This is a genomic window from Mesorhizobium sp. WSM4816 (assembly GCF_055811535.1).
In genome coordinates, this window is record NZ_JBVVQR010000020.1 from 1 (window position 1) to 57,265 (window position 57,265).

Sequence of the window (57,265 nt, forward strand, 5' to 3'; positions counted from 1 at the left end):
ACACGATCGACCATCCGAATCATCTCCCTCTCTTCCTTACCCCCGGAATCATCAATCCGATTCTGTGCAAAGGCCTCACAAGGGGAGAAGGGGGAGCGGCACGGCTAGAACTTCGTCACCACGCCGATGCCGATGCCTTCGAAGCCGCCCATCGCCATCAAGGCCGCGGGCGCCTCATCGAGGCTGATCCGCTTGCCGACCAGCAGTTCGGGCTTCAGCTTGCCGGTGCGGATCATCTCCATCATCGCCTGGTAGCGGTAGGCCTGCATGCCGTGGCTGCCGTGGATTTCGAGCTCGAAGGCGATCACCTTGTCCATCGGGATCTGCGGCCTGGCGTGATCGCCGAGCATCAGCCCGACCTGCACATGGCGGCCGCGCCGGCGCAGGTTGGCGATCGAGTTGAACGAGGTCGTCGGATGGCCGAGCGCGTCCATCGACATGTGCGCGCCGCCATTGGTGATCTGCTTGACCGCCTTGACCACGTTCGGCGTCCTGGCGGCATTGATCGTCGCCACCGCGCCGATTTTTTTGGCGAAGTCCAGCTTCTCGTCGGTCAGGTCGATGGCGATCACGTTGGCGCCCATGGCGCTGGCGATCATGATCGCCGACAGGCCGACGCCGCCGCAGCCATGCACGGCCACCCATTCGCCTGGCGTCAGCCGGCCCTGGTCGACAATGGCGCGGAACGAGGTGACGAAGCGGCAGCCAAGGCTGGCGGCGGTGGCGAATTCCATCTCGTCCGGCAAGCGGACCAGATTGGTGTCGGCATGGTCGATGGCGACATATTCGGCGAACGAGCCCCAGCCGGTGAAGCCGGGCTGGGTCTGGTGCTCGCAGACCTGATGGTTGCCGGAGCTGCATTCGAAGCAGCGGCCGCAGCCGACGGCGAACGGCACGGTGACGCGCTCGCCGGTCTTCCAGCGGGTCACCTGGCTGCCGGCGGCCATCACGACGCCGGCAAGCTCGTGGCCCGGCACATGCGGCAGGCGGATGCCGTCGTCGTGGCCCATCCAGCCATGCCAGTCGCTGCGGCAGAGCCCGGTCGCCTCGACCTTGATGACAACGCCGCCCGGTGCCGGCTCCGGATCGGCAACAGTCTGGATCGTCGGCATCTCGCCGAATTTTTCGAAGACAACGGCTTTCATCGGCAATTCCTCATAATTGGATAGCGCTGCTATTCGGCATCGATCTGGTTCTCCGGCGCGGCCCTTTGGAAGGCCGGCAGCGCCATGCAGGCGGCGTGGATGCGTGTGACCGTCGGGTAGGGCGTCAGGTCGACGCCGAAACGGGCGTTGCTGGTGACCTGCGCGGCCAGGCAGATGTCGGCCAGCCCCGGCGTGTCACCATGGCAGAACGTTTTTGTTTCAGGCGATGAAACAAGAATCTTTTCAAGCGGCTGGAAACCTTCGTTCACCCAGTGCCGGAACCAGTTGGCGACGTCCTCGTCGCCGGCGCCGAACAGCGTGCGCAGCGAGGTCAGCACGCGCAGGTTGTTCACCGGATGGATGTCGCAGGCGATCATCTGCGCCAGCATCCTGACGCGGGCCCGGCCAGGCGCGTCCTGCGGCAAAAGCGGCGGTTCGGGCCTGGTCTCGTCGAGAAATTCAATGATCGCCAGCGATTGCGTCAGCAGCGTACCATCGCCCAGGATCAGCGCCGGCACCAGTCCTTGCGGATTGACCGAGAGATAGGCTGGCTCGAGATGCTCGCCGTGGCGCAGATGATGCGGCACATATTGGTAGGTCAGGCCCTTCATCTCCAGCGCGATCCGCACCCGGTAGGAGGTGGAGGAGCGGTAGTAGTTGTGCAGGACGAGGTCGCTCATTCCTGCACATTCGGCCGATTTGGACGACCGGGCAAGGCATGGTCGTCCGGAAATCGCCATCTCCGCCCTTCGGCCAGCGATGGCGATGTACTATTTGCCAATAATCTGGCCATGGTCGCTGGGCTATTCTATCCTGCCCTGAACTGAAACGAACGCCATGACCGCAGTCAACGATCGCGCCCGGTTTCTGATCATCGACGACCACCCGCTGTTTCGCGAGGCGCTGCACAGCGCCGTGCAGATGGCCTATCCGGACGTCGACACCGTCGAGGCGCGCTCGATCACCGAGGCGTTCGAGCTCCTGGCGGACGCCAAGCCGTTCGATCTGGCGCTGCTCGACCTCAGCATGCCCGACGTGCATGGCTTCGACGGACTGCTGCAGCTTCGGACCCGCTACCCGCGCCTGCCGGTGGTCATCGTTTCGGGGCATGAGGAGCCCAAGATCATTTCCGAGGCGCTGTCCTATGGCGCGGCCGGCTTCATCCCGAAATCGGCGCGCAAGAGCGACCTGGCCGCCGCCATCCGCTCGGTGATGGAAGGTGCGATCTACGTGCCCGAAACCTATGAGGGCCAACCACCGGACGCCGACAGCACCGACCGCGCCGAGATGGTGCAGCGGCTTGCCAAACTGACGCCGCAGCAATTGCGGGTGCTGCAGATGCTGCGCCAGGGCTTGCTCAACAAGCAGATCGCCTACGAGCTGCAGGTCGGCGAAACCACCGTCAAGGCGCATGTCTCCGAGATCCTGCGCAAACTCAACGTCTACAGCCGGACGCAAGCCGTCATCGAGGTTTCGAAGCTCGACAGTGCCGAGCTGTTTCGCGGCCAGGCGGGGTTTTAGGCGTGCCCCTTAGGGTGAATAAACCGTCACCGAGAACTTACCTTTTCCGTCCAAGGACGAGAAATTACGGTGACAGCGCACCATTTTCTTGTCGCTCGCGGTCTTCTGCCAATGTCTTTGGGATCAAGCCAGCAAATGCGCCAGCAGGGCGCGCAGCTGCGCCGGTTTCAGCGGCTTGCGCATCAGCTCGATGCCGGCGGCGCGGGCGGCTTTGGCGACGGTCTCCGAACCGTCGGCGGTGACGATCAGCGCCGGCACGGCGCGGCTGAGATAATCGCGGACCTCGGCGATCGTGGTGGTGCCGAGGTCGCCGCCGTCGAGATGCTGGTCGGCGATGACGATGTCCGGCACCCAGTCCGTATCGCCAAGCATCTCGAGCGCGACATCGGTCGAGGTGGCGGGGCGCACCAGGCATTGCCAGCGCTCGAGCAGGGATGTCATCGCCTGCAGCACCTCGACGTCGTTCTCGACCAGCAGCACCTTCGTGCCGAACAGACCGTAGCCGCGCGGCCGCTCCATGTCGGCGCTGCTGGCAATGGCATCGACGCTGGCGCCGATCCCGACCGGAACGTCGATGTGGAAAATCGTGCCGTGTCCGACTTTCGACGAGAACGTCACGGGATGGCCGAGTGCGGCGGCGATGCGGCGCACGATGGCCAGGCCCAGTCCCAGCCCGCCGCCGGCTAGCCCGGCATCGGTCGGGAACGTGCCGCGGTGGAACTCCTCGAACACCGCCTCGCGCTGGTCGTCGGGGATACCGCAGCCGGTATCGGCGACATCTATGCGGATCGTGTCGCCGCGATGCCTGGTGCCGACCAGCACGCCGCCGGAGCGGGTGTAGCGCAGCGCGTTGGAAAGGATGTTCTGCAGGATGCGGCGCAGCAAGGTGCGGTCCGAGCGCACGACGGCGTTGACCGGCCGGAATTTCAGCGTCAGGCCCTTCAACTCGGCGACCGGCAGGAAATCCGAGCGCAGCGACGAAAACAGCACCTCCAGGCTGACGTCGCCGATATCGGGCTGCACGACGCCGGCATCGAGCTTGGAGATGTCGAGCAGGGTGCGGAGCAGATCCTCCATCGTCTCCAGCGACCGCTCGACCTGCCGGACCAGTTTTTTGCCTTCGTCGCTGGTCTGCACTTCGGCCAGCGCCGAGACGGAGAGATGCGCGGCGTTCAGCGGTTGCAACACGTCGTGGCTGGCGGCTGCCAGGAACCTGGTCTTGGACAGGTTCGCCAGTTCGGCGTTTTCCTTGGCCGCGCTCAAATCGATGTTGGATTGTTCCAATCGACGCAGTGTCGAGTGCAGTTCCTCGGTGCGCGTACGCACTCGATTCTCGAGCGAAATCGCGGTCTGGAACAGCGAGAACGCGTTGCCTTGCTGATCCATCGAGCGCTCGACGCGGCTGACAAGGGCTGCGTTGATCTTCTTCAGCTTCTCCAGGTCGTTGATGTCCCTGAGCGGCATGAAACCTCCTACTCCGCCGCCTGCCGCTCTCCGAAGGCGATGCCGGTGAACGTCTGGTTCAGATGCATCGACCGGTACTGCTCGCCATAGGTGCCGAAGCCGATGACGTTGTTGACCTTGTAGAGTTCCGACATCTCCCGAAAGACCTGGCGGTTGCGCGCATCGAGCCTGCGCAGCACGCAGTCAAAGGCGAGGATCATGTCGATGCCGCCAAGCCTTTCCTCGACATCCCTGAAGGCGGCACGCGTCGATTCAACCATGTTCTTGGGTCGGGCGATGGACAGGACGACGCCATCGTCGATGGCGCAGAAGAACGACAGCGAGCCGTCCGCGTGCATCTTCTGGATCGAGCGGCAGTAAAATTCGCCGCCGACTTTCACCACCACCGGGTGCGAAGCGAAACTCAGCGGCGTCAGCATCTGCGGGATGACGCCGACCGAGGCGGCATATTCCTCGGCGGCATTGGTGGCGTTGAATTCGCGCACGGTGCGGTGATCGGGGTCGGACGCGGTCACCACCAGCTTCTCGTCGGTGGGGACGAAATTGTCGGTCTTGAACACGTGGAAAGGAATTTCCGTGGTGATCAGCACGATGATGGCGCAGTCGCAGGCAACCTTGCCGTTCGAGATCAGCCGCGTCGTCTCGAACTTCAAATCATCGCCGGCCGACCCGCCGATCAGTGGAATATCGTCGAGCCCCCAATGGATGGCGGAGGTGACCGCTTCCTCGGCATAGGACAGCCCGTCGATCAGGCAGAGCGCGAAAGTGGTGTCGGCTCGCTCGTGCCCGACGCGGCCGCGTAACGAACGCCTCAGCGCCTCGACTTCGCCGGTGATCCCGTCCATGCTCGATGACGACAGATTTTCGACCATGGTGCTGGCTGCCGAAAAAGATGCGGAGGGAAGCAGCATGGCCATGACCTGGCCGTCCTCCAGGCCTTTGGGCGTAATCTCGCCGGCCGTCGAGCAGCCGGCATAGCGGAGTGCCGGCGCGTGGTTGTTCAGCGCTTCCGAAAGGGCGACTGCCTCAAGCAGGCTTTGCGAGAAAAACAGCAGGGCAAATCCAGCGTCGATGGCCGCGGCTTCCACTGCCACCGCCCGCGCGAACGCATCCGCGTCGGGTTCGTCGGTGGTGAGAACCGATAGGCCGCATGCATAGCGCGTCCGTGAACTGGCCAGCGGCTTCCTCCTCTATTTCCTCCGACGCTCTTTTTGTGCGCGGCTGTTTTTTGTGCTCCTGTCGCGCCGGCGTCGAAACCATTGTTGTCTTCAAGTGCTACTTTGGCAATGAGCCAACATGACGGAATTGAATTTTCTGCTGTTTTTGACAGCATCGGCGCTCAGAAAAGTCAGATCCAAAACCACAGCGGAAGGGAGTTATCCATGGACGCCCAGGTCAGGAAGCTATTCGAACGCTACGAGCGGCTTTTCCGGAAATCCCTCGCCGGTGATGCCGACATGGACGAAGTCACGTCGGTCTATGCTTCCGCCTTCATTGCGGCGTCGCCTGCCGGCGTCATGGTCGGGAAGAACGACGACCAGCTCAAGCAGGCTATGGAACAAGGCTATGCTCGCTATCGAGCGATCGGCACCAAGGAGATGCGAATACGCGATGTTGGCATTTCGCCGATAGACGAGCATCATTGCGTTGCCCACGTCGCCTGGACGTCGATCTTTGCGCGCAAAGGCCAAACCGACGTCACGATCGATTTCGACGTCCACTACCTCGTGCAGAAACTGGCCGGAGAGCCTAAAATATTCGGCTGGGTGTCAGGCGACGAGCAGGAGGTTCTCAGAAAGCACGGCATCGGCTGAAATCGGCCTGGCCAGCACCATGGCCGCTGATGGCCGGCAGGCGGCATCGCCAGGCGACCATGGTTTCGCTTCGCTCGGCCGTTTGCCTGTCTTTCCGTGACCGAAAGTACAATAGGCGGATTTTCGGCCGAACTGCATTCTCGCAATCTCGGCATTCCGCGGCACTATTTCCCGTGCTCTTTGCGGTATAAGAATAGCGGACAGATGGAGGGCTCGGGCACCACCGACGCCAAAAACGACCAAGGTAGCACCCAGGGAGGTTTCATGTCGGAGATATCATTGACGGTGAACGGAAAGCGGGTCAGCGGCACTGCCGAAGACCGTGCGCTTCTGGTTCATTTCTTGAGGGAGAATCTCGGCCTGACCGGGACGCATGTCGGCTGCGACACCTCGCAATGCGGCGCCTGTGTGATCCATGTCGACGGCAAGGCGGTAAAATCCTGCACGATGCTTGCGGTGCAAGCCTCCGGGTCGAGCGTCGTGACCATCGAAGGTCTGGCGGACGGCGCCGACCTGCATCCGATGCAGGCGGCGTTCAAGGAGCATCACGGGCTGCAATGCGGTTTTTGCACGCCCGGCATGATCATGACGGCGACCGACATGGTCAACCGCCATCCCGAAGGCCTCGACGAGGCCACGGTGCGGGCCGAGCTCGAAGGCAATATCTGCCGCTGCACCGGCTACCACAACATCGTGAAGGCGATCCTCGCCGCATCGGAGACGATGTCTTCGAAGGGCAAGGCCAGGCAAGCTGCATGAGGGCAGTAAGGGAGTAGGGCAGTAAGGCAGTAGGGGAATTCGGCTCAAATTCCTACTGCCCTACTGCCTTACTCCCCTATTCCCCTAATTTTTTGGGAGGAATTTCTGCGATGGGCATTGAAGGTGTTGGCGCTCGTGTAGCGCGCAAGGAAGACAAGCGGTTCATTACCGGCGCCGGGCGCTATGTCGACGACATGGTGGTTCCCGGCATGAAGCATGCGGCCTTCGTGCGCAGCCCGCATGCGCATGCTGAGATCAAGAAGATCGATGTCAAAAAGGCGCAGGCCATGCCGGGCGTCATCGGCGTGCTGACCGGCAAGGAGCTCAAGGCCGACGGCATCGGCAATCTCATCTGCGGCTGGATGATCCATTCCAAGGACGGCTCGCCGATGAAGATGGGGGCGTGGTCGCCGCTGGCCTTCGACAGGGTCCGCTATGTCGGCGATGCAGTGGTCGTCGTGGTTGCCGAGACCAAGGGCCAGGCGCGCGACGCTGCCGAGGCGGTCGACATCAGCTACGAGGAACTGAAGGCGGTCATCGACGCTCCGAAGGCGCTCGAAAGGAGTGCGCCACAGATCCATCCGGAAGCCGACGGCAATCTGATTTTCGACTGGGAGCTCGGCGACAGCGCGGCGACCAACGCGGCAATCAAGGCGGCTGCCCACATCACCCGCATGAAGATCGTCAACAACCGGCTGGTGCCCAACGCCATGGAGCCGCGCGCAGCGCTTGGTCACTACGACAAGGCCGAGGACCACTATACCTGCTGGACGACCTCGCAGAACCCGCATCTCGCGCGCCTGGTGATGAGCGCCTTCTACAATGTCGCGCCGGAAAACAAGCTCCGCGTCATCGCGCCGGATGTCGGCGGCGGCTTCGGTTCGAAGATATACATCTATCCGGAAGAAATCGTCTGCCTGTGGGCCTCGAAGAAGACCGGCGTGCCGGTCAAATGGGTCGCTGACCGCACCGAGAGCTTTCTCACCGACGCCCATGGCCGCGACCATGTCTCGACGGTCGAAATGGCCTTCGACAAGGACAACAGGATCACCGGGCTGAAGGTCGACACCATCGCCAATCTCGGCGCCTACATGTCGCTGTTCTCGTCCTGCGTGCCGACCTATCTCTACGCGACGCTGTTGTCCGGCCAGTACGACATTCCGGCGATCCACGCCAATGTGCGCGCCGTCTACACCAACACCGCGCCGGTCGACGCCTATCGCGGGGCAGGGCGGCCGGAGGCCACCTATCTGCTCGAACGCACCATGGAGACCGCCGCACGCGAGTTGGGCGTGTCTCCGGCGGAACTTCGCCGAAAGAACTTCATCACCGCGTTCCCGCACCAGACACCGGTCATCATGAACTATGATGCCGGCGATTATGCCGCTTCGCTGGACGCGGCGATGGCCGCTGCCGATTATGCCGGTTTTTCCCAGCGCAAGGCCGACGCTGCCAACAGAGGCAAGCTGCGCGGCATCGGCATGAGCTGCTATATCGAGGCCTGCGGACTGGCGCCGTCGGCGGCGGTCGGCAGTCTTGGAGCGGGTGTCGGCCTTTGGGAAAGTGCCGAGGTGCGCGTCAACGCCGCCGGAACCATCGAGGTGCTGACCGGCTCGCACAGCCACGGCCAGGGCCATGAGACAACCTTCGCGCAATTGGTCAACCAGCGCTTCGGCGTGCCGATCGACAGCGTCTCCATCGTCCATGGCGATACCGACAAGGTGCAGATGGGCATGGGCACCTACGGTTCGCGCTCGGGCGCCGTCGGCATGTCGGCCGTTGTCAAGGCGCTCGACAAGGTCGAGGCCAAGGCCAAGAAGATCGCCGCCCATCTGCTCGAGGCCGACGAGGGCGACATCGTCATCGAAAACGGCGCCCTGAAGGTCGCCGGCACCGACAAACAAGTGCCGTGGTTCCAGATGGCGCTTGCTGCCTATACCGCCCACAACCTGCCTGGCGGCATGGAGCCGGGGTTGAAGGAGACCTCATTCTACGATCCGTCGAACTTCACCTTCCCGGCCGGCTGCTATCTCTGCGAGGTCGAGATCGATCCCGAGACCGGCGTGACCGAGGTCGTCCAGTTCGTCGCGGCCGACGATTTCGGCAACATCATCAACCCGATGATCGTCGAAGGCCAGGTGCATGGCGGCGTCGCCCAGGGAATCGGCCAGGCCTTGCTGGAGGGCACACGCTACGATGCCAGCGGGCAGCTTTTGACGGCGAGCTACATGGACTACGCCATGCCGCGCGCCGACGACCTGCCGTCGTTCAAGGTCTCGACCTCGAACACGCCGTGCCCGGGCAATCCGCTCGGAATCAAGGGCTGCGGCGAGGCCGGCGCCATCGGCTCACCGCCGGCCGTGATCAACGCCATCACCGACGCCATCGGCATCACCGATATCGCCATGCCGGCATCGCCGTCCACGGTCTGGGCAGCGATCCGGGGAACGAAACATTGATAAGCAAATAGCGAATAGGGAGTAGCGAATAGGGAACAAAGTGCGTGCGAAGGGGTAGGCCCTACTCGCTACTCACTACTCCCTATTCGCTCCTTTCCCCCGAAGGGAGAAAGACAAATGTACCCAGTCAACTACCACCGAGCCGCCTCCGTCGCCGAGGCCGTCAAGCTGCTCGAGACCGGCGATGCAAAGCTTTTGTCGGGCGGCATGACACTGATCCCGGCGATGAAGACGCGGCTTGCCGCACCGTCCGATCTCGTCGATCTTTCGCGCATCGAGGAATTGAAAGGCATTGAGGTGGCGGGCTACACCATCACCATCCACGCCGCCACCACGCATCACGATGTCGCCAGCGACGAGAAGCTGAAGAGGGCGTGTCCGGCGCTCGCCCATATGGCGTCCCGGATCGGCGATCCTGCGGTGCGCTACAAGGGCACAATCGGCGGCTCGATCGCCAACAACGACCCCGCCGCCGATTATCCGGCGGCACTTCTGGCCCTCGACGCCACCATCGTCACCAACAAGCGCGAGATCGCCGCCGACGCATTCTTCACAGGCCTGTTCGAGACGGCGCTGGAGGACGGCGAGATCGTCACCGCGGTGACCTTCACCGCGCCGGCCAAGGCGGCCTATGAAAAGTTCCGCAATCCGGCATCGCGCTATGCGATCGTCGGTGTGTTCGTGGCCAACGGCGCGGACGGAGTCCGCGTTGCCGTCACCGGGGCCGGCGACAGCGGCGTCTTTCGTTCGAAGGAAATCGAGGCGGCGCTTGCCACGAATTTCGACGCCGCCGCCCTCAACGGAGTGAAAGTGCCGGCGAATGATTTGATGAGCGACATCCACGCCTCCGCCGATTATCGCGCCAATCTGATCGTGGTGATGGCCAAGCGCGCAGTGGCCGCCCCAACGCATGAAGGAGGGGAGTAGGGGAGTAGGGGAAACCGCAACTGGCAGGGCAGCGCCGTCGCCTCAGCCGGTGATCGGCCTGGTATAGTAGCGCACCGCCTTCTTGCCGCCGTGGATCACCGCGTCGCCGACCTCGACGAAGCCGAGCGCTGCGTGAAAGGCATCTGAAGCCGGGTTGGGCGGCTCGGCATTCACCTCGCAGGTGACGATGGTCTGGCCGGCACGCGATGCATGGTCGAACAGATCCTCATAGAGCAGCCGGGCATGGCCGCGGCCACGCGCTTCTCCCGCAACGACGACGCGGTCGACATAGACGAAGCGCGGATAGCGCTCGCGGAACCACAGGAAGTTCGGGCTGTCGTAGCGGGCGTCCTGGTCGAAGGTCATGATGAAGGCTTCGAGCGCGCCGATGCGGCGCGTATAGAACGCCTCGTCGAGCAGGAAGGACAGGCGTCCTGGCTCAAGCCACGACAACTCGGCCGCGTGCGCGTTGTTGAGGGCGAGGATGGCGGGCTCGTCCTGCGGCGAGACCCGGTCGATCGGCAGGCGTGCCCGTTTGTTTTCTTCCTTCGCGATCATACTTTCGCCGCCGCAATCGTCGCCGCCACCAGCGCCGCGTCGGTCACCGTGTTGCGGTACTCGCGGTCGAGGTCGGTGCCGCCCATGCCAACCCGCGGATTGCGGTAGCGCATGGCACTCGGCACGTCCTTGAGTGCGGCGAAATGCATTTCGGTCAGTCCGGTTCTTTCCCGCACCTCGGCGATGTTGTTTGGGTCGAGCCCGCCGCAGCCGAGGATGATGATGCGCTTCCCCGCCTGCCGGACGAGGGCCGCCAGCAGGGCCGCGCCCTCCAATGCGGTGTCGCGCTGGCCGCTGGTCAGCACGCGGCCGACCTTGCTGCGGATCAGCGCTTCCAGCGCATCAGTTGGATCGCGGGTCATGTCGAAGGCACGGTGGCAGGTGACGTTCAAATGCCCTGCCGCCTGCACCAAGTCGCTCATCCGCTTTTCGTCGATGGTACCGTCGGCATTCAGGCAGCCGACGACGACACCGGCGACGCCAAGCTCGCGCAGCGCGCTGATATCGGCGAGCATCGAACGGTACTCGGCGTCGCTGTAGAGAAAATCGCCGCCGCGCGGCCGCACGATGACGTGGAATGGGATCGTCGCCAGTTCGACGGCTGCGCGCACCATACCAAAACTCGGTGTGATGCCGCCCTCGACGAGGCTGGCGCAGAGCTCGACCCGGTCGGCGCCGGCGGCTTGCGCGGCGAGCAGGCCATCGATGCCTTCGACGCAGATTTCGATCAGCGGCAGGCGAGGGCGTTCGGTGTCGGTCACAGGGCGATCCGTTGCTGATTCAAGATTTGCAGCCCTTAGCATCGGGCTCCGTGCCGCGAAAGCCGGAACTATTGGCTCAACCCGACGGGTTGTTGCGGTTTGCAATGCGGCCAATCAACGCCTTCAACCGCCTCAACGCCGCCACCCGGCAGATGGTCGGCGCCTGGGGTGAGCCGGACCGGCTCGCCGATATGCGTCATGGCTGGTTTCCCGGCGGCGCATCAGATCCGCAAATTGTTGGCGTTGGCGCGGACGAAATCGATGAACGCCCGCAGCTTTGGCGGGACGAGGCGACGGCTGGGATAATAGAGGTGGAGCGGTTCGTAGGTGGGACAGAAAGGCTCCAGCACCTTGACCAGCGCGCCTGAGGCGAGAAGCGGCGCAGCGAGGCCTTCGGCGGCAAAGGCCAGGCCAAGCCCTTGCGCGGCGGCGGTGATGCAGAGCGGCAGTGTGTTCACGACCAGACGTGCGTCGGGCGTGAACTCGACCTGGCGTCCATCGACAACAAACTCCCAGGGCGAGATGGCGCGGGTGCGGGTGAAGGCGAAGGCGATGCAGCGGTGGGCAGCGAGGTCGGCGGGTCGTTTTGGCGTGCCGTTACGCGCCAGGTAGTCGGGGCTGCCCAACACCACCGTCTGCAACGGCCCGCCCAGACGCGCGCCGATCATATCCTTCTCGAGAAGCTCGCCGATCCGCAGGCCGGCATCGAAGCCCTGCGCGGCGATATCGACGAAATTGTCGTCGAAGATCAGGCTAAGCCGCACCTCCGGGTAGGCATCCATGAACGGTCCCATCAGCGGCTCGATCAGCAGCGGCGCGGCGATCCACGGCAGGCTCAGGCGCAGCGTGCCGGCGGGGCGGTCGCGGGTCTCGCGCAGTGCCGCGCCTGCCGCCCGGATCTCCTCGGTCGCTGGGCGCACCTGGTCGAAATAGTGGGCGCCGGCTTCGGTCAGGCCGACGCTGCGGGTCGTGCGGTTGAGGAGCCGCACCCCGAGACGCTCCTCGAGACCCTTGACCGCCTCGCTGAGCGAGGCCGGGGCGACGCCGAGTTCGGCAGCGGCGCGGGTGAAGCTTTTTGCCTCCGCGACCTTCACGAAGGCGACGATGCCGCTGAACTGGTCGAGTCGCATTGTGAGGACATTCCAAATAGCCTTGTCGAACTCTACGGGTTTTTCCGGTGAACCAAAAGCGTCATGTTGGTCCGACGAACAGGCTTCGCTGTCGCGACGGCCCGAAAGGCAAGGAGACAGGACCGATGACCAGGCTCGCTTCGCTCGCCGCCGGCGCTCTCCTGGCGGTGTCGGCCGCCCCCGCCAACGGCGGCCCGCAGGAAGACCGCAACATCCAGTTGATCAAGGACTATTACGCAGCCTATGCGACCGGGAACCCGGAGGCGGTTCGGCCCTTCCTGGCGGCCGACATCGTGTGGCGCATTCCCGGCCACCATCCGCTAGCCGGCGACAAGCGCGGGCCGGAGGAAGTGGTCGCCTTCTTCCGTGGCCTGGCCGACGGCAAATTCAGGGCTGAGCCGATCTTCTTCCAGGCGCAGGGCGATCTCGTCGTCGACATCCATCGCGGCTGGTCGAACGTCGGCTCAGGTCCCGAGATCGACCAGCTTTTCGCCCTGATGTTTCGCATCAGGGACGGCAAGATCACCGAGGCGCAGAATTTCTTGACCGACATGTACCAGTCGGACACCTTCTACTGGACGCACTACAAGCTGAAGCCACTGCCCGGCCGACTGACGGATGACCGCTGAGACGGCGGCCTTTAATCCGTCGCGCCGCGCTTTTCGCTCCAGGCCAAAGGAGATTTACGATGTTGAAAATCCTGACGCTGGCCACGGCAACCACCGCCGCCCTCGGCTCAAGCGCCTTCGCCGCATCGCGCGTCGAGCGCGTTGCTTTCGCCTCGCACGGTGAGCAGATCGTCGGCGATCTCTATCTGCCCGAGGATCTGGACGCGAAACCTCGGCCCGCGCTGGTCGTGACCGGCGCCTGGATGACGGTCAAGGAACAGATGCCGGCCCGCTATGCCCGCGAGCTGGCCGACCGCGGCTTCGTCGCATTGACCTTCGATTTTCGCGGTTGGGGCGAGAGCGGCGGCGCCCGCCGCCAGTATGAGGACCCCAGCGCCAAGGTCGCCGACATCGAGGCGGCGGTCGCCTATCTCGCGGCCCGGCCAGAGATCAGCAAGGACCGCATCGGCGGGCTCGGCATTTGCGCCAGCTCCGGCTACATGGTCACTGCCGCCGCCAAAAATGCCGCGATCAAGTCGGTCGCTTTGGTCGCGCCCTGGCTGCACGATGCCGAGGTGGTCGAGCAGACCTATGGCGGCAAGGACGGCATTGCCAGGCTTGAAGCCGTGGGTGATGCGGCCGAGGCCGCCTATCGCCGCACCGACAAGCAGGCTTTCCTGCCCGCCGCCAGCCTGGCCGACGAGCGGGCGATCATGTTCAAGGTGCCTTACTATACAGAGGCTGGTCGCGGCATGATCCCGGCCTGGCGCAACGAGGCCGATCCGGCCTTCTGGCGCGGCTGGCTGACATTCGATGCGATCCAGGCTGCCCGGCGCCTGCATCAGCCCTTGCTGATGGTGCACAGCGAGGCGGCTGCCATCCCGCAGGGCGCGCACAAATTGTACGGGTGGCTGACCGGGCCGAAGCAGGAGCTGTGGCTCGACAACGTCACCCAGTTCGACTTCTACGACCGCGCTGCGCCGGTGAAGACAGCGAGCGACGCCGTTGAGGCGCATTTCCGCGCCACGCTGGGCGGTGCAGCGGAGGCGGGACAATGAGCCCCGTCACCCGCCGGTTTATTTTGGCGTCGGCAGTTCTTGCCGCGACGCTTGCCGCTCTGCCCGCCTTGAGCACCATGCAGTCCACGGCTGCGCTGACGAGCGAAGACAAGACCGCCATCGCCGAGGCGGTGGCGGGGATCGGCCTCTATGCCGATTTGCGCGAATGGGATCGGGTAAAATCCTATTTCACGACCCGCGTCACGACCGACTATACCAGCCTTTTCGGTGGCGAGGTCGCGACCAGCGACCGCGACGCGCTGATTGCTCAGTGGCAAGGCCTGCTACCGGGCTTCGACGCCACCCAGCACCTTATCACCAACATCGTTGTCGAAGGCGCGGGCAACGACGCGGTCGCGCGCAGCCATGTTCGCGCTACCCATTGGATCGACACACGGTTCTGGACGGTCGGCGCCAGCTATCTGCACCGGCTGGTGCGGACGCCCGAAGGCTGGCGCGTCAGCTCCATCTCGATCCATCGCTTATACGAGGAGGGCGACCGCGCCGTGCTGGCCGCCGCTGCGGACCGGGTGGAGGCGGCGGCGAAATGACAACGCAAGCTTGCGTCGGGAATCGGCGCCGACATTGGTGGTCCGGCCACTGCCCGATCATTTCATTTCGATGTGAACTCGTTTTGGTTCGGGAGCTTTGCCTCTCCTGAACATGCCCGGCGTCATGCCATGCATGGTCCGGAACGCACGGGAAAGATGGCTCTGGTCGGCGAAACCTGACGCAATGGCGGCCTCGGCGAGGCCGAGCCCCTGTTCGATCAAGGAGCTGGCGCGACGCAGTCTCCGGTCGCGGATATAGGCTGCAGGCGTCAGGCCAATCGCCTTCTTGAAATCCCGGATGACCTGAAACCGGGTGACGGACGCGGCGTCGGCAAGCCGCTGCAGGTCGAGCTGCGAGCCAAGGTCGCTTTCGACAAGCTCCTCGTAGAGCGAGAACCTCCGTCGCGATCCCGAGCCTTCGATCTCCTCTACCCGCCCGCTGCAATCGCCATGCCGAACGATGAGATGTCTCAAGGCGACGAGCAGCGACGTCTCGGCTTGCGTCGCGTCCGGTGAGGTCGAGCTCTGGTGCGCTGCCATCAACGCTGCGGCGAGATCGCTGTCTTCGATATTCCGACGTGAGAAGACCGGAGTGTCAGCCCTGCCCAGCTCGTGGGCGAGGCCCGCCATCAGCGGCACCGGGGGATAAAACGTCCGGTAGGCCCAGCCTTCATCCGCACCTTGTTCCCCGTCATGCCACTCCTCGGGATTGACGACAGCAATGGTGCCTGCCGGAGCGACTATTTTGTGGCGCCCGATGCGGATGCGTTCGCAGCCAGCCGTGATCAGCGCGATCACATAGGTTGGGTGCGTGTGCAGATCATAGCGATGCTGCGTGAAGCGCGCCTTGAACAGGCCAAGCTCAGGGAAGCTGGGGTGGCGCCAGTATTTCCTGGTCTCTGTCGCGTCCACGGCTTTTGTCCCTGCAGCGGTCAATCTGGTTCAAGACGCCTGTTATGCGGCCTTCTAATCGTGATCCAAACCGCCCTTTGCGGCTTGGAAGGAGAGCATCATGCCGCATAATGACCCGATCGCCGCTCTGACTCCAGAGGTCATAGCCTGGCGGCACCACATCCATTGCAATCCCGAACTCGGATTCAAGGAATATGAAACGGCGCGTTTCATTGCCGAGAAACTGCGCGCCTTTGGCCTCGACGAGGTGCATGAGGGGATCGGCGGCACCGGGGTCGTCGGCGTCCTGCGCAGCGGCACGGGCACACGCGCCATCGGCCTTCGCGCCGAGCTGGACGCGCTTCCCGTCGTCGAAAGGACCGGCTTGCCCTATGCGTCCAGGAACGAGAGCGTGATGCACGCCTGCGGCCATGACGGCCACGCCGCCATGCTGCTCGGCGCGGCCAGCCTGCTCAGCCAATCCCGCGCCTTCGACGGCACCGTCTACTTCGTCTTCCAGCCAGCCGAAGAAAACGAAGGCGGCAGCCTGCGCATGATCGAAGACGGCCTGTTCGAGCGTTTCCCGGTCGAGGCGATCTATGCCGTCCACAACTGGCCGGGCCTGGAGCAGGGGACGATCGCCGCTCGCGCTGGAGCACAGATGGCGGCCGTCGACAATTTCGAGCTGACCTTCGAGGGTTTTGGCGCGCATGCGGCCATGCCGCAGCTCGGCGACGACCCGATCCTGGCCGCGGGCGCCTTTGTCCAGGCGGTTCAGCGTATCGTCAGCCGCTCGGTCGATCCGCAAACCGCGCTGGTCGTCAGCCTCACCCAGATCCACGGCGGCAAAGTCGGCAACATCGTGCCGGGCAGGGTCTGGCTGCAAGGCACCTGCCGGTTTTTCGAGCCCAATCATTCCGATCATTGCGAGAAGCTGATCGGCGAGATCGCCCACGGCATTGCCGCAGCCCATGCGCTCAAGGCCACGCTCGACTACAAGAAGGGCTATCCGCCGCTCATCAACACGGCTGACGCCACGGCCCGCGCCATCGCGGCAGCCGCCGCCACCGTCGGCAGCGAGAACGTCTCGACCGAGTTCAGCCCGAGCCTCGGCTGCGAGGATTTCGCCTTCATGATCCGCGAGGCTGGCGGCTGCTACGCGTGGATCGGCGTCGGCGATGTCGGGCCCGGCGAGGGCCTGCACGGCGACCGCTACGTCTTCAATGACGAGATCGTGCCGACCGTGCTGCGCTACTACGTCAATCTGGTCGAGCAGACGCTTCCCGCCTCGTGAACCGTCAGAGGGAAAACTGACGGCTCAGCGGGAATCGATCTGAATGCGATTCGTGGACGATAAGCCGGGAAGGGGTTAGGGCGAACCAACCCGACGCATCTCAGCCGGCTGTGGCCACGAGTTGCGTTACGCGGACGGGATTTTCAAGCACTGTCTGTGCGGTATCGGCCTGATTTTCATCGACCTGCGCCATCACGAAAATGACGCCTTGTTCAACCTTCGGCTCACTCGGCTGTCTAGCAACATCGGCAGATGCCTGGAGAAGCCCACCAGCAAAGCCGCCGCAGGCCCCACCGACGAGAATTAAGCCAGCCACCGCTCCGACAGGATCAATGCCGGTGGCCTCAAAAGCACCCAGGCCGATTAACAGACCAGCGGCCGCGCCAAGCGCGGCACCGCCCGGACCACGCAGGACAGCCCTGATTTCGTCGTCGTAAGGTCCGATGACGCTGATCTGTTCTTGAGAAACTCCTGCCGCCTGAAGCGCGGCAACGGCACGCGCTGCCTGGTCGCGGGAATCGAAAAGTCTGCTGATTGTTCGCATTTTGACACTGCCCATCGCATAGTCGCCCGCCGCTCTTTTCGACGCGGGGGGCGTCTCCTCCCCTCGCGTTCAGGTCACTGAATGATCTTGACGATCTTGCGTGTGCCGGGATCAACAAGAACGGTGCGATTGTCAACGACGACGTAGCGATACTCGACGTCGGGAACTTCGTGAAGCTCGACCGTCTCGGGTATCGTTGAACCGATATTGAGTTCCACGCCAGGGAGTTCCACGGATGCGAGCGGCTGCTTTTCCACATATTCCCTGATCACGGTCTCCTGTTCAGGCGCGATGATCACGTCCTGAGCGGCAACAGCGCCAACGCTGGCCAGCAGAAAAAGGCCCGCGGCTGCGGTGGAAAGATGCATTCTCATAACTGCCTCCTTTATGTCTGTGACTTGAAGCCCATTTGCGCTGGACGGCATCAGCGCCTTGCTTACCCAAACTTGAGGCAGCGGCAAACGTTCCTTAGCTGGGCTTCGGTCCGATTCGGCAGGCCTTTGCGTAGGGCCTAAGTCTGACGCGTCGCGCCCAAAGGACGATGCCGCGGGTTTCGGGGCGCACCGACTGCACGCTTCAATTGCTATGAACCACGGGCGCTATGAAACCGTAGGCGCTATGAACCGTAGGCGACAGCGAAACGGCAAGAAGGCCCGCCGCGTCCAAGCGGCGAGCTTCTCCTCCCCAGGCCATTTCACTCAATCGATGATTTTAACGATCCTGCGTGTGCCTGGATCAACAAGAACGGTCCGATTGTCGACGACGACGTAGCGATATTGGACGTCGGGAACCTCATGAAGCTCGACCGTCTCGGGCAGCGCCGAGCCGATATTGAGCTCCACGCCAAGCAGGTTCACCGAGGCGAGCGGCTGCTTTTTCACATACTCCCTGATGACGGTCTCCTGTTCGGGCTGGATGATCACGTCCTGGGCAGCCACGGCGCCGACACTTGCCAGCAGCAGAAATCCTGCGGCTGCAGTGGAAAGATGCATTCTCATAAGTTTTTCCTTCCTAATGAGCTGTCTTGCGCTGGGACGCATCTTCGTCGCGCCAAGCTCGCCTTCAACAACGAGACAGCTGCAAACGTTCCGCGGCTGGGCTTCGGTCCGACCAGAGACGCCGTGCCGTTGGACCTAAGTCTGAATTGTCGTGCGCAAAGGGCGACGATGGCGTGTGGCCCGGAACCACGACTGCCAGCACTCGTTGCTCGCCGTGCGTCACGGGAGGAATCGATGGAGAATAGTGTTCACCAAGCCCGCTGGCTACTTGCACCGGTCTTCGCTGTCTCCATTGCCTTCCTGGCAATTGGAATAGTCGTCAGCTGACGAAGGACCGACTTGACGATGTGGCTGATGGACGAAGATATCTGCGCAGCTAAGTCCCTTCCTGCGCCGATAAGGGACCACCCGCCATTCCTCGATTTGGCGGGTGGTCCCTCGTTTGCGTCCAATGTTCAAACGAGCTTCAGTGGGAAAACGGAAATGGACGACAACAACAAAGATCGATCGTTTCTCGACCGCGACCGCCTGTCGGTGGACCAGTATTACGAGGTGGAGCATTTCGCGCGAGAAAATGGCGTTTCGCCCAGCCAGGTCAGCAGGCTGATCAAAAAGAACGGCAACGATCGGATGACCCTTACGCAAGCGGTGAGAGCATTGCGCGACCGGAAGTGAAAGTACGCAGCACCTTCCTCCGCTGCCAGGGGCGACAGGTGCCGTTAGCACGTGGTTGAGGCGTCATATTTGCTGCCTCGCTCAACCATGGCAGTGGCGCTTGCGCAAAAAACCGCAAGGTTGCGGTTTTCGTCCAGCCTGCAAGCCCTAAGTTCCCTTGTTATTGATCGGTGCAGATCAAAGATGGCGTCACTTAGCGTCGTTCGACGACAGATTGGCTGGTTCTCTCGAATCGTGCCGCTGGCGCGACGCGCCGCCGACCGGGCCGGTGGAGATATGGCGCCATACAGACCGACAAGATTGCTCGATCGGTGGAATGCACTGTCGCTGGCCACTCAGTTTCTGCTCGCCGGCGGGCTGTTTTCGCTGTCGGCGATGATCGTGGTTGGAATGTCCGTGACAAGCCAGATTGAAGCCGCGGTCACCCGGAACTCGGCCGCCTCTACCGCTCTTTACGTCGACAGCGTCATCGCGCCGCTGCTTCCCGACATGCGCAGGAGCGAGATGCTGGACGAGAGCGTTGCGCACGCGCTGGATGAAACGCTGGGCCAAGGCGCGCTCGGCAAAAGGCTCGAATCGTTCAAGCTATGGCGCCGCGATGGCACCATCCTCTATTCAACCAATAAAAATCTGGTCGGGAAGCGCTTTCCACTCAGCGACAATCTCCGGGCCGCATTCGCCGGCGACATGGTTGCTGAAATGGACAGGCACTACGATAACCAGGCTGAGAGGGACAGCGGCCTGCATCTTCTTGAAATCTATAATCCGATGCTTCAGCCATGGTCGGGCGAAGTCGTGGCTGTTTTGGAATTCGACGAGATCGCCACCGATTTTGAAAAGGATCTCCGGCAGGCACTCGTTCGGACCTGGTTCGATGTCGCAGCCGTCACCGCGGTTTTTTTCCTCGGTCTTTCGGTGATCGTTTTTCGTGGCAGCCGCACGATTCGTTCGCAGAGCCGCTCCTTGAAGCAGCGCATTGCCGAACTTTCCGTCCTGGTTGCTCAAAACAGAATGTTGAGGCTGCGGGTGCAACGTGCTTCGCAGCGCGCCACGGCACTTAACGAGCGTTACCTCAGGCGGATCGGCGCGGACCTGCACGACGGGCCGGCGCAACTGGTTGCCCTCGCTGCGCTAGGGATTGACAGCCCCATGCTAGCCGATCCTGCCACGTCGGCTGCGGCGCGCGCACGGGAATTGCAGGTGGTCAAAGCGAATCTGGACGATGCGATGCGAGAAATCAGGAATGTCAGCAAGGGTCTTATGCTGCCGCATGTCGAGAATGCCGAGTTGACGGAAATCCTCGAGCTTGCCGTGCGAGCGCACGAAGAGCGGACCGGCGTCAAAGTGATGCTGTCCATGACCGGGAGCCACACACCCTTGTCGCCAGCGGCCAAGATCTGCATCTTTCGCTTCATTCAGGAGGCGCTGAACAACGGCTTTCACCATGCCGGGGGTGCCGATCAATCGGTCGCGAAACATTTCGACGGGGAGCGCGTTTCTATCGAGGTTTCCGACACCGGCCCAGGTTTCGACCCGAAGATCATCCATCCTGAACGGCTGGGGCTCATCGGGCTGCGTGAGCGGGTAGAAAGCCTCGGCGGCCAATTTGATGTAACATCTTCACAGAACGGCACGGTGGTGAAAATGGTTCTCAACACAGTCGAAATAGGACAGGCGTGATGGCAGCGGCCATAAAGCTCGCCATTGTCGACGACCATCCGCTGTTCAGGGAAGGCGTTGTGCGCACCCTCGAGCAGATCGGCGGGTTCGAGATCGTTGCCCAAGGCAGCAGTAGAGATGACGCCTTGCGGATATCGGAAGACCAGCAGCTCGATATTCTGCTGATGGACATCTCGGTGCCTGGAGGGGGCCTCAGCGCAGTCGAGCCGGCTTTGGAGCGGCACCCGGATCTGAAAATCGTGATGCTGACCGTTTCGGAGGAAAACCAGCACGTCATGACCGCCTTGCAGAGCGGGGCAAGAGGCTATGTCCTAAAAGGTGTCGGATCGAGAACCCTGGCCGCCATACTGCGCACGGTGGCGATGGGCGAACGGTATGTTTGTCCGCAATTGTCGGCGCGCGTGTTGGTCGACCTGTCCAGCCAACCAACCGCGATCGAGAAACCCGACGTTCTGGCCGAACTCACCAGTCGCGAAAGAGAGATCCTGACGCTCGTTGCCGCGGGATTGAGCAACAAGCGGATCGGTCTTCAGCTGAACCTGCACGAGAAAACCATAAAGCATCACATGACGCGGATTCTGGCCAAGCTCAATGTGAGCAACCGCACCGAAGCCGCGATGACATTGCGCGACGCGACCGAGCATCAGCATCCGCCTGTCCGCGATCCTGCATGAAGCAAGACAGCCTTGCGGCCTGTGGAATGCGCCATCACTCGATCATCCGGAGCAGTCTTGCCCGATCGGATTTCTTTGCCTGCCGCCGAATGATGGTGCGGCCCATGGCATCGCGCATCTCATAATGGCCGCCGTCGATGCGCTCGCTCAGCCCGTTGGAATGCACCACACCCACGCTTGCCCCGCGCACCTCGATCCGGTCTCCAGTGGTCACGTTAATATACGTCTTGGGCTTGTTGCCAGGATTTAGCGCGGTAGCCGGATTTGTCGGGGGAGTGACGTTCAGTGCTTTTGTTTCGTTCGCATTGCCGTTCGGGTCCGTGGCCTGTGGGGCTGCGGCATTTCCAGGGTCTGTGGCATTTCCAGGGTCTGTGGCATTTCCAGGAGCGTTTCCAGAGTTGCCGGGGCTTTCAGTGTCTCCTGAGTTGCCGGAGCCAGAGTTGCCGGAGCCGGAGTTGCCGGAGCCGGAGTTGCCGGAGCCAGAGTTGCCGGAGCCGGAGTTGCCGGAATCAGAGTTGCCGGAGTCTGAGTTCCCAGCGTTCCCAGAGTTCCCTTGTGCCCAGGCGGCCTGTGGGCTTAGCGTCAGGGACAGGCCGTCCTGTGCCACACGGTAGGGGCTGACGACGAGAACCAAGGCTGATGCGCTCAGGCAGATGGCGACGCGAAGCCCTCGAAGAGATTTGAGACTGCGCTGCGATTGAGGCCGGGCAGGCCGCGCACCGGCGAGAACTCTTGTCTCACAATGCTTCGGGCGCTGCGGCCGTATTGCGTCTGTGATCAATGAATTTGCCAATAGCACGCCAGAATATCCTTTTACCGTCACGCCCTATGTTGCATCTCTGCCTATTTCGAATTCGTCCAAGTCAATCCTTCGCCAAGCCAATCTTCTGAACTGCACCGATTTATCAGGCTTTCGCCATCATCGGGCTGTGTCAAGACCCACCAGTCACAAGGGGGAGAACCGGTGGGTCTCGCTGGCGCAGGAAGGGACTCATGACTGCGCGAGTGCGTTGCCTTCATCGGTGGACCTCATCAGCCGATGAAAAGCCCGACGGCGGCGACCCCGAACACCAGGCCAAATACCGGAAAAAGCAGCCAACGTGCCTGGTGAATGCTGGGGTCCATTGCAGCCTCCTGTCACGGTGTCGGCATCGCAACGACGCCTGCAGGAACTCGGTTCCTACAAACTCCCCCATTTCAGGCTTTTGCCATAGCGGTCCCGGACCAAAGCACTGCCTGGGCCAGCCCATGGTCGGCAAGCGGCCAGACCGAAGTCCTAGCTCAGGCCTTTTGAGCAGGGAGGACGCCGTCCAGATGTAATCCAGGTGGGAAGCGGCTGGAAGGAACCTCGACACGCAGAAAGCCTGTCAGTTTGAACAGGCGTAATAGCCGTGCCTTCGGTGGCAGAGACTTGTCGATGCAGACGAGGGGTCCGCCGTGGGGGCAGCGGACCCCTCGATTAACCCGAACTAGGGCGTCAGGTCAGAATAAGGACGATCTTGAATGTATCCGGGTCGACGATGATGATACGGCCATCGGCCAACACGAAATACTGGTACTCTTCGTAAGCCGGGACGATCTCGATGATTCGCCGTGGCAGAGGACGCAGTTCAACCCTCTGCCGCGGAACCTCGACACCGACTGAGATGTCAAAGTCGACGTCGGCAACCGGTTCGACCTTTTCCTGCTTGAGGATCTGGGTGACTTGCGTTTTCTGCTCAACGGTCACATTGCTGATCGCGCCGGTCTCCGTCTCATCCTGTGACTGAGTAGTGCCCTGAGTCTGCTGCTCGGTGGCAGTACCGGCCTCGCCCTGGGTCTGCTGCTCGGTCTGGGTCTTGGCCTTGTCCTGCGCCTGTTGCTCGGTCGTGGCGCCAGCCTCGCCCTGGGTCTGCTGCTCGGTCTTGGCCTTGTCCTGCGCCTGTTGCTCGGTCGTGGCGCCGGCCTCGCCCTGGGTCTGCTGCTCGGTCTGGGTCTTGGCCTTGTCCTGAGCCTGTTGCTCGGTTGTGGCGCCGGCCTCGCCTTGAGTCTGCTGCTCGGTTGTGGCGCCGGCCTTACCCTGTTCGCCCATCGCACCTTCCGGGCAACCGGCCGAGCCGGCCGGGCAGTCGGTGCCGGACTGGCTCTGGGCCGGCTGCTGTTCCTGAGCGAATGCTGCGCCACAGCCAACGCCTATGGCCAGCATACTGGTGATCAGAACTTTTTTCACGAGACGTCTCCTTCGAAAAGTCTGTCCCTTCATGGGGAAAACCACCTCTGGAATGTTTTGTTCCAAGCGAATTGACCGGGCGCGGAAGCCGCGTCCAGGCGCGCGCCGGACTGGGCCAGCGAGCGCGCCGAATAGGCCGTGTCCAGCAGAGGCGCGGGCTCTCCGTTCGGCCCACTCTTCCAACTGGCGGTTGGTAGACGCCGGGCAGCCGGCACGCGAATGATTTTTCTCGGTCCGCGCGCACCGGGCACATCTCAGCCCCCAAGCCGTGCTTGACCGCTTGATCGCCCCGTCGCACCTGCGGGTACGGCGGACTTTTGCCTGCGCCAGCCTGTGAGGCTGGAACACTGTCCTGCGACGAAAGTTTAGTGCCAGCAGCGTAGTATTGTCCCCTCATACAATGCTGCGAGATCGGTAGCTCCGGTCAACCCGCGTCTTCTCCCCGAGGGCGCGGGCTTTCTGCTGTTGTCCAGGCCTTCCGGCGTGACGAATGCTGCCGACGGTCTTTGCGAGAGTTCGGTTTCATCGGGAGCGATGGCGTTCAGACCGTCCCCGGCTGCGGGTTGCAGCGCTACACAGCGACGTTCCGCATGCGGTCCCTGTCCTGCGAGGAGTTTGTCCTGCGAGGAGGTTTGCCTCAGTCCCGAATGGCCGTTCCTTGACAGCAAAAAGTGCGCTTCACATATTTTCCGCAGCCGTCGCTCACGGCTCTCGTGGAAGCTCAAACACTCGTTCAGTTGAATGGAGGTTGTAATGAACGACAGGACTTTCGATCGGCCTGTTTTCGTCAGGAAAGGGGAGTTCATGGTGGAGGAAATCGAATGCTTGACCGATGCTTTCGAGTTCCTGCAGGAATGGCCGAACAATCGCCGAGGGCCGATCTTTGACACGGCGTTCCGCGCCTGCCAGCGCGCCTATGATGGCCAGGTTCCCATTTCCGTTGCACGCGAGGCTTTCGCCGGCTTCGCGAGATCGGCCAAAATACTCGAGGCCGCCTCTGCAGCTATCCCCTGGATGACGGCACAGAAAACCGGTCGCGGTGGCGTGACGGCGTAACCGATGTAGCTGCCTAAAGCGCGTCGCGTTGGAATGGACCCATGCGACGCATGCGGCTCGCTTAGGGTTTTTGAAAGTATGCATGCCGTCTTGCAAAACCGCTGCGCACCCTCGGTTCCAGCCCGAGGACGTGCTTTTGCGCGACATGCATCAGCGGAAAGATGGCCGGCGCCGCAGGGAGCGGGGAGGTGGGGTTGCCTAGGTTGGCGCCGGCCAGGCGGCGTTGGGGTTCGCCACGAAGGAAGCGTAGCAAAGTTTGCCAGATCGGTTATGGCGTGATCGCGGAAGTTCGCCGGGCCTGCCTATGCCTCAGGGGATTTCCCTTCCAACGTCGTTTGTTCGAGGGGCTTTACCTGCGCGCGCTCGCCGACTTGGAGCGGCGTAATCGCCGATCGGAACTGCGTACTTAGAAATCGCACTTCTGGGCTTATGCAACGAACGCCAGCTAATCCGGCTTTGGCACAGAGGTTATCGTCGCCAGATAGAAGCCCGAGCAAATCGAAGTCGGATCATCTCTTCACTAAGCAATTCCGGTCGGGCTTTTTGGCCGTCCAATTCGGGAACAATTAGCGTGAAAAGAATTCTGCTCAGCGTCGCGTCCTCTGCCTTGGCCCTTCTGTCGGTATTTGTCCCTGCCTTTGCGGAGGGAGATGCTGCGCTGGGGCAAAGAGCGTTTCAACGCTGCTCAGGATGTCATTCAACCGCCGACCAGAGAAAAGCCGGCCCCGGCCTCGGCGGCATTGTCGGACGGCCCGCCGGATCTCTGGAGGGGTTCCGTTATTCGGAAGCCCTGAATTCGTCCGGATTGGTATGGGACGAGGCAACGCTCGACCGGTTTCTAGCGGCGCCCCGCGAGGTTGTTCCGAAAACGACGATGACGATGGGCGTGTCCAAGCCTGAGGACCGACAGAATATTGTCGCATACCTGAAGTCTTTGTCGCAGTAGGCTTGAATTTGCATCCCGGAATGCGGGCATCGTTTTCGAATCCGCCCGCCATCGGAAAGTGGCGAGCCACCTTCCGCAATGCGCCGGCCTCCAACCCTGAGCACACGTGCCGTCTCTGCGACCTGCGGCAACGGACCCGCTTTGTTCTGACGTCCACCCCAACATGGCCAGGTGCTTTTCGAAGGTGAGCGGTGTTCGACGCCGCGCACGCCTGCTTCGTTTCAGACTTTGAACCGTAATGTCTTCGCCTACATGATTCCGTCCGCACGTGGTCCGTCAGAGAGGCGTCCGAGGACGTCGCGCAGGAATCCTGTTCCCCATCGGGCTGATGCTAGGCCTGCTTCTACTCCCTTTGCTTGGTGCATAGCTTATAGGCACCGCCTTTCTGCTGTCCGACAACGTCATCTATCTGTCATATTGTGAACTTCCCGAAAACTTAGCCGACGATAGACTCCCCGCCTGAACACCCCAAAGCGTGGCCAATGCTGAGCGACAGAGAAGGGGGGAGGGAATGGGGAGGCAAGGCGGTGTCAATGCGACAAGGGGGGCACTTCTTGCCCTGAAATGCGCGTTGCTGCTCGCAGTGATCCTCCTCACCAATCATGGCTTTATCGACCGCATCCGTTTGCTCATTGACGATCAGCGCCAGCTGACCTTGATGATCTTCAGCATCATCTGGGTCATCTCTGTGTTGGCAGTGTTGGCCGCTGCCTTTCATCCCAACTGGATCATTCGGCTCCTGTGGGCCGTCCCCCTCGCGATATCAAGCGCCGCAGCCTATGGCTATTACCTTGTCCAAGGGTCCGAGTTCTTCATCTTCGACGTTCTCAATTTCTGGACGGTCCGTCACGAGGCTCACAGGGCGTCCGAATTTTATTCCAACGCGATTTGGTGGTCGGTCGCTGTCGCGATATTGGGTGTTGTCGCAATCGCCATGCCCCCCTCCCTTCCGCCACTGGCGACACGCAAGTCCAGATACTGGTCACCACTAGTGCCCATGTTGCCGATCGTCCTCATTGCGGGCGTGGTTATTTATCGAGAGGGCAAAGGTTCAGAAGCGTTGCCGAAGCAGTTCTCGCCGCTGTCCCTGGCAGCGATCGCAGCTTACAAGTTGAACAGTGGAACGTTCCCGGAGCGGGAAATCGTATCCATGACACCGGAACGAAAACAGGCGCGGGCTATCGTGCTGCTGGTCGACGAAAGCATTCGGTCCGACTTCGTAAGTCTTGAGCCCCGTAACCCCGTCACTCCGCAACTGGCCGAACTCAGAAGCCGATTGATTGATTTTGGCCCCGCTGTGTCCGGCTCAAATTGCTCTCTTCAATCGAACGCATTGCTTCGCTTCATGGCCTATCCTCGAGATCTAATCCAGTCAGTCAAGGCGAGCCCGACAGTTTGGCAGTATGCAAAGAGGGCAGGTTATCGCACCGTGTTCATAGACGCCCAGGCAGGTTTCGTCACCGTCTATGGCAAACTGCAAAACTACATGACCCCCGCCGAAGCGATTTCGATCGACCGATTCTACAAGTTGGACAATGCAATTCGAACGCATGATCTCGACGATGAACTCGTTAATATTGTGCTCAAGGAAATGAGCGTCGGCGATCCTGTTTTTATATACGCGAACAAGAATGGCGCGCATTTTCCATACAGTGACGGGTCGCCTGCGGAGTTTGCATCCGACGCCGGCACCTCAGGGACGCTTCAATCCTATGCAAACGCGGTGCGCTGGTCGACAGACCGCACTTTGTCTCGTTTGATCGATGGGGCCGACTGGAGGGACGCAACGATGATTTACACGTCGGACCATGGACAAAATTTCAGCGTCGGCCGTCTCACGCACTGCAGTTCATATACGAATGTAGACCCGAACGAAGCCATAGTTCCAATGTTGGTTTCAACCGGGGATGAGGAGCTTCAGGCCCGCTTTGAGAAAGTCGCCAAGCAATATCCGAACATGGCCACTCATTTTGCGATAGCGCCAACGCTGTTGGAGTTGATGGGGTACCGACCATCCGAAATATCGGCTCGATACGAAAGCTCCCTCCTTCACGGCCTTACATCGCAGCTTCAGTTCGTAACAGACGATATCCTCGGATTGTTCTCCAATCGTCCCGCTTGGCACTCCGTCGATCCAACGATTCAAAAGGGTCGCCAGCGGCTTGACCTCCTGGTTACGCTGACGAACTCGCTTCCGAATATTTGCGAGGGCGGCATTGGCTGCGTCGCAGGTCCGGAACCAATCTCGAGCGAATAGCAGGGGATCGCAGAGAAAAAGGAAGATCGACAATGGCGAAAGAACGCAAGTCGGCTGACGCGGCATTGAACGACAGCAAGAACACGCTATCGGATGGCCGCAAAACACATTCTCGACTTGTCCAGCAGATACCCAATGCCATAACAGCGCTGGCGCTTTGCTCGGGCTTGGCTTCCGTTCGCTTCTCGATCGAAAACGAGTTCGAATTCGCACTGTTGGCGATCGTCGTGGCAGCAGTGCTCGACGGTCTTGATGGCCGTCTGGCGAGGCGGTTGCATGCGTCGTCACAGTTCGGAGCCGAATTTGACAGTCTTGCGGATTTTCTTAGCTTCGGCGTGGCGCCGATCGTCCTGCTTTTCTTTTGGGGCGAGGCATTGATGACCGGCCCGTTCAGCCTGTGCCTAATGGCATTCGCTCTTGCTTCGGCCGCGCGCCTGGCGCGCTTCAATGCGCAGTCAAATTCGGCAGCAGCGGCATGGCAGAAAGCGTATTTCACTGGGATGCCGACACCGGCCGCCGCCCTAACGGTTTTGTTGCCCATATCGCTGGCTCCGCCGACACCTGCAACTGTTCAGATTGCGGGGCTGCACGCAGCTCTGATCGCTTTCTTGATGGTTTCGACGATCCCGACTTTTTCCGGGAAGAAGTGGGCTTGCCAAGTCCCCAAGTGGATGATGATCGCGTTGTTCTTAGCAGTCGCAGGGCTAGTTGCGGCCGTCGTGCTCTACCCCAGCGAGTTTCTGGTTGTTCTGACTGTCCTTTATCTCGCCTCCATTCCGATCAGCTGGATCAGTTTCCGTCATGATGAGAAAATTCACGACGAAATCGATGTCGAAACCGCTCGCGTAGTGGAATGACATCTGGAAGCCTTGATGGCTGTCCAGGTCCCGGCTCGGGCAGGCAGCAACTACCTCGCGGCAACGGCCGCCTCCCACCTATGGCGACCTTCCGAACGTCTGCAACGAGCAGGGCCGCGCCGCTCTTCCCCGATCTGTGAGGACGGTCTCGGGCGGGTACCAAGCGTTCGATTCAATCCACTCTAGCCGGGTTTATGCACAGCGCTGAACGTTTGGCGGCCTAGGTGTTGATCTTCCGAAGCGGAAGCAGCAGTCCTTTTCAGGGCCGTTCGCCGCAACTGGCGCATCTACTGCTTTTCGATCCCCGTGAACGGCAATGCCGGCGCTGACCGCGCAAATTCGGACGTGCCTCGCCTGTGTGGCGCATTCAGAAACCACGTTTCTAACGTCATGCAAATTGCGCTGTCTAATCCAGCATCGCCCGGCGAGCTAGGTTTGGCGTTAGCCACCAAAATGCCAATGTCTCAGTCGGCCGGGAAGCCCCAGGCCGCTTGGGAAACCTGTTCGGGTGGAGCAACCCAGGAGAACCTACCGGCCATGATCTCACTGAATATCAACGGGCGAGAGCACGAGATTGACGTTGACCCCGAAACCCCGATCCTTTGGGTCCTGCGTGACACGCTGGGAATGAGCGGCACCAAATTCGGCTGCGGCGCAGCGCTCTGTGGCGCCTGTACGGTGCATCTGGATGGCGAGGCAATCCGCTCGTGCAGCACACCGGTTTCCGCCGTTGAAAGCGGCAGGATCACCACGATTGAAAAGACAACCGACGGCACCGACCGTGTCGGCGCGGCTGTCCACGCTGCATGGGTCAGGCACGACGTGGCACAATGCGGCTACTGCCAGAGCGGCCAGATCATGAGCGCGACGGCCTTGCTCGCGTCGCTGTCGCCCGGAGCGCAGCCGACCGCCGAAGAGATCGACTCCGCCATGGCCGGAAACATCTGCCGCTGTGGAACCTATGCCCGTATCCGCGCCGCTATAGCCGACGCCGCCAGCACCCTCGTCTGAAGGAGACGCATATGTTCCCCAACATGGATCACAAAGAGCTGCCGCGTGCGCTGCAACACATCATGGAACGGGGCCGTTCAACGACGGTCCAGGCGATGCCACGCCGCAGCTTTCTCAAGCTGGCGGGGACTCTCGGCCTGGCTGTCGGCATTTTCCCTGATTTGGCAGTCGCGCAGTCGTCCGAGGCCGATGAGGCGGCAGCCAGTCTGAAGCCGACCGAGCGGCCCTCTGCATTTGTCCACATCGCGCCCAATGGAGAGGTTACGGTCACAATCAACCGGCTGGAGTTCGGTCAAGGCGTCCAAACGGCATTGCCCATGATCCTTGCCGAAGAACTCGATGCGGACTGGAACCTGGTGCGCAGCCAACTCGGCACCAATGACATCGCCTATGTCGATCCGCTCTTCGGCATGCACCTTACCGGCGGTTCGAACACCATCAAGAACAGCTTTACGCAGTATCGCGAACTGGGTGCTCGTGTTCGCGCCATGCTGCTGGCGGCCGCTGCGACCCGCTGGAACGTGGCGGCGTCCACTCTGCGAACCGAGGCCGGCGCGGTTCTGGCCTCCGATGGCCGCAAGCTCGGTTATGGAGAGCTTGCCGAGGCGGCCATGGCCTTGCCGGTGCCGCAGAAGATTGCGCTGAAGGATCCCAAGTATTTCCGCGTCATCGGCCAGCCCACCCGGCGTTTGGACGCTCAAGCCAAGAGCAGCGGCCAACAGAGTTTTGGCATCGACTTCAAGCTGCCGGGACAGTTGACGGCCGTGGTGGCTCGTCCTCCCGTCTTCGGAGCCAAGATAGCCACCCTGGACGACAGCGCAGCCCGCGCCGTCAAGGGCGTGAAGGCCGTCCTGCGCGTGCCGCTGGATCGCGGTGCCGAGGGCGTGGCCGTCGTGGCCGACGGATATTGGCAGGCGTCTCAGGGCCGCGATGCCCTCAAGGTGGAGTGGGACACATCTGCCGTCGAAAAGGTCGATAGCGAACGGCAACTCGCGCACTATCGCGAGATGGCCACTCGCCCTGGCCCGCGCCAGTTCGATTCCGACATGGTGCCATTGGAAACGGCGCCGCTGAAGCTCGAAGCTGAGTTCGTATTCCCGTATCTCGCCCACGCGGCGATGGAACCGCTGAACTGCACGGTACGGCTTGCCGATGATCGTGCCGAGATCTGGATGGGAAGCCAAAGTGCCGGACCCGATGCCGCCGCTGCCGCAGCCGTGCTCGGCCTCAAGCCGGAACAGGTCGTGCTTAACGTGCAGATGTCGGGCGGCGGCTTCGGTCGGCGCTTTTCCAGCACCTGCGACACCGTGGTCGAGGCCTGCGAAATAGCCAAGGCCGCCAGGTCGGCGGGGCTGAATGCACCGATCCGTACGCTTTGGAGCCGCGAGGACGATATGAGGGGCGGCTACTACCGTCCATTGCACCTGCACCGCGCCCGCATCGGCTTTGACAAAAAGGGCAAGGTGCTGGCCTGGGATCACAGCATCGTCGGCCAGTCGATACTTACCGGAACCGTGTTCGAGCAGTTCATGGTGAAGAACGGCATCGACGCCGCCACGACGGAGGGCATGCGGGCTCCCTATCCGCTTCCAATGCGGCTGACCGTGCATCATCCCAAGGACAACGTGCCGGTTCTGTGGTGGCGCAGCGTCGGCTCCACCCATACGGCTTATGTGATGGAGACCCTGCTCGACGATATAGCGCGTGCAACCGACCAAGACCCTGTAGCCTACCGCATGCAGCTCTTCGGCGATCAGCACATCCGCCATCGTGACGCATTGCAGCTGGCCGTCGACAAGAGCGGGTACGGCAAGATGCAATTGTCCGAGGGGCGGGCCTGGGGTGTGGCGGTGCACGAGTCCTTCAGCTCAGTGGTCGCTTACGTGGTGGAAGCCTCTGTTGCCGATGGACAGCCTAAACTGCATCGGGTCACGGCCGGGGTTCACTGCAATCTGGCCGTCAACCCTCTGACCGTGGAGGCGCAGGTACAGGGCGCGGCGATCATGGGCTTGTCGATGTGCTTGGCAGGCTCTGCAATAACGCTCAAGGACGGCGTCGTCGAGCAGAGCAACTTCAGTGACTATACGGTGGCGCGCATCACCGACGTGCCGGAATTCGACATCCACATCGTGCCTAGCGCCGAACCGCCCACGGGCATGGGCGAGCCCGGCTTGCCACCATTGGCGCCGGCATTTGCCAACGCCATGGCACGGCTCACAGGAAAACCGCTGCGTCAATTGCCGTTCAATCTGACGTAGTCGTTTTTACGCAAACGCTTCTGCTCGCTGCTTGCTGTTCCGGGGGCGAGCAAGGCAGATAACCGCCTTGTCGGCGCTCGGCTGCCATCGGGCGTTCGGAATCCGCGCAGTACCAGGCAGTCCGGAATGCCGACTCGTGCCGGCGGGGCTGCGCGGAGCATAAATATGTCGAGACAGGCATGCTGATTATCCGCCATAATCCTCATGGATACAGAAATGAGGTTTATAGGTGAGAAGAGGCGACTTCAGCGAATGGGCTGTGTTTATCGCGGTTGCCGAAGAGGGGAGTTTCACACGCGCGGCCGCAAAGCTTGGCCTCTCCCAATCCGCACTCAGCTATGCGGTGCGCATGCTCGAACAACGGATCGGTGTGCGATTGATCTCGCGAACGACGCGCAGCCTGTCGCTGACCGAGGCAGGCGAAAGGCTGCTTACCAGCCTGCGGCCGGCATTCGACCATATCGACAGTGAAATTGCTGCGCTCACGGCGCTTCGCGACAAGCCTGCAGGCACGATCCGCATCACCACGTTCCGGCATGCCGCCCGAACTGTCCTGTGGCCCGTACTGTCGAAACTGCTGCAGAAATATCCCGACGTCACGGTTGAGGTCCACGTCGATGAAGGTCTCACTGACATTGTCGCAGAGCGCTTCGACGCCGGTATCCGAATGGGCGAACAGGTGCAAAAGGACATGGTTGCGGTCCGGATCAGCCCGGACGTCAGGATGGCGGTCGTGGCATCCCCGTCGTACTTTGCCAATCGTCCCGCCCCGCAGACACCCCGCGACTTGAGCGAACACCGATGCGCAAGCTATCGCCAGAACACCGGGGGCGGCCTTTATGCCTGGGAGTTCGAACAGGACGGTGTCGAACTTGAGGTCCGGGTCAATGGACCGGTTATTTTCAACGACAACGAGATGCTCTTGCATGCCGCGGTCGATGGCTTGTGTTTGGTGTACACGTTCGAAAACCAGATATCCCAGCATGTTGCGGAGGGCCGCCTGGTCCGGGTGCTGGAAGACTGGTGCCCGCCATATTCGGGCTACCACCTCTATTATCCAAGCCGGCGGCAGCATACTGCCGCCTTCACGCTTCTGGTCGACGCCCTCCGATACAGGGGCTAAGGGCGGCCGACCATTGATCAATCTGATTTCTAACTTCATGCCGATTATGCCGTCTAATCGGCCGGCGCGCCATCACCTAACTTCCTGATCATCGAAAACAGGAGTTGGATATGAGCAAAGTCTGGTTCATCACAGGGGCTGGCAGCGGCATCGGCGCCGAAACCGCCAGGGCGGCACTGGGAGCAGGCGATCGGGTGGTCGCCACCGGCCGCAATCTCGACAAGATGAGTAACGCCCTGCGTGGCGTCGCCAGCGACAGACTTGCGGTCGTCCAGTTGGACGTGGTCGATGCAATCCAGGCCAAGGCGGCCGTCGACAAGGCGATGGCGGCGTTTGGCCGCATCGACGTTCTGGTCAACAATGCCGGTTACAGCCTGCTCGGCAATTTCGAAGAGTTGACCAACGCTGAAATCGATGCGCTGATTTCGACCAATCTGCACGGCGTGGTTCACGTCATGCGCGCGGTCATTCCGGTCATGCGCAAGCAGCGCTCAGGACACGTAATCAACGTCAGTTCGCTGGCCGGAATCATCGGCTTCAAGCATTGCGGGGCCTATAGCGCCGCCAAGTTCGCCGTCGAAGGCCTTTCGCAGTCGGTGGCTCAGGAAGTCGCTCAATTCGGCATCAGGGTCACAGCCGTCGCGCCGGGCTTTTTCCGCACCGACCTCCTCGATGATCAGAACGCCAGGTACGGCAGCAGCACCATCGACGACTATGCTGCAGAAGGCAGCGCCAAAGCCATGTGGTCCGGCTACAACGGCAAGCAGCAGGGTGACCCCGCCAAGCTTGGCGACGCCCTTGTGAAAATCGCCGGCATGGCAAATCCGCCTAAGCAGTTCCTGGCCGGTAGCGACGCCGTTATGGCGACAAGGGCGGCGCTTGAGGCAAGGCTTGAGGAAATTCAAGCATTCGAGGACCTGTCCAATTCGACAGATGGGTCTTTCTAGCCCGGCTGGATCAGAGCCCGGAGAGCAGGCCACGCTGGGATCGAGCAGGCCCGACGTCAATCCTTGCCAACATCGAACAATATCGAGGAGACGAAACCGCCCCCGGAGCACTTTCGGAGGCCGGGTCGCATCAGCTTGACGCTCTCCGAGGGCCAGATGAGTTCACCCTTACGGAGCCAATTGCTTCCGCTATGCCAGCGATGGACTCGCCGGGAGCACAACCACCTTCGTTCCGACCGGAACGCGCCGACGGAGATCGATAATGTCCTGATTCAGCAGGCGGACGCAGCCGGACGACACCATCGTTCCGATCGTCCACGGCTCGACCGTGCCGTGAAGCCGGTAATAGGTGTCTTGGCCGTCTCGGTAGAGATAGAGCGCCCGAGGGCCAGGCGGGTTTGCACTACCTCCCGGCATCCGTCACTCAAAGGTCCGTGGCGCTCAGGTTCTCAGGCGATCATGTTGTCGGTGGGGCGCCATCCCGGCCATTCGGCCTTGCGTGCAATGGTGGCTTCGCCTTGAAAATTGAAGGCTTCCTGCTTCTGGTCTCTGACCGAGACTTCTGCAGCGACGGAACGCATCATTTGGCCGATATCGCTGGGGCTTATCGAGAACCAGTGTTACGTCGCCGGTTGGTGCGAACTGCGGCAGGATTTCCGGACGTTCGTATTGATCGCATTGAACATGCCAATATCCGACCCGAGCGCTATGCAGGCCGTCGGCAGGATCTTGTCAAGAAATGGCGGTCGCAGGTCGCCGACGAAGGCACTGAACATGCCAGCACGTAGTCCGCCGACATCGCAGCTCGCGGACAATCGCAAGCTGGCGCGCGGTACCGCATTCTAGCGTAGAAAGGGCGATGGCTCCCCGGGCCGGATTCGAACCAGCGACCAACCGGTTAACAGCCGGTTGCTCTACCACTGAGCTACCGGGGAACAGAGGCTCTCATGTGAGTGGCGCAGCCTATAGCAAACCCGTTTCGGCTTTGCAAAGAAGCATTTCGTATTTTTCGGCGCTTTTTCGCGCCACGATTTCTGGCAATCATGTGCGCGCGTCCTCATATGAGCCGTCTGGCGGGGTGCGCGGAACCGAAAAGGCGGTTTGCGGCTTTCGTCAGCTGATGCTTTTTACTTTGCCCGAACGGACCACTGACCAGACATGAGCGCAGCAAGCCACAACCACCCACCGGCGCGGAAAATATCGGTCTTCGGCCGTGAGTTCACCATGCCGCGCTCGCGCGGCCTCAGGATTGCAATCGGCGTCGTGCTGATCTTCGGCGGCATTCTCGGCTTTCTGCCGATCCTGGGCTTCTGGATGGTGCCGATCGGATTGCTTGTGCTCTCCTATGAATTTGCCGTGGTGCGTCGCCACCGGCGCCGCCTCGTCGTGTGGTGGGAACGGCGGCGGCGGCCGAACTGACGGCTGTACCGACTTCGCAAGCCGGCAAGCCCTGCGAAGGCGTCTTTCCGGCTCGACTCAGCTGGCTAAATGCCCGGACTGGCTGAGAGCCTTGCTTGGAAATTCTCCTCCGACGGCCAGATGATGGCGGTTCTGCGCTTACCTACGGCGCCGCGCGTCCAATTGGAAGCGCAGCGCTCTAACCTCCGTTGCGTTCCGGTTCTCGGAGCATGCATGTCGTTGGCTCGACGCGTGGCATCATGGCCGAGGGGAAACCGTCGGGAATGCACCATGGCCGCTTGACGGCATTTTCGCCGCAACCTATTGGAACCGGGTGGAACGCCGGGAGCAATGAGGCCTCGTGGCGGAGTGGTTACGCAGAGGACTGCAAATCCTTGCACCCCGGTTCGATTCCGGGCGAGGCCTCCAGTTGCCCAAGCTCCCGCGCACCAGCGCCAGGGGGTTCCAGTCGACATGAGCCGCGGTCTTGGCGCGGCAAAGCGGATCGATCTTGGGCGGATTGATCTTGAACAGGTTGGTCTTGGGCGGATTGGTTGGAACATGAGCGCTGATTTTGCCGAACGTCGAGTAAAGATGGTCGACGGCCAGGTCCGCACCACCGACGTAACCAGCGCGCCGCTGCTCGAGGCGATGCTTGTCGTGCCGCGCGAGGCCTTTGTCGCTCCCGATCAGCGCGATCTGGCCTATATCGACGAGGACATCCGCATTGCCAATACCGCGGACGGCCCGCGCTATCTCATGGAGCCTTCGCCGCTGGCCAAGCTGATGCAACTGGCCGAGATCGGCCCTGGCGATTCGGCGCTCGATATCGGCTGCGGCACCGGCTATGCCGCGGCGATCCTGTCGCGGCTGGCAAAGTCCATCGTTGCGCTGGAAAGCGATCCGGCATTGGCCGAGACCGCGATGTCGACGCTTTCGGCGCTGGGCTGCGACAATGTCAGCGTGGTCAAGGGACCGCTGCCGGAAGGCCATGCCGCGGGAGCGCCCTACGATGTCATTTTCATCGGCGGCAGCGTCGAGAAAGTGCCGGAACCGCTGCTCGACCAGCTTGCGGAAGGCGGTCGGCTCGTCGCCGTCGAAGGGCAGGGGAATTCGGGCGTGGCCCGATTGTTCCTGAAAACAGGGGGGGTCGTAACCGGAAGAGGCGCCTTTAATGCGGCAATTAAGCCACTACCGGGATTCGATCGTATTCGTGCGTTCGAGTTCTGAGTGATTTTGGCTTGCAGCAAAGCCGTTGTCATGTTCGCTTGCGCTTGAACAATTGTTGCTGATCCGCACAACCGGGGTGTTCTTTTGGGGGCAGACAGCAGGGAACCTGAAACACACGGCGCCGGCTGCTCGAATGGGAGAAGCCGGCGCGGTGTGGTTCCCATGCAAAACGAATGAGGGAATAACGTGCCGTCTTTACGAAAGAGTCTTTTTGCCGCCGTCCTCTTCTCGGCGACCGCGCTTTCTCCGCTAGGCGCCTCGGCGGAAACCATTCTCGGTGCACTTTCAAAAGCCTATCAGAACAATTCCCAGCTCAATTCGGCCCGCGCCGGCGTCCGCGTCACCGATGAGGGCGTTGCCATCGCCAAATCCGGCTGGCGCCCGACCATCACCGGTTCCGCGAACATCGACTTCTCCAGAAGCCATTTCGACCCCCGTAGCGGGCCGGGTCGAGACCTTTCGTTAACCACCGGCAACTTCGGCGTCCAGATCGACCAGACCCTGTTCGACGGCTTCCAGACCAGGAACAACGTCGCCGCCGCCGAAGCGCAGGTCCGCGCCTCGTTCGAGAGCCTGCGCAACACCGAAGAGAATATTCTGTTCAATGCGGCAAGCGCCTATATGGACGTGATTCGCGACCGCCAAGTGGCGGTGCTGACGGAGCAAAACCTGCAGTTCCTGACCGAGCAGGCGCGCGCCGCGCGTTCGCGCTTCGAGGTCGGCGAAGGCACGCGCACCGACGTTGCGCAGGCCGATGCCGAGCGCTCCTCCGCTGTGGCGGAACTGGCGGCCGCCCGCGCGCAGGCGCTGGCGAGCGCTGCGACCTACCGCCAGATCGTCGGCGACGAGCCAGGCAGGCTCAGGGCCGCTTCGCCGCTGGCGAAGCTGTTGCCGTCGAACCTCGATGCGGCTATCGCGATTGCATCCATCGAGCACCCGGCCATCCTCGCCACCCAGCACCTGGTCGACGCGGCCGCGTTTTCGGTGAAATCGGCCGAAGGCGCGCTGCTGCCGCAGCTTTCGGCTTCCGCCGGCGTTTCCAGCGCCTATCGCAGAACGGCTCCGGGCTCCGCCGATACGGGGCAGGACGGCACAACCAATTCGGCCAGCATCGGCGCCACCTTGACCATACCGATCTATTCGGGCGGGCGGACGTCGGCGATAGTGCGTCAGAACAAGGAATCGCTCAGCCAAGCCCGGATCGAGGTCGATGTCAGCCGCGACACTGTGCGGCAGGCCGTGACCTCGGCGTGGACGCAATATACCGCCGCTCAGCAAACCGTGGTGGCCAACAGGCAGGTGATCGCCGCCGCACAGCTTGCCCTGAGCGGCGTCATCGAGGAGCGCAATGTCGGCCAGCGCACCACGCTCGACGTCCTCAACGCCCAGGCCACGCTCATCACCGCCAAGATCAACCAGGCCGGCGCCGAACGCGATTTGGTGGTGGCGAGCTATGCCATCCTGTCGGCTATCGGTCATCTTTCGGTCGAGCGTCTCGCCCTTCGGGTAGTGAAATACAAGCCCGAAGAACATTACAATGCGGTCAAGGACAAGTGGTTCGGCCTGCGCACGCCAGACGGCCGCTGATCCCTTCACCAGTTTCAACTTCCGTCCAGTTTCAAGCTATTTAGAGCCCGCGCGTCCAAAAGGTCGCGCGGGCTCTAATCTGTTGAAATCCAACATGCCCTCAGATTTGGGATTCTCGTAAGGCGATCCGTGGGTTACGCTGTTGCCATGATTCGAATCCGGCTTGGGCCGGACAAGAAATCTGCAACGAGTCACAAGGGCGGCGGATGTGACGATGGCGACGGCAAGCAGCGTACAGCGCGAACCTTCCATGGAGGAGATACTGGCTTCCATCAGGAGGATCATCGAGGACAACGACACCGGCCGCAAGCAGCCGGACGATACGGACGACCTGCTGCAGGATCTGACGTCGGTAGCCGTGTCGGCACCGGCGGTAGCCGTGCCGGCACCGGCGGCAGCTGTGCCGGCACCGGCCGCAGGCGGGGCTCCGCCGGAGGCAGGCGCGTTTCGCGCCGAGTTGCGTCCGGGATTCGACGCCAGGAGGCCGGCCACGCTGACCGAGGTGCAGGCGCAACCGTCGGCCGTCGAGCCTGTCGTCGCGCGCGTGGGGCCGCCGGTGCGTTCCGATTCGGCTCCGGTCAAATCGCCCGTGACGCTTGCTGGTGACAGGGTCGCGGCCGAAGCGGCCCCGGCCGCCAAGCCGGAGCCGGATGCGCCTGCGACGGCAAGGGTTGCGGAGACGACCGACAGTATCGTTGCCGGGTGGCGCCGTGATATCGCCGCAATTAGCGAAGCGAAGACCGTGGCCAGGCCGGACAGGGCCCCAGACAGGGCTGATCTGAGACAGACGCCGGATGCCGAACCGAAGGCCGAAATTATCGAGGACGCGGCCGAACCTGCTTTCGAGCCGGTCCCGCCGCGAAGCGGGTTGGCGCGCTCGGCGACGAGCGAGGCACCGTCCGCTCGTCCGGCGATCCTTTCCGAACATACCGGCCGGCAAGTTGCCGCCGCCTTCGGCGAGCTTTCCGATGCGTTCGCCAGCCGCAGCAAGAAAACCTTCGACGAGATGGCCGAGGAGATGCTGAGGCCCATGCTGCAGGACTGGCTGGACAACAATCTGCCGACGCTGGTCGAGCGGCTGGTGCGCGAAGAAATTGAACGCGTAGCGCGCGGCGCGCAGTAACCGGCAAATCGCCGAAGTCGGCGCCGCCTCTCATCTGCCTGCCGGCATCTTCTCCCCGTATAGGGACGGGAGAAGGGGCTGGCCGCAACCTTGGCGCACTTTCTGCAACGCTGGAAATTGGCGAAATCTTTTGCGATGTGTCTTTCTCCCCGTCACTGTAGGGGGAGAAATGCCCGGCAGGGCAATGGGGGGCAGCGCAAACCTCTAAGCGATTGCCCTGCGACGCTGACTTCTGCATGTTGCCCCGATCTGCCCAGGCGCTATTTGCTGGCATGGCCGTCTGCCGCTTGCTTGCGGTTGACTTGGCCAAAACCTTCCGATTTACACCGGACCAGCAAAAACCCGACAGCCCGGACGCCTTCCCATGCTCGAAAAAACCTACGCGGCAAAAATCGTCGAGCCGAAGATCGCCAAAGTCTGGGAGGAGGCCGACGCGTTTCGTGCCGGCGCAGGCGCAGAGGAGGGCGCGGAAGCCTTCACCATCGTCATCCCGCCACCGAACGTCACCGGCTCGCTGCATATGGGCCATGCGCTCAACAACACGCTGCAGGACATTCTGGTGCGCTTCGAGCGCATGCGCGGCAAGAACGTGCTGTGGCAGCCCGGCATGGACCACGCCGGCATCGCCACCCAGATGGTGGTCGAGCGCCAGCTTATGGAGAAGCAGATCCACCGACGCGACCTGACGCGCGATGAGTTCATCGAGAAGGTCTGGGAGTGGAAGGCCGAATCCGGCGGCGCGATCTTCAACCAGCTGAAGCGGCTGGGGGCCTCGGCCGACTGGAGCCGAGAGCGCTTCACCATGGACGAGGGGCTGTCCAGGGCGGTGCTCGAAGTGTTTGTCACCCTCTACAAGGAAGGCCTGATCTACAAGGACAAGCGCCTTGTGAACTGGGACCCGAAGCTGTTGACTGCGATTTCCGACCTCGAGGTCGAACAGCAGGAAGTCAACGGCAATCTCTGGCATTTCCGCTACCCCGTCGAGGGCGAGGTTTTCGATCCGGAAAATCCAAAAACCTTCATCACCGTGGCGACGACGCGGCCCGAGACGATGCTGGGCGATACGGCGGTGGCGGTGCATCCCGACGACGAGCGTTTTCGGCATCTGCTCGGCAGGAACCTCGTCCTGCCGATCGTCGGCCGCAAGATCCCGGTGGTGGCGGACCAATATTCCGATCCGGAGAAAGGCAGCGGCGCGGTCAAGATCACGCCGGCGCACGACTTCAACGATTTTGAGGTCGGCAGGCGCCACAAGCTGCCGGCCATCAATATCCTCACCGTCGAGGCGGCGGTCGCCCTCACCGACAATGACGACTTTCTCGCCGGGCTGGAGGTAACGCCCGAGCGTCAGGCCGTTTGGGATGAGCTCAACGGCCTCGATCGTTTCGTCGCGCGCAAGAAGATCGTCGAACTGATGGAGGCGGGTGGCTTCCTCGAAAAGGTCGAGCCGCATCGCCATGCCGTGCCGCATGGCGATCGCGGCGGCGTGCCGATCGAACCGTTCCTGACCGAACAATGGTATGCGAACGCGGCGGAACTTGCCAAGCCGGCGATCGCCTCGGTGCGCGAGGGCCGCACCAGGTTCGTGCCGAAAAACTGGGAGAAGACTTATTTCGACTGGATGGAGAACATCCAGCCCTGGTGCATTTCGCGCCAGCTCTGGTGGGGACACCAGATCCCGGCCTGGTACGGGCCGGACGGCCGCATCTTCGTCGAGAAGACCGAGGAGGAGGCGCTCGCCGCCGCAATCGAATATTATCTGGCGCTGGAAGGGCCGTGGAAGGCCTGGGTCGAGGACAAACTCGAGAATTTCAAGCCGGGCGAGATCCTGATCCGCGACGAGGATGTGCTCGACACATGGTTTTCGTCGGCGCTGTGGCCGTTCTCGACGCTCGGCTGGCCGGACCAGACGCCGGAGCTGAAGACCTACTACCAGACCGACGTGCTGGTAACCGGCTTCGATATCATCTTCTTCTGGGTCGCTCGCATGATGATGATGGGCCTGCATTTCATGGGAGAGGAGCCGTTCCACACCGTCTATGTCCATGCGCTGGTGCGCGACAAGAACGGGCAGAAGATGTCGAAGTCGAAAGGCAACGTCATCGACCCGCTCGATCTCATCGACGAATATGGCGCCGACGCACTGCGCTTCACGCTGACGGTGATGGCCGCGCAAGGGCGTGACGTGAAGCTCGATCCGGCTCGTATCGCCGGCTACCGCAATTTTGGCACCAAGCTGTGGAACGCGACGCGTTTTGCCGAGATGAACGACGTCGCGAGAAACGACGATTTCTGGCTGAACGACGCCAAGCTGGCGGTCAACCGCTGGATCCTGACCGAACTGACACGCGCGGCGCGCGAAATCACCGATGGCATCACTTCATACCGGTTCAACGAGGCTGCGACTGCTGCCTACCGCTTCGTCTGGAACCTGTTCTGCGACTGGTACCTGGAACTGTTGAAGCCGGTCTTCATGGGCGCGGACGAGGCTGCCAAGGCCGAGAGCCGGGCTTGCGTCGCCTTCGTGCTCGACGAGATCTACAAGTTGCTGCATCCGATGATGCCGTTCATGACCGAAGAGCTGTGGGCTGAGACATCGGGTGAGGGCAAGGAACGGCCGTCGCTGCTTTGCCATGCCGCGTGGCCGTCGCCCGACTTCGAGGACGAGGCAGCGGCCGCCGACATCAACTGGCTGATCGACCTGGTCTCAGGCATCCGTTCCGTGCGTTCGGAAATGAACGTGCCGCCGGCGGCGATCGCGCCGCTGATGGTGATCGGCGCCAATACCGCAACCCGCGAAAGGCTTGAGCGTCAGGCATCGGCCGTCAAGCGACTGGCGCGGGTCGGCGACATCTCGCTTGTCGATACGGCGCCCAAGGGCTCCGCCCAGATCGTGCTCAACGAGGCCACCATCTGCCTGCCGCTCGGCAGCCTGATCGACCTTGCCGCCGAGGCGGCGCGGCTGCAGAAGGAACTGGTCAAGGTGACCGAAGAGATTGCCCGCCTGCACAAGAAGCTGTCCAACGACAAATTCGTCGCCAACGCGCCGGAAGATGTCGTCGAAGCCGAGCGCGAAAAACTCGCCGAGTATCGCGAGGCGCAAGAGAAGCTTTCGGTGGCGCTGACACGCGTGCGCGAAGCCGGTTGACCCATCTGTGGAATTTGAGAACCGAATTGGCGGAGGAGCGGATTTGCCAAACCGGCCTCCGCTTCTTGGGCGCCTGATGCTCAGGATTCGCGAGTCCTGCGAACGCGCTTTTCGGGCGGCTTCCTGCACGAAAAATAGGCATTCCGCAGCGTAAATCTTGACGTAAACGGAATGTTTTAGCCCCATTGTTGCCATAATGTAACAATGGGCTCAGTTGCCGCAAAACGGGCGGTTTTTGCGTCGTTCCATGTGCGTTTTTCCGAGTTTTTGCTCGATTTGCAGCCAAACAAGCCGTTTTCCGGCTTTGCAATGGAGCTGTCACTTTGTCTGAAATGCGGTCGGCGAAGGCGTACATGTACGCATCGAGAATTCGTTGTTGCGCCGTTAACTCGAATTGGTTCTAGCTTAGTCCATTCGTACTAGGGGAGGGACATTCATGAACAATTTGCGTCGGAAAGCGCTGCTGGGGGCGGGGTGCTTTTCGCTATTGATGTCGGGCGTTGCCAACGCCGGCGGCTTCGACCGGGGCGGTGTCAACATCGACCAGTTGTTCGATGCCGCCCCATATTCGTTCGACGCCGGCGTCACCTATGTTTCGCCGCAGCGCACACTGAAGAACGTGCGGCGCCTGGATGGCTCGGGACTGTCGTCTTCGTCTGTGGACGTTGGTGGCGACTATGCGGTGCCGCGCATCGGTATAAAGGCCAATATTGTTGATCCAGTGGATTGCCTTGCGACCTATACGGAACCGTATGGCGCGGAAGCAGACTTCGGAATGAACAACGCCTATTCGCCAACCGCGGTCGAATACTACGTCAAAACTAATGATTTCGGCCTAACCTGCTCCTACAAGGTAAATGTCGGCAAGGGGACCTTCCGGTTCATCGGCGGCGTTTCCTACCAGGAGGTCGATGCGTTTCTGTCGCGCCAGACACTGCTGGCCTTCGGCAATACCGGCCTCGGCAAATTCCAGCTTTCCGATGAGGCATGGGGGTGGCGCGTGGGTGCCGCCTATGAAATTCCCGAAATCGCCTTGCGCGCAAGCCTGGTCTACTCTTCGAGCTACAAATATGATGGACTGTCGGGAACCGTCGACTCGACCGGTTTTAGGGGCGCCCTTCCGGCGGATCTGGTTCCAGGCTCTACCGGGGTCTTCCCTGTGTCCGCCTCGGCCGAAATACCCCAAGCGGTGGAACTCAAGCTGCAGAGCGGCATAGCGCCCGGCTGGCTGGCGTTTGGTTCGATCCGCTGGCAGGAGTGGAGCAAGCTTGGCATCATTCCGATCCAGGGTGTTCGCAGCCCTGTAACCGGTGCTCCCTCGCCAGTTTCCTTCGACCTGCTTTATCGCGACGGCTGGACGGTTGCGGGCGGCATAGCTCACAAGTTCACCGACCAATTGTCGGCCGCGGTTTCGCTGACCTGGGATCGTGGAACCTCGACGACCTCCGGCTATCAGTCGGACACCTGGTCCGTCGCCAGCGGCATCTCCTATTCGCCGAACGACAAGATCGAGGTCAGACTTGGTGGCTCGATCGGTGTCCTGACCGGCGGGTCGTCGACCTTCACAGGTGTTGGCGACAATGCAAATCGCATCACCTACACATATGACGACGATCTGCTCCTTGCCGGCTCAGCTTCGGTTAAGGTTAAGTTTTAAACATCTGTTTTCAATAGCAAAAAGGCCGGGCGATGCCCGGCCTTTTTGCTTGAGGGGCTTGCCCGCGACCAAAGCGTCGCTGCAACGACGCCGCTTCCCTCTGCCTCACGCGATCGTGATGTTTTGGCAACAGTTTCTGAACAACCCTCGCGCCACAACCGCGCCCGCCGACATTGCCTACTTCCCGCCATAAACCCGGCGCACCTCGAATGCGTCCCAGGGCATGCCAAAAGGCTCGGCGTTGGGGCAGGTCGCACCGCAGGTCGCATCGCCCGGGGCAAGGGAAGAGAATGAACGACAGAGTCATCTCCAAGGCCAAGCTGCCCAGCCGCTATGTGACCGTCGGTCCGGCGCGTGCGCCGCACCGCTCCTATCTCTATGCGATGGGCTTGTCGGCGGCCGAGATCGCGCAGCCGCTGGTCGGCGTCGCCAGCTGCTGGAACGAGGCGGCGCCCTGCAACATCTCGCTGATGCGCCAGGCGCAGGTGGTCAAGAAGGGCGTCGCCGCGGCCAACGGCACGCCGCGCGAATTCTGCACCATCACCGTCACGGACGGCATCGCCATGGGCCACCAAGGCATGAAATCGTCACTGGTGTCGCGCGAGGTCATCGCCGATTCGGTCGAACTCACCATGCGCGGCCATTGCTACGATGCGCTGGTCGGCCTTGCCGGTTGCGACAAGTCGCTGCCCGGCATGATGATGGCCATGGTGCGGCTCAACGTGCCGTCGATCTTCATTTATGGCGGCTCGATCCTGCCCGGTTCCTACAAGGGCCGGCAGATAACCGTGCAGGATGTGTTCGAGGCCGTCGGCCAGCACTCGGTCGGCACGATCGGCGACGCCGAACTCCTCGAAATCGAGCAAGCCGCTTGTCCGTCGGCCGGCTCCTGCGGCGCCCAGTTCACCGCCAACACCATGGCCACCGTCGCCGAGGCCATCGGGTTGGCGCTGCCCTATTCCTGCGGGGCGCCGGCGCCTTATGAGATGCGCGACCGCTTCAATTTCGCCTCCGGCGAAAAGATCATGGAGTTGATCGCAAAAAATATCCGCCCGCGCGACATCGTCACTCTGGAGGCGCTGGAGAATGCGGCGACCGTGGTCTCGGCCACCGGCGGCTCGACCAACGCGGCGCTGCATCTGCCGGCGATCGCGCATGAGGCGGGGATAAAGTTCGACCTGTTCGACGTCGCCAGGATCTTCGAGAAGACGCCTTACATCGCCGACCTGAAGCCGGGCGGCAAATATGTCGCCAAGGACATGTTCGAGGCCGGCGGCATTCCGCTCTTGATGAAGACGTTGCTCGACCACGGCTATCTGCATGGCGACTGCCTGACCGTGACCGGCCGCACTTTAGCCGAAAATATGGAGCACGTTGCCTGGAATGATAGCCAGGATGTGGTCCGTCCCGCCAACCGACCAATCACCCGAACGGGTGGCGTCGTGGGCTTGAAGGGAAACCTTGCCCCCGAAGGCGCGATCGTGAAGGTCGCGGGCATGTCGGAGCTTAAATTCTCTGGCCCGGCGCGCTGCTTCGATTCGGAAGAGGAATGTTTCCAGGCGGTTACGGATCGCAGCTACAGCGAAGGCGAGGTCCTCGTGATCCGCTACGAGGGACCGCGCGGCGGTCCGGGCATGCGCGAAATGCTGTCGACGACGGCGGCTCTCTATGGCCAGGGCATGGGCGGCAAGGTGGCTCTCATCACCGACGGGCGTTTTTCGGGCGCGACACGCGGCTTCTGCATCGGCCATGTCGGGCCGGAAGCCGCCGTGGGTGGCCCGATCGGGCTGCTCAGGGATGGCGACTTGATTTCGATCGACGCGGTGAACGGCACCATCGAGGTGGCGCTGTCCGACACCGAACTGGCGACCAGGGCAAAGGCATGGAAGGCGCGCGCGACCGACTATCAGTCGGGCGCGATCTGGAAATATGCACAAACGGTAGGGCCTGCCCGCGACGGGGCGGTCACCCATCCCGGTGGTGCGAGAGAAACACATTGTTATGCGGATATCTGAGTTGCTGAGGCTGTCTGTCTTTTCGGCACTGGTCGCGATCGCCACTTTTGGCGCGACCTTGGGCGCCGCAGGCCAGGCCATGGCCTTCGACGACAAGGTATTCGACGACAAGACCGGCGTGAAGCCGCAGTCGAGCCCGTGGGCGGTGTTCCAGTTCGGCTTCTCCGCCTACAAGAACGGCCGCAAGGAGCAGGCTGCTGAGGCTTATAAATACGCGGCCGAAAACGGCCAGATCGGCGCCACCTGGAAGCTTGCGCGCATGTATGCCGAGGGTGACGGCGTCGAGCGCGACGACTACGCGGCGTTCAAGTTCTTCAGCGAGATCGTCGACCAGGACGTCGAGCCCGGTTCGCCGGAAGAGAGCTATGTCTCGGACGCGCTCGTGGCGCTCGGCGACTATCTGAGGACGGGCATTCCCGGCAGCCCGATCAAAGAGAACGAGGTGGCGGCCCAAGAGTACTACATGCGCGCCGCCGCCAACTACCGCAACCCGAATGCCCAGTTCGAGATGGGCCAGATCTTCCTGAATGGCAAGGGTGGCGTCAAGGCGAGCATCAAGCAGGCCGGACGCTGGTTCCAACTCGCTGCGGAAAAGGGCCATGCCGGCGCGCAGGCGACGCTCGGCCACCTGCTCTTCCAGAGCGGCAAGATCGTTCGGGGGCTGGCGATGATGACCGCGGCGCTTGAACGGGCCGCGCCTTCCGACCAGCCATGGATACGCGGCATGCAGGAAGAGGCGTTTGCCGCCGCGGGCGAGGCCGACCGCCGCACCGCGATTTCGCTGGCCGACGACATCCTCACCAAGGGTGGCGGCGACCGGTAGTCGCGACGCCAACAGCCAGGAAAGGCTGGGTCAATAGTCAGGAAGAGTGGGGATCTCGAGAAAGTCGAGATCAATTCTCGGTCGGTTGCGTCGGAACGGGACCGGACTCCGGCGTTGAAATCGGCGTGGCCGGCGGCGCCGACGTGGTTTTAGGACAATCGTCGCGGATCCTTGTCCATGACGTGTTGTTGAGCACCATGTCGCAGCGGGCGAGATGGCTCCGACCGGAAAGCGTCAGGCAGGCGACCTGGCCGATCTGGAATGATGTTCCGTTGGCCAGGCATGCAGGATTGGCAAACGCCGACGTCGCCGCGAGGGCGAGCGCGGCGGCACATGGGCAAATCGCAAACCTGATCGTCATCCTGAACCCCAGCCGAACCCGGATTGCAGCGGAAACCCCGATTGTGGCGATATGACGGTCTATCAACCGGCAATCCGGCGGTTCTGGCCCGAAACGATCAGATTGGCGCAAAACCCAGTTCGATGGCCACCGGCACGTGATCCGAGGGTTTTTCCCAGGCGCGCACATGCTTTTCGATCGAGGCCGAGGAAAAGCGATTGGCGGCCTCGGGCGAGAGCAGCAAGTGATCGATGCGGATGCCGTTGTTCTTCTGCCAGGCGCCGGCCTGATAATCCCAGAACGTAAAAATGTCCGGCGAGTCGCTGACCGCGCGCACGGCTTCGGTGAAGCCGAGGTTCTTCAGCCGGCGGAACGCCTGCCTGGTCTGCGGCTGGAACAGCGCATCGCCGAGCCAGTTCTCCGGGAACTTCGCATCGATCGGTTCGGGGATGACATTGTAATCGCCGGCCAGCACCAGCGCCTCTTCGAGCGAGAGCCGTTCCTCGGCCCAGCGCTCCAGCCGCGCCATCCAGGACAGCTTGTAGGAGAACTTCTTCTCGTCATCGATCGGATTGCCGTTCGGCAAGTACAGCGAGGCAACGCGCAACGCGCCCTTGTCGGTCGAGAACACGCCCTCGATGAAACGCGCCTGATCGTCGGCATCGTCGCCCGGCAGGCCCCTGATGACCTCGTCGAAGCGCAGCTTCGACAGGATAGCGACGCCGTTAAAACCCTTTTGGCCATAGATTTCGACGTTGTAGCCAAGCGCCTCGATCTCGGCCCGCGGAAACTGCTCGTCGACCGTCTTGATCTCCTGCAGGCAGGCAATATCGGGCGCGCTTTCCGTCAGCCAGTGGGTCAAATTGCCGATACGGGCCCGAACGCCATTGATGTTCCAGGTGACGATTTTCATGACGGCCTCATTGCTGTTCAGGCGGATGGCGTTCGACGAGGCCGATCGTATTGCCTGCCGGATCCTTTAGGAAGGCCATCCATTCGCTTTCCCCCGCCGGCCCGAACAGGCCCTCGGTGTCGCGGTGGACGAGCATCGGCGGCGCGGTGAAGGGGACACCGGCGGCTTTTGCCGAGGCGTGGAAATCGTCAAGGCCCGAAATGTCGAGATAGACGGTGCCGGCCGGCAGGCCATCGGTGAACAGCAGCCGCACATCGCCGGCCATGATGAAGGCGATGCCAGGCGGATCGAAGCGCACGTGCACGGCCATGCCAAGCACATCCTGCCAGAACGCCAGCGTTGCATCGAGATCGCGCCCGGCTGAAAGCGCGACCTGACGGACCGCGCTAATGGTAGGCATTCCCTAAATACTGAAGCTGGTGCCGCAGCCGCACGAGGCGACCGCATTCGGGTTCCTGATCTGGAACGACTGGCCCATCAGATCGTCGACGAAATCGATCACCGAGCCGCCCATATAAACCAGCGAGAGGTCGTCGATCAGCACGGTGGCGCCGTCCTTCTCGATGGCGACGTCGTCATCGTTGCGGGTGTCGACCAGGTCGAACTTGTAGGAAAAGCCGGAACAGCCGCCGCCCTCGACCGAAACGCGCAGCGCCGTCTTGCCGGCTTCGCCAGACACAATCTTGGCAATCCGCCTGGCGGCGGCGTCGGTCATCTCGACTTTCATGGCGGTCTTGGCATCAGCGCCCATGGGCGTCACCTTGCTTTCGGTTTCACATGATAGGTATGAAGCGCGAGGGGGCAAGTCAACTGCGGCGTAGGCTATGGAAATTGGCGGGGCTATGGAAATTGGTTGGGGCGATGGAAATCGGTTGGGGCGATGACAAATGAGTTGGGCGACATCGGATTTGGTTATCGGCCGCGCGCCGCCTATGCCTGCGATCCGGCAAAGTCGCGCGGGCGGCTGTTCGACGAGGTGGAGAGCCCGACCCGCACGCCGTTCCAGCGCGACCGCGACCGCATCATCCATTCGACGGCCTTCCGCCGGCTCAAGCACAAGACGCAGGTGTTCGTCGCGCATGAGGGCGACCATTACCGCACCCGGCTGACGCATTCGATCGAGGTGGCGCAGATCGCGCGCGCCCTGGCGAGGGCGCTGCGCGGCGACGAGGACCTGGCAGAGGCGGTGGCGCTGGTGCACGATTTCGGCCACACGCCCTTCGGCCATACCGGCGAGGATGCGCTGAACCAGAAGATGGCGGCCTGGGGCGGCTTCGACCACAATGCACAGTCGCTGCGCGTGGTGACGCGGCTGGAGAGCCGCTATGCCGAATTCGACGGGCTGAACCTCACCTGGGAGACGCTGGAGGGGCTGGTCAAGCACAACGGACCGGTGACCGACGCCAGCGGAAACGGGCTGAAGGGGCCGGTGCCGCAAGCGATCCGCGATTATTCGGAGCTGCACGACCTCGAGCTCGACCGCTTCGCCGGCATCGAGGCGCAGTGCGCGGCGATCGCCGACGACATCGCTTACAACAGCCATGACATCGATGACGGCCTGAGGTCGGGCCTTCTGAAGCTGCACATGCTGGAAAAGGTTTCGCTGCCCGGCTCGATCCTCGACGGCGTGCGTCAGCGCTATCCGGCGCTGGACGATGTGAGGACAGGGCACGAACTGATGCGCCGGCAGATCACGATGATGGTCGAGGATGTCATCGTCTCCACCACCGCCAATCTGGCCCGCATCAGGCCGGACAGCGCCGACGCGGTGAGGGCGGCAGGCGAGACGATGGTGACCTTTTCAGCCGAAATGGCCGCTTTCGAAGAGGAATTGAAAGCCTTTCTCTACAAGCATCTCTATCGACACAGCGAAGTCGTGCGCGTGCGCAACCAGGCCGAGCAGATCGTCAACGACCTGTTCGAGGTCTATTTCGCCGATCCGCGCGCCATGCCCGATGGCTGGCGCGAAGGGCTCGACCGGGCTGATGATCGCATCAAGGCGCGCAGCGTCGCCGATTTCCTGGCGGGCATGACGGATACCTACGCTTTGAAGGAACACCGCCGTTTGTTTGACCATACGCCTGAATTAAGCTAGGCGGGGCTCGATTTTGCCGGCCAATAGACCGGATTCCCGCAAAGCCGCCAGAGCCAGGGCCACACCAATGAATATCTTCGCCGATTTCAACGCGCGAATTATAAAGGCCGTCGAAGCGCTTGATTTGAAAGACAAAGACGGCGGTTCGCTGGACTTGTCGCGCGTCGCCGTCGAGCCGCCGCGCGACGCCAGCCATGGCGACCTGGCGACCAATGCGGCAATGGTGCTGGCCAAGCCGACCGGCCAGCCGCCGCGCGTACTGGCTGAAAGGCTGGCGCAAGCGCTGCACGCCGACCCGGACATCGCCGCTGCAGACGTTGCCGGTCCGGGCTTCGTCAATCTCAGGCTCAAGGACGCGTTCTGGCAGGTGCATCTGACTGCGCTGCTCGGCGAAGGCCGCAATTACGGCCGCTCGACCGTTGGCGGCGGCAAGAAGGCCAATGTCGAATATGTCTCGGCCAACCCGACCGGACCGATGCATGTCGGCCATTGCCGCGGCGCGGTGGTGGGTGATGCGCTCGCCAATCTGATGGCCTTCGCCGGTTATGACGTGATCAAGGAATATGTCATCAACGACGCTGGTTCGCAGATCGACGTGCTCGGCCGCTCCGCCATGCTGCGTTACCGCGAGGCGCTCGGTGACGACATCGGCGAGATTCCTGCCGGGCTCTATCCAGGCGACTATCTCGTGCCGGTCGGCCAGGCTCTGGTAAGCGAATTTGGCCGTTCCTTGCTGCAGATGCCGGATGAGGAAGCGCTTGCCATTGTCAAGGACAGGACGATCGACGCGATGATGGCAATGATCCGTGAGGATCTGGCGCTGCTCAATGTGCATCACGACGTCTTTTTCTCGGAGCGCACCCTGCACGCCGACAACGCCCGGAAAATCCGCTCGGCGATCAACGACCTGACCCTCAAGGGCCATATCTACAAGGGCAAGCTGCCGCCGCCCAAGGGCGAGAAGCCGGACGACTGGGAGGATCGCGAGCAGACGCTGTTCCGCTCGACAGCGGTCGGCGACGACATGGACCGGGCGCTGGTCAAGTCGGACGGCACTTTCACCTATTTTGCCGCTGACGTCGCCTATCTGAAGGACAAGGTCGATCGCGGTTTCGTCGAGCTGATCTATGTGCTTGGCGCCGATCATGGCGGTTATGTGAAGCGCCTGGAAGCGCTCGCCCGGGCGATTTCCGGCGACGAGGTGAAGCTCACCGTGCTGCTTTGCCAGTTGGTAAAGCTTTTTCGCGAGGGCGAGCCGGTGCGCATGTCGAAGCGGTCGGGCGATTTCGTAACGCTGCGCGAAGTGGTGGAGGAGGTCGGTCGCGACCCGATCCGCTTCATGATGCTCTACCGCAAGAACGATGCGCCGCTCGATTTCGACTTCGCCAAAGTGACCGAGCAGTCGAAGGACAATCCGGTGTTCTACGTCCAGTACGCCTCGGCGCGCTGCCATTCGGTGTTCCGGCAGGCGAGCGAACAGCTGGGCGAGGCCAATTTCGACCGCAATCGGCTGGCCGCCGCCACCGCTTCGCTGACCGACGAAGGCGAGATCGGCCTGATAAGGAAGCTTGCCGAATATCCGCGGCTGATCGAATCCGCGGCGCTTGCGCTCGAGCCGCACCGGCTGGCATTCTACCTCTACGATCTCGCCTCCAGCTTCCATGGACATTGGAACCGCGGCACCGAAAATCCCGACTTACGTTTTGTTAAGGTTAACGACCGACAATTGACCCATGCCAGACTAGGGCTGGTGCAGGCTGTTTCGGACGTTTTGACGTCCGGCCTGACGCTGATCGGAGCCGATGCGCCCACCGAAATGCGTTAGGTTTGACTAAAAAACCTGTCACCTTTTGCCCACATTGCGCTGGTAAGGGCCAACCCTGCGCGACGTCAACGGCGTCCGAATGAGTGCGAGTTCGGGAACAATAATGGCAGACAGAACCCAGCTGAAAGCAGCCGCCCAAAACGATATCGCCAACGATGATCCGTTCGCGGAACTGACCAGGATCATGGGCTTCGACCCGCGCCAGCCGGTCAAGCCGCAGGCCCAGTCGACGGCGGCTGCAGCAAGTCAGCCAGCGGACGGCGATTTCGGCATCGACCTCGAGAAGGAGTTGATGGGCGAATTCGGCGGCGACGCCAATGACGGCGCAGCCGAGCTTCGCGAGCCGGCTTTCGACGCGGCTGCTACTGACCCAATCGACGACGAGCTTGTCGCGTCGCTCGAACAGGATCTCCTGCTCGACGACGATGCGGTAGACGAAACCGCCGTTGCCATTGCTGCCGACGATGTGCGCTCTGGCGTTGCCGGAACTCCCTCGGCTGCTGAAGCTGCTTTCGACGACGATTTCGACGAAGCGCTCGCCAGTTCGCTCGAAGACGTGTCGCTATTCGAAGACGATTTGCCGGTGGACGACAGGCTTGGGAACGACGAGCTTGGGAACGACGAGCTTGCCGCGTCGCTCGAACAGGATTTCCGGCTGGACGACGACACGGCGGACGAAACTGCCCATGCCGTTGCCGCCGCCGACCTGGGTTCCGGTGTTGCCGAAGTATCCGCGCCGGCTGTTGAAGCGGCGTTCGACGACGATTTTGACCATGCGATCGCCAGTTCGCTCGAAGACGTGTCGCCGTTCGAAGACGATTTGCCGGTAAACGACGAACTCTCTGCGTCGCTCGAACAGGATTTCCGGCTGGACGACGATGCGGCGGACGAACAAAATACCGGCGCCGACACCGCCGCGCCGGCCGCTGAGCCCGCCTTCGACGATGAATTCGACAACGCCGTCGCAAGCTCGCTCGAAGACGAACTGACGCTCGACGAGCACGTGCAGGTGGAGCAGGCTGCCGAAGCCGCCGACATCGCCACGCCGGCCGCCGAACCCGCGTTCGACGACGATGAATTCGACAACGCCGTCGCAAGCTCGCTCGAAGACGAGCTGACGCTCGACGAGCATGAGCCGATCGAGGCCGCTGTCGAGGCTCCAGCTGGGGCTGTTTGGGCCGTTTCGGATGAGTCCGACGAGGACTTTGCCGACCACGACACTATGGCCGACGTCGCCATGGATGACGTCGAAATGGATTTCGACATTCGCACGGCTGAGCCGGTCGAAGTCGACGAGCCAGAAATTGACGAGCCGGATTCTATCGCCGCCAACGACGACGAGCCTTCCGCCGCGACCCCGGAATATGCGTTGGACGACGATCTTGAATTGAGCTTCGACGACACGCTTGCCGATGAAGCCGAGGAGCCGGCTACTCAGGCCCCCGGCGTTGCAGCCGAACCGACGGCGCCAGCTGCCGTCGCTGAGGAGCGGAGCCTCGAAGACGAATTGAACGCGCTGTTGGGCACCATGAGCGCACGGGCTGCCCCGGTGGCAGCGTCCGCGGCCGCCATGGTTCAGCAACCTGTAGCCGCGGCTGGAGAAGCCGCCGACGAACCAGTGGATCCCACCGACGAACTGGCCGGGAGCCTTGACGAGCAAGACCTTTCGGAGCAGTCGAATGAAGACGCGGTCCAGGCCGCCGACGCCGATCTCGACACCGTTCTCCTCGACGGGCTCGTGGGCCATGATTTCGGCGCTGAAGATGCTGCCGGACCGGCTGATATCGATTTCGACGACGATGCATTGCACGCCGCCTTCGCCAAGGACATCGGTCTGGATCATGGCGATGACGTTGCGGCCACCGCTCCACAGCAGGATCCGAATGATTCGCTCAGCTGGATGACGGCACCCTCCGCCGCGCCTGCGCCGGCCCGTTCGTGGAGCCGCGTAACGCCGGTCGCACAGCCGCAGCCTGCCTTTGCAGCCCAGCCGACGGCTTCGGCGATCACAGAAACACCGCCAACCGCTGCGGCACCCTCCTATCAGGATGAGCCGGCCCATCAGGATGAGCCGGCCTATCAGGATGAGCCGGCCGAAGACGATGCCGCCAATGCGGCACCTGCGCCCGATCAAAGCGAACAAGCCTTTGCATATGACGAGATGCCCGATGTCGAGACAGTCGATGTGCCCGAGCGCGTCGTAGCGCTGGCGGACGACCTCGATATTCCGGAACTCGACGTCAATGAAGACGCACCGCCGGCGCCTGCCTATGACGATCTCGATACCGAGTTCGCCAACCTTCTCTCGGAAATGAATGCCGTGGACGTCGCTGCCGGCCCGGCGCGCAGCACGGCGTATGACGACGAATCCTACAAATCCGGATTCAAGCCGGGGGCCGGACCCCAGCCGGGGGCAGGGTTCCAGTCAGCGGCCGGGTTCCAGTCAGGCTATGAGCCCGACCGCGTTGAAACGCGGACCTATGCGGCGAGACCCGCAGAAGCCCCCGTCAGTGCGTCTTACGCCGATGCTGCCAGCGGCTTTGATCTGGGCGACTTGCCCAGCGGCCGGCCGGTTTCGCAAGCGCAAGCCAACGACTTTGCCCTGGACGAACTCGACTACGACCCCGAACTGGATGAGGCCATGTCGGTTCCAGGCCTGGCCGAGCAGAATGCCGCGAGGCCCCGGAGCCGCGGCCTGCTGGTCGCCGCAGTCGTCGGCGCCGTGGCGATCGCCGGCGGTCTCGGCGCCTTCGCGCTGTCTTTCGGCGGCAACGGCGGCACCGATGCGCCGGTCATCGTCAAGGCGGACAACGCACCGATCAAGGTCAGGCCGGAAAACCCGGGCGGCACCGTCGTGCCGAACCAGGACAACAAGGTTTACGACGCCGTGGCCAAGGGGGGCGCGAGGCCTGCCGAACCGGTCCAGGAAAAACTGGTCACCAACGCCGAAGAGCCGGTGGACGTGGCGGCCAAGGAACCGCCGCAGAGCCGTGTGGTCGATCTTACGCCCGACGACATCGACACGGCTGAAGCCGCCGATGCGGTCGGCGGCACGCAAGCGGCCGGCGGCACGCAAGCGGCCGGGAATGCCGACGCCGCCGCGCCGGCACCCAAGTCCGAGGATCGTATCGCCCAGGTTCTGCAAGAGTCCGAGCAGGGCATCGATCCGGATGTCGTCGCCGTTGCGCCACGCAAGGTGAGAACCATGGTCGTCAAATCAGATGGTTCACTGGTTGCGCGCGAGGATCCGGCGCCTGCTGCATCGCAGGTGGCTGCCGTCGAGCCTGTCGATCCGGCGCCGCAGCTTGTGGCCCCGGCGGGTCAGGCCGGCGAAGCGGCGCAGACCGGTACCGTAGCGTCTGTTGCCGACCAGGCAAGTGGCGACCTGTTGGGCGGCGACCCGGTGGGCGACCCAGCGGCCGGCGACCGGGCCGAAACCGCCGCGCCGGAAGCAGTCAATCTGGCCGCCGTGCCCACGGCTGAGGCTGAAGCCCAAACCAACCAGCCTGCCAACACGCCGGCGACGGTTCCGGTGGCGCCGCAGCGTCCGTCCGACCAGCCGGTCGACGTCGTCGGTGAGGTCAAGCCCGACCAGGTTGCGTCCATCAGTCCGGCGGCGGCCTCGACCGGCGGTGGCTCGTGGTCGATGCAGATCGCCTCGCAGCCGACCGTCGAAAGCGCCCAGTCGACCTATCAGGATCTGCAGCGTCGCTATGGCAGCGTGCTTTCCGGCCACACGGCCAACATCGTCAAGGCCGAGATCGCCGGCAAGGGAACGTTCTATCGCGTTCGCGTCCCGGCGAAGTCGCGCAACGATGCGATCAGCCTGTGCACCAATTACAAGGCTGCCGGCGGCAACTGTTTCGTGTCGCGCTAACCATTTTCAAATCTCCCGCCCTTGGGCCGAAAGAACCGGCGCGGTCACAGAACGCGCCGGTTTTCTATGGTGGAAGGAGTTCCTGGTGTGGAAGGGATTCCGGCCCGAGCGATGTGGCTCGATGCGATTCCCTTTGTCTGCGTGAAGCTCTAAACTCCCGCCCATGACCGAATCAAAATCCATGATCCTTGGCTGCGCCGGGAAATCGCTCACACGCGACGAAATCAGTTTCTATCGCAGCGAATGCCCGTGGGGATTCATCCTGTTTGCCCGCAACATCGGCGAGGCCGAGCAGATCCGCGATCTGGTCGCCGCGATGCGCGATTGTGTCGAGCGCCCGGACGCCCCAGTGTTCATCGACCAGGAAGGCGGCCGTGTGCAGCGCCTGCGGCCGCCGCTGGCACCGAATTATCCGGCCGGTGGCGCACTCGGCGCCTTGTGGCGCAACGACCACGATGCCGGCAACCGCGCAGCATGGCTGATGGCGCGGCTGCATGCTTTCGACCTGCTGCGCTACGGCATCACGGCTGATTGCCTGCCGGTGCTCGACGTGCCGATCGAGGGCGCCAGCGACGTCATCGGCGCGCGCGCCTATGGCAAGGAGCCTCGTGCCGTCATCGAACTGGGCCGCGCCGCGGCGGAGGGCCTGATGGCGGGAGGCGTGCTGCCGGTGATGAAGCATATTCCCGGGCATGGACGGGCCTTTGCCGACACGCATTTCGAACTGCCGACCGTCGATGCCTCGATGAGCGACTTGCAGCGGCATGATTTCGCCCCGTTCAGGGAGCTCAATCATTTGCCGATGGCGATGACGGCGCATGTCGTCTACAGCGCGATCGACCCGAAGAACCCGGCCACCACCTCCGGCAAGGTCATCGACGAGATCATCCGCGGCGAAATCGGTTTCGACGGGCTGCTGATGAGCGACGACACCTCGATGAAGGCACTTTCTGGGGATTTCCCGACAAAGGCGGCGGCCATCCTTGCGGCGGGCTGCGATCTGGTCCTTCACTGCAACGGCGTTTTCGAGGAGATGGTCGGCATTGCGTCGCGCACAAC

The 57,265-nt window shown here is 62.2% G+C and carries 51 protein-coding genes, 2 tRNA genes and 1 pseudogene (1 of these 54 cut by a window edge); 34 read left to right on the forward strand and 20 right to left on the reverse strand.

What is annotated here, in order from left to right; all coding sequences use genetic code 11:
• Window positions 1-104 precede the first annotated feature (104 nt).
• Together AC0L3H_RS20370 and maiA are read right to left on the reverse strand one after the other, a co-directional pair.
• Window positions 105-1,145 carry a zinc-dependent alcohol dehydrogenase family protein gene (locus AC0L3H_RS20370; RefSeq protein ID WP_473586691.1) on the reverse strand — a complete coding sequence of 347 codons (1,041 nt, stop codon included), beginning with the start codon at window positions 1,143-1,145 and terminating at the stop codon, window positions 105-107.
• Window positions 1,146-1,174: 29 nt separating this feature from the next.
• The gene (gene maiA / locus AC0L3H_RS20375; RefSeq protein ID WP_473586692.1) at window positions 1,175-1,825 is read right to left on the reverse strand and encodes a maleylacetoacetate isomerase; all 651 of its coding nucleotides are present in this window, start codon (window positions 1,823-1,825) and stop codon (window positions 1,175-1,177) included.
• Window positions 1,826-1,982: 157 nt separating this feature from the next.
• On the opposite strand from maiA, the gene AC0L3H_RS20380 reads away from it, so the two are divergent.
• Window positions 1,983-2,666 carry a response regulator gene (locus AC0L3H_RS20380; protein WP_023803603.1) on the forward strand — a complete coding sequence of 228 codons (684 nt, stop codon included), beginning with the start codon at window positions 1,983-1,985 and terminating at the stop codon, window positions 2,664-2,666.
• Between the two features lie 123 nt (window positions 2,667-2,789).
• On the opposite strand, the gene AC0L3H_RS20385 is transcribed toward AC0L3H_RS20380, so the two are convergent.
• Window positions 2,790-4,130 carry an ATP-binding response regulator gene (locus AC0L3H_RS20385; RefSeq protein WP_473586693.1) on the reverse strand — a complete coding sequence of 447 codons (1,341 nt, stop codon included), beginning with the start codon at window positions 4,128-4,130 and terminating at the stop codon, window positions 2,790-2,792.
• A gap of 8 nt (window positions 4,131-4,138) precedes the next feature.
• Window positions 4,139-5,218 (reverse strand): FIST N-terminal domain-containing protein, encoded by a 1,080-nt coding sequence (locus AC0L3H_RS20390; protein ID WP_473586694.1) that lies wholly within the window; start codon window positions 5,216-5,218, stop codon window positions 4,139-4,141.
• 294 nt (window positions 5,219-5,512) lie between these two features.
• Between AC0L3H_RS20390 and AC0L3H_RS20395 the strand changes: the two genes are divergently transcribed.
• From AC0L3H_RS20395 to AC0L3H_RS20410, 4 genes are all read left to right on the forward strand, one after another.
• The gene (locus AC0L3H_RS20395; RefSeq protein WP_287177662.1) at window positions 5,513-5,944 is read left to right on the forward strand and encodes a nuclear transport factor 2 family protein; all 432 of its coding nucleotides are present in this window, start codon (window positions 5,513-5,515) and stop codon (window positions 5,942-5,944) included.
• A gap of 264 nt (window positions 5,945-6,208) precedes the next feature.
• The gene (locus AC0L3H_RS20400; protein WP_473586695.1) at window positions 6,209-6,703 is read left to right on the forward strand and encodes a (2Fe-2S)-binding protein; all 495 of its coding nucleotides are present in this window, start codon (window positions 6,209-6,211) and stop codon (window positions 6,701-6,703) included.
• A gap of 110 nt (window positions 6,704-6,813) precedes the next feature.
• Entirely contained in the window at window positions 6,814-9,162 is a 2,349-nt protein-coding gene (locus AC0L3H_RS20405) for a xanthine dehydrogenase family protein molybdopterin-binding subunit (RefSeq protein WP_473586696.1), read from the forward strand.
• Between the two features lie 117 nt (window positions 9,163-9,279).
• Window positions 9,280-10,089, forward strand: coding sequence for an FAD binding domain-containing protein (locus tag AC0L3H_RS20410; RefSeq protein WP_473586697.1), 810 nt, complete (start codon window positions 9,280-9,282; stop codon window positions 10,087-10,089).
• 42 nt (window positions 10,090-10,131) lie between these two features.
• Here the strand turns inward: AC0L3H_RS20410 and AC0L3H_RS20415 are convergent, their stop codons facing one another.
• From AC0L3H_RS20415 to AC0L3H_RS20430, 4 genes are read right to left on the reverse strand one after another with little or no spacing between them, the layout of a single operon-like run.
• Window positions 10,132-10,647: a GNAT family N-acetyltransferase gene (locus AC0L3H_RS20415; protein ID WP_473586698.1), complete on the reverse strand. Its 516-nt coding sequence runs from the start codon at window positions 10,645-10,647 to the stop codon at window positions 10,132-10,134.
• Window positions 10,644-11,450, reverse strand: a complete 807-nt coding sequence (locus AC0L3H_RS20420; RefSeq protein WP_473586699.1) for a copper homeostasis protein CutC — start codon at window positions 11,448-11,450, stop codon at window positions 10,644-10,646. The genes AC0L3H_RS20415 and AC0L3H_RS20420 overlap by 4 nt, the downstream gene beginning before the upstream one ends.
• Window positions 11,451-11,476: 26 nt before the next feature.
• Window positions 11,477-11,608 (reverse strand): hypothetical protein, encoded by a 132-nt coding sequence (locus AC0L3H_RS20425; RefSeq protein WP_473586700.1) that lies wholly within the window; start codon window positions 11,606-11,608, stop codon window positions 11,477-11,479.
• Between the two features lie 21 nt (window positions 11,609-11,629).
• The gene (locus AC0L3H_RS20430; protein WP_473586701.1) at window positions 11,630-12,538 is read right to left on the reverse strand and encodes a LysR family transcriptional regulator; all 909 of its coding nucleotides are present in this window, start codon (window positions 12,536-12,538) and stop codon (window positions 11,630-11,632) included.
• Between the two features lie 125 nt (window positions 12,539-12,663).
• Between AC0L3H_RS20430 and AC0L3H_RS20435 the strand changes: the two genes are divergently transcribed.
• From AC0L3H_RS20435 to AC0L3H_RS20445, 3 genes are read left to right on the forward strand one after another with little or no spacing between them, the layout of a single operon-like run.
• The gene (locus AC0L3H_RS20435; RefSeq protein ID WP_419693591.1) at window positions 12,664-13,167 is read left to right on the forward strand and encodes a nuclear transport factor 2 family protein; all 504 of its coding nucleotides are present in this window, start codon (window positions 12,664-12,666) and stop codon (window positions 13,165-13,167) included.
• 59 nt (window positions 13,168-13,226) lie between these two features.
• Window positions 13,227-14,204, forward strand: coding sequence for an alpha/beta hydrolase (locus tag AC0L3H_RS20440; RefSeq protein WP_473586702.1), 978 nt, complete (start codon window positions 13,227-13,229; stop codon window positions 14,202-14,204).
• Complete coding sequence (locus AC0L3H_RS20445) at window positions 14,201-14,755, forward strand: nuclear transport factor 2 family protein (protein WP_473586703.1); 555 nt, start codon at window positions 14,201-14,203, stop codon at window positions 14,753-14,755. Before AC0L3H_RS20440 ends, AC0L3H_RS20445 begins: the two co-directional genes overlap by 4 nt.
• Window positions 14,756-14,812: 57 nt before the next feature.
• Here the strand turns inward: AC0L3H_RS20445 and AC0L3H_RS20450 are convergent, their stop codons facing one another.
• On the reverse strand, window positions 14,813-15,667 hold the full coding sequence (locus AC0L3H_RS20450) for an AraC family transcriptional regulator (RefSeq protein WP_473586704.1): 855 nt from the start codon (window positions 15,665-15,667) through the stop codon (window positions 14,813-14,815).
• Between the two features lie 100 nt (window positions 15,668-15,767).
• Here AC0L3H_RS20450 and AC0L3H_RS20455 point away from each other — a divergent pair, with 100 nt between their 5' ends.
• Complete coding sequence (locus AC0L3H_RS20455) at window positions 15,768-16,940, forward strand: amidohydrolase (protein WP_473586705.1); 1,173 nt, start codon at window positions 15,768-15,770, stop codon at window positions 16,938-16,940.
• 100 nt (window positions 16,941-17,040) lie between these two features.
• On the opposite strand, the gene AC0L3H_RS20460 is transcribed toward AC0L3H_RS20455, so the two are convergent.
• From AC0L3H_RS20460 to AC0L3H_RS20470, 3 genes are all read right to left on the reverse strand, one after another.
• Entirely contained in the window at window positions 17,041-17,499 is a 459-nt protein-coding gene (locus tag AC0L3H_RS20460; RefSeq protein WP_473586706.1) for a hypothetical protein, read from the reverse strand.
• Window positions 17,500-17,558: 59 nt separating this feature from the next.
• On the reverse strand, window positions 17,559-17,858 hold the full coding sequence (locus tag AC0L3H_RS20465) for a DUF1236 domain-containing protein (RefSeq protein ID WP_473495635.1): 300 nt from the start codon (window positions 17,856-17,858) through the stop codon (window positions 17,559-17,561).
• Between the two features lie 324 nt (window positions 17,859-18,182).
• Window positions 18,183-18,482, reverse strand: coding sequence for a DUF1236 domain-containing protein (locus AC0L3H_RS20470; protein WP_027156174.1), 300 nt, complete (start codon window positions 18,480-18,482; stop codon window positions 18,183-18,185).
• 483 nt (window positions 18,483-18,965) lie between these two features.
• Here AC0L3H_RS20470 and AC0L3H_RS20475 point away from each other — a divergent pair, with 483 nt between their 5' ends.
• From AC0L3H_RS20475 to AC0L3H_RS20485, 3 genes are all read left to right on the forward strand, one after another.
• Entirely contained in the window at window positions 18,966-19,157 is a 192-nt protein-coding gene (locus AC0L3H_RS20475; RefSeq protein WP_023803623.1) for a DUF3606 domain-containing protein, read from the forward strand.
• A gap of 276 nt (window positions 19,158-19,433) precedes the next feature.
• A complete protein-coding gene (locus AC0L3H_RS20480; RefSeq protein WP_473586749.1) occupies window positions 19,434-20,837 on the forward strand; it encodes a sensor histidine kinase in 1,404 nt (467 codons plus the stop codon).
• Window positions 20,837-21,511 carry a LuxR C-terminal-related transcriptional regulator gene (locus AC0L3H_RS20485; protein WP_473513718.1) on the forward strand — a complete coding sequence of 225 codons (675 nt, stop codon included), beginning with the start codon at window positions 20,837-20,839 and terminating at the stop codon, window positions 21,509-21,511. The genes AC0L3H_RS20480 and AC0L3H_RS20485 overlap by 1 nt, the downstream gene beginning before the upstream one ends.
• Before the next feature lie 34 nt (window positions 21,512-21,545).
• Here the strand turns inward: AC0L3H_RS20485 and AC0L3H_RS20490 are convergent, their stop codons facing one another.
• Both AC0L3H_RS20490 and AC0L3H_RS20495 read right to left on the reverse strand, forming a co-directional pair.
• Entirely contained in the window at window positions 21,546-22,145 is a 600-nt protein-coding gene (locus AC0L3H_RS20490; protein ID WP_473586707.1) for a hypothetical protein, read from the reverse strand.
• An 843-nt stretch (window positions 22,146-22,988) separates the two neighbouring features.
• Window positions 22,989-23,720 (reverse strand): DUF1236 domain-containing protein, encoded by a 732-nt coding sequence (locus AC0L3H_RS20495; protein WP_473586708.1) that lies wholly within the window; start codon window positions 23,718-23,720, stop codon window positions 22,989-22,991.
• A gap of 753 nt (window positions 23,721-24,473) precedes the next feature.
• Here AC0L3H_RS20495 and AC0L3H_RS20500 point away from each other — a divergent pair.
• The 8 genes from AC0L3H_RS20500 (at window position 24,474) to AC0L3H_RS20535 (ending at window position 34,175) form a co-directional block, all read left to right on the forward strand.
• Window positions 24,474-24,776, forward strand: coding sequence for a DUF982 domain-containing protein (locus AC0L3H_RS20500; RefSeq protein WP_473586709.1), 303 nt, complete (start codon window positions 24,474-24,476; stop codon window positions 24,774-24,776).
• 571 nt (window positions 24,777-25,347) lie between these two features.
• Entirely contained in the window at window positions 25,348-25,722 is a 375-nt protein-coding gene (locus AC0L3H_RS20505) for a c-type cytochrome (protein WP_473586710.1), read from the forward strand.
• 571 nt (window positions 25,723-26,293) lie between these two features.
• On the forward strand, window positions 26,294-27,979 hold the full coding sequence (locus AC0L3H_RS20510) for a sulfatase-like hydrolase/transferase (protein ID WP_473586711.1): 1,686 nt from the start codon (window positions 26,294-26,296) through the stop codon (window positions 27,977-27,979).
• A 32-nt stretch (window positions 27,980-28,011) separates the two neighbouring features.
• A complete protein-coding gene (gene pssA / locus AC0L3H_RS20515; RefSeq protein WP_473495626.1) occupies window positions 28,012-28,836 on the forward strand; it encodes a CDP-diacylglycerol--serine O-phosphatidyltransferase in 825 nt (274 codons plus the stop codon).
• A gap of 537 nt (window positions 28,837-29,373) precedes the next feature.
• Window positions 29,374-29,847, forward strand: a complete 474-nt coding sequence (locus AC0L3H_RS20520) for a (2Fe-2S)-binding protein (RefSeq protein WP_287063686.1) — start codon at window positions 29,374-29,376, stop codon at window positions 29,845-29,847.
• Window positions 29,848-29,858: 11 nt separating this feature from the next.
• Window positions 29,859-32,105, forward strand: coding sequence for a xanthine dehydrogenase family protein molybdopterin-binding subunit (locus AC0L3H_RS20525; RefSeq protein WP_473586712.1), 2,247 nt, complete (start codon window positions 29,859-29,861; stop codon window positions 32,103-32,105).
• Window positions 32,106-32,334: 229 nt separating this feature from the next.
• Window positions 32,335-33,228, forward strand: coding sequence for a LysR family transcriptional regulator (locus tag AC0L3H_RS20530; RefSeq protein ID WP_473586713.1), 894 nt, complete (start codon window positions 32,335-32,337; stop codon window positions 33,226-33,228).
• Between the two features lie 110 nt (window positions 33,229-33,338).
• Window positions 33,339-34,175, forward strand: coding sequence for an SDR family NAD(P)-dependent oxidoreductase (locus tag AC0L3H_RS20535; protein ID WP_473586714.1), 837 nt, complete (start codon window positions 33,339-33,341; stop codon window positions 34,173-34,175).
• Between the two features lie 189 nt (window positions 34,176-34,364).
• Here the strand turns inward: AC0L3H_RS20535 and AC0L3H_RS20540 are convergent.
• Window positions 34,365-34,717: pseudogene (locus AC0L3H_RS20540) on the reverse strand (L,D-transpeptidase); the annotation flags it as partial.
• Between AC0L3H_RS20540 and AC0L3H_RS20545 the strand changes: the two are divergent.
• A complete protein-coding gene (locus AC0L3H_RS20545) occupies window positions 34,701-35,021 on the forward strand; it encodes a WYL domain-containing protein (protein WP_473586715.1) in 321 nt (106 codons plus the stop codon). The pseudogene AC0L3H_RS20540 and the gene AC0L3H_RS20545 sit on opposite strands and share 17 nt — an antisense overlap.
• 14 nt (window positions 35,022-35,035) lie before the next feature.
• Here the strand turns inward: AC0L3H_RS20545 and AC0L3H_RS20550 are convergent.
• Window positions 35,036-35,110 (reverse strand) — tRNA-Asn (locus AC0L3H_RS20550).
• A 223-nt stretch (window positions 35,111-35,333) separates the two neighbouring features.
• Here AC0L3H_RS20550 and AC0L3H_RS20555 point away from each other — a divergent pair.
• The 9 genes from AC0L3H_RS20555 to AC0L3H_RS20595 all read left to right on the forward strand — a co-directional run bounded on the left by AC0L3H_RS20555 (window position 35,334) and on the right by AC0L3H_RS20595 (window position 47,156).
• Window positions 35,334-35,594, forward strand: a complete 261-nt coding sequence (locus tag AC0L3H_RS20555) for a hypothetical protein (RefSeq protein ID WP_023802589.1) — start codon at window positions 35,334-35,336, stop codon at window positions 35,592-35,594.
• Between the two features lie 334 nt (window positions 35,595-35,928).
• Window positions 35,929-36,002 (forward strand) — tRNA-Cys (locus AC0L3H_RS20560).
• 132 nt (window positions 36,003-36,134) lie between these two features.
• The gene (locus AC0L3H_RS20565) at window positions 36,135-36,803 is read left to right on the forward strand and encodes a protein-L-isoaspartate O-methyltransferase family protein (protein WP_473586716.1); all 669 of its coding nucleotides are present in this window, start codon (window positions 36,135-36,137) and stop codon (window positions 36,801-36,803) included.
• A gap of 186 nt (window positions 36,804-36,989) precedes the next feature.
• Complete coding sequence (locus AC0L3H_RS20570; RefSeq protein ID WP_473586717.1) at window positions 36,990-38,390, forward strand: TolC family outer membrane protein; 1,401 nt, start codon at window positions 36,990-36,992, stop codon at window positions 38,388-38,390.
• A 214-nt stretch (window positions 38,391-38,604) separates the two neighbouring features.
• Window positions 38,605-39,513, forward strand: coding sequence for a PopZ family protein (locus AC0L3H_RS20575; protein ID WP_473586718.1), 909 nt, complete (start codon window positions 38,605-38,607; stop codon window positions 39,511-39,513).
• Window positions 39,514-39,877: 364 nt separating this feature from the next.
• Complete coding sequence (locus AC0L3H_RS20580) at window positions 39,878-42,661, forward strand: valine--tRNA ligase (RefSeq protein WP_473586719.1); 2,784 nt, start codon at window positions 39,878-39,880, stop codon at window positions 42,659-42,661.
• Window positions 42,662-43,097: 436 nt separating this feature from the next.
• Window positions 43,098-44,318 (forward strand): OmpP1/FadL family transporter, encoded by a 1,221-nt coding sequence (locus AC0L3H_RS20585; RefSeq protein ID WP_473586720.1) that lies wholly within the window; start codon window positions 43,098-43,100, stop codon window positions 44,316-44,318.
• Window positions 44,319-44,608: 290 nt separating this feature from the next.
• Window positions 44,609-46,333 (forward strand): dihydroxy-acid dehydratase, encoded by a 1,725-nt coding sequence (ilvD, locus tag AC0L3H_RS20590; protein WP_473586721.1) that lies wholly within the window; start codon window positions 44,609-44,611, stop codon window positions 46,331-46,333.
• Window positions 46,320-47,156 carry a tetratricopeptide repeat protein gene (locus tag AC0L3H_RS20595; protein WP_473490380.1) on the forward strand — a complete coding sequence of 279 codons (837 nt, stop codon included), beginning with the start codon at window positions 46,320-46,322 and terminating at the stop codon, window positions 47,154-47,156. Before ilvD ends, AC0L3H_RS20595 begins: the two co-directional genes overlap by 14 nt.
• A gap of 70 nt (window positions 47,157-47,226) precedes the next feature.
• Here AC0L3H_RS20595 and AC0L3H_RS20600 read toward each other — a convergent pair whose 3' ends face one another.
• The 4 genes from AC0L3H_RS20600 to erpA all read right to left on the reverse strand — a co-directional run bounded on the left by AC0L3H_RS20600 (window position 47,227) and on the right by erpA (window position 49,160).
• Entirely contained in the window at window positions 47,227-47,517 is a 291-nt protein-coding gene (locus AC0L3H_RS20600; RefSeq protein WP_473490378.1) for a hypothetical protein, read from the reverse strand.
• Window positions 47,518-47,614: 97 nt separating this feature from the next.
• Window positions 47,615-48,409, reverse strand: coding sequence for an exodeoxyribonuclease III (gene xth, locus AC0L3H_RS20605; protein WP_128246786.1), 795 nt, complete (start codon window positions 48,407-48,409; stop codon window positions 47,615-47,617).
• Window positions 48,410-48,416: 7 nt separating this feature from the next.
• Window positions 48,417-48,809: a VOC family protein gene (locus AC0L3H_RS20610; RefSeq protein WP_023802579.1), complete on the reverse strand. Its 393-nt coding sequence runs from the start codon at window positions 48,807-48,809 to the stop codon at window positions 48,417-48,419.
• A gap of 3 nt (window positions 48,810-48,812) precedes the next feature.
• Entirely contained in the window at window positions 48,813-49,160 is a 348-nt protein-coding gene (gene erpA / locus AC0L3H_RS20615; protein WP_006335221.1) for an iron-sulfur cluster insertion protein ErpA, read from the reverse strand.
• A gap of 129 nt (window positions 49,161-49,289) precedes the next feature.
• Here erpA and AC0L3H_RS20620 point away from each other — a divergent pair, with 129 nt between their 5' ends.
• The 4 genes from AC0L3H_RS20620 to nagZ form a co-directional block, all read left to right on the forward strand.
• A complete protein-coding gene (locus AC0L3H_RS20620) occupies window positions 49,290-50,504 on the forward strand; it encodes a deoxyguanosinetriphosphate triphosphohydrolase (RefSeq protein WP_473586722.1) in 1,215 nt (404 codons plus the stop codon).
• Between the two features lie 67 nt (window positions 50,505-50,571).
• A complete protein-coding gene (gene argS, locus AC0L3H_RS20625; protein ID WP_473586723.1) occupies window positions 50,572-52,329 on the forward strand; it encodes an arginine--tRNA ligase in 1,758 nt (585 codons plus the stop codon).
• Window positions 52,330-52,432: 103 nt separating this feature from the next.
• Window positions 52,433-56,206, forward strand: a complete 3,774-nt coding sequence (locus tag AC0L3H_RS20630) for an SPOR domain-containing protein (protein ID WP_473586724.1) — start codon at window positions 52,433-52,435, stop codon at window positions 56,204-56,206.
• Between the two features lie 163 nt (window positions 56,207-56,369).
• Window positions 56,370-57,265: the 5' portion of a beta-N-acetylhexosaminidase gene (gene nagZ, locus AC0L3H_RS20635; RefSeq protein ID WP_473586725.1), read on the forward strand. Its footprint extends 124 nt past the window's final position; the window shows 896 of its 1,020 coding nt (coding positions 1-896); its start codon is at window positions 56,370-56,372; its stop codon lies off the right edge, out of view.

Bases quoted from the DNA above. Each gene is read 5' to 3' on its own strand.
- AC0L3H_RS20370 (WP_473586691.1), bottom strand. From the start codon at position 1,145: ATGAAAGCCGTTGTCTTCGAAAAATTCGGCGAGATGCCGACGATCCAG.
- maiA (WP_473586692.1), bottom strand. From the start codon at position 1,825: ATGAGCGACCTCGTCCTGCACAACTACTACCGCTCCTCCACCTCCTAC.
- AC0L3H_RS20380 (WP_023803603.1), top strand. From the start codon at position 1,983: ATGACCGCAGTCAACGATCGCGCCCGGTTTCTGATCATCGACGACCAC.
- AC0L3H_RS20385 (WP_473586693.1), bottom strand. From the start codon at position 4,130: ATGCCGCTCAGGGACATCAACGACCTGGAGAAGCTGAAGAAGATCAAC.
- AC0L3H_RS20395 (WP_287177662.1), top strand. From the start codon at position 5,513: ATGGACGCCCAGGTCAGGAAGCTATTCGAACGCTACGAGCGGCTTTTC.
- AC0L3H_RS20400 (WP_473586695.1), top strand. From the start codon at position 6,209: ATGTCGGAGATATCATTGACGGTGAACGGAAAGCGGGTCAGCGGCACT.
- AC0L3H_RS20405 (WP_473586696.1), top strand. From the start codon at position 6,814: ATGGGCATTGAAGGTGTTGGCGCTCGTGTAGCGCGCAAGGAAGACAAG.
- AC0L3H_RS20410 (WP_473586697.1), top strand. From the start codon at position 9,280: ATGTACCCAGTCAACTACCACCGAGCCGCCTCCGTCGCCGAGGCCGTC.
- AC0L3H_RS20415 (WP_473586698.1), bottom strand. From the start codon at position 10,647: ATGATCGCGAAGGAAGAAAACAAACGGGCACGCCTGCCGATCGACCGG.
- AC0L3H_RS20420 (WP_473586699.1), bottom strand. From the start codon at position 11,450: ATGCTAAGGGCTGCAAATCTTGAATCAGCAACGGATCGCCCTGTGACC.
- AC0L3H_RS20425 (WP_473586700.1), bottom strand. From the start codon at position 11,608: ATGACGCATATCGGCGAGCCGGTCCGGCTCACCCCAGGCGCCGACCAT.
- AC0L3H_RS20430 (WP_473586701.1), bottom strand. From the start codon at position 12,538: ATGCGACTCGACCAGTTCAGCGGCATCGTCGCCTTCGTGAAGGTCGCG.
- AC0L3H_RS20435 (WP_419693591.1), top strand. From the start codon at position 12,664: ATGACCAGGCTCGCTTCGCTCGCCGCCGGCGCTCTCCTGGCGGTGTCG.
- AC0L3H_RS20440 (WP_473586702.1), top strand. From the start codon at position 13,227: ATGTTGAAAATCCTGACGCTGGCCACGGCAACCACCGCCGCCCTCGGC.
- AC0L3H_RS20445 (WP_473586703.1), top strand. From the start codon at position 14,201: ATGAGCCCCGTCACCCGCCGGTTTATTTTGGCGTCGGCAGTTCTTGCC.
- AC0L3H_RS20455 (WP_473586705.1), top strand. From the start codon at position 15,768: ATGCCGCATAATGACCCGATCGCCGCTCTGACTCCAGAGGTCATAGCC.
- AC0L3H_RS20460 (WP_473586706.1), bottom strand. From the start codon at position 17,499: ATGGGCAGTGTCAAAATGCGAACAATCAGCAGACTTTTCGATTCCCGC.
- AC0L3H_RS20465 (WP_473495635.1), bottom strand. From the start codon at position 17,858: ATGAGAATGCATCTTTCCACCGCAGCCGCGGGCCTTTTTCTGCTGGCC.
- AC0L3H_RS20470 (WP_027156174.1), bottom strand. From the start codon at position 18,482: ATGAGAATGCATCTTTCCACTGCAGCCGCAGGATTTCTGCTGCTGGCA.
- AC0L3H_RS20475 (WP_023803623.1), top strand. From the start codon at position 18,966: ATGGACGACAACAACAAAGATCGATCGTTTCTCGACCGCGACCGCCTG.
- AC0L3H_RS20480 (WP_473586749.1), top strand. From the start codon at position 19,434: ATGGCGCCATACAGACCGACAAGATTGCTCGATCGGTGGAATGCACTG.
- AC0L3H_RS20485 (WP_473513718.1), top strand. From the start codon at position 20,837: ATGGCAGCGGCCATAAAGCTCGCCATTGTCGACGACCATCCGCTGTTC.
- AC0L3H_RS20500 (WP_473586709.1), top strand. From the start codon at position 24,474: ATGAACGACAGGACTTTCGATCGGCCTGTTTTCGTCAGGAAAGGGGAG.
- pssA (WP_473495626.1), top strand. From the start codon at position 28,012: ATGGCGAAAGAACGCAAGTCGGCTGACGCGGCATTGAACGACAGCAAG.
- AC0L3H_RS20520 (WP_287063686.1), top strand. From the start codon at position 29,374: ATGATCTCACTGAATATCAACGGGCGAGAGCACGAGATTGACGTTGAC.
- AC0L3H_RS20525 (WP_473586712.1), top strand. From the start codon at position 29,859: ATGTTCCCCAACATGGATCACAAAGAGCTGCCGCGTGCGCTGCAACAC.
- AC0L3H_RS20535 (WP_473586714.1), top strand. From the start codon at position 33,339: ATGAGCAAAGTCTGGTTCATCACAGGGGCTGGCAGCGGCATCGGCGCC.
- AC0L3H_RS20555 (WP_023802589.1), top strand. From the start codon at position 35,334: ATGAGCGCAGCAAGCCACAACCACCCACCGGCGCGGAAAATATCGGTC.
- AC0L3H_RS20565 (WP_473586716.1), top strand. From the start codon at position 36,135: ATGAGCGCTGATTTTGCCGAACGTCGAGTAAAGATGGTCGACGGCCAG.
- AC0L3H_RS20575 (WP_473586718.1), top strand. From the start codon at position 38,605: ATGGCGACGGCAAGCAGCGTACAGCGCGAACCTTCCATGGAGGAGATA.
- AC0L3H_RS20580 (WP_473586719.1), top strand. From the start codon at position 39,878: ATGCTCGAAAAAACCTACGCGGCAAAAATCGTCGAGCCGAAGATCGCC.
- AC0L3H_RS20585 (WP_473586720.1), top strand. From the start codon at position 43,098: ATGAACAATTTGCGTCGGAAAGCGCTGCTGGGGGCGGGGTGCTTTTCG.
- ilvD (WP_473586721.1), top strand. From the start codon at position 44,609: ATGAACGACAGAGTCATCTCCAAGGCCAAGCTGCCCAGCCGCTATGTG.
- AC0L3H_RS20595 (WP_473490380.1), top strand. From the start codon at position 46,320: ATGCGGATATCTGAGTTGCTGAGGCTGTCTGTCTTTTCGGCACTGGTC.
- AC0L3H_RS20600 (WP_473490378.1), bottom strand. From the start codon at position 47,517: ATGACGATCAGGTTTGCGATTTGCCCATGTGCCGCCGCGCTCGCCCTC.
- xth (WP_128246786.1), bottom strand. From the start codon at position 48,409: ATGAAAATCGTCACCTGGAACATCAATGGCGTTCGGGCCCGTATCGGC.
- AC0L3H_RS20610 (WP_023802579.1), bottom strand. From the start codon at position 48,809: ATGCCTACCATTAGCGCGGTCCGTCAGGTCGCGCTTTCAGCCGGGCGC.
- erpA (WP_006335221.1), bottom strand. From the start codon at position 49,160: ATGGGCGCTGATGCCAAGACCGCCATGAAAGTCGAGATGACCGACGCC.
- AC0L3H_RS20620 (WP_473586722.1), top strand. From the start codon at position 49,290: ATGACAAATGAGTTGGGCGACATCGGATTTGGTTATCGGCCGCGCGCC.
- argS (WP_473586723.1), top strand. From the start codon at position 50,572: ATGAATATCTTCGCCGATTTCAACGCGCGAATTATAAAGGCCGTCGAA.
- AC0L3H_RS20630 (WP_473586724.1), top strand. From the start codon at position 52,433: ATGGCAGACAGAACCCAGCTGAAAGCAGCCGCCCAAAACGATATCGCC.